This is a genomic window from Nocardia sp. NPDC127526 (assembly GCF_042672265.1).
Classification (GTDB): domain Bacteria; phylum Actinomycetota; class Actinomycetes; order Mycobacteriales; family Mycobacteriaceae; genus Nocardia.
Map to the genome: position 1 here is coordinate 1 of NZ_JBHXVO010000003.1, position 55,990 is coordinate 55,990.

Annotated in this window: 55 protein-coding genes (1 of these 55 cut by a window edge); 34 read left to right on the forward strand and 21 right to left on the reverse strand. The window is 67.8% G+C overall.

The window, feature by feature from the left end:
• Positions 1–58 precede the first annotated feature (58 nt).
• Positions 59–1,510: a TerD family protein gene (locus tag ACFVIV_RS06120; RefSeq protein ID WP_379193704.1), complete on the reverse strand. Its 1,452-nt coding sequence runs from the start codon at positions 1,508–1,510 to the stop codon at positions 59–61.
• Positions 1,511–1,622: 112 nt separating this feature from the next.
• Between ACFVIV_RS06120 and ACFVIV_RS06125 the strand changes: the two genes are divergently transcribed.
• The 8 genes from ACFVIV_RS06125 (at position 1,623) to ACFVIV_RS06160 (ending at position 7,795) form a co-directional block, all read left to right on the forward strand.
• A complete protein-coding gene (locus ACFVIV_RS06125) occupies positions 1,623–2,246 on the forward strand; it encodes an AIM24 family protein (protein WP_379193705.1) in 624 nt (207 codons plus the stop codon).
• Positions 2,247–2,256: 10 nt separating this feature from the next.
• Positions 2,257–2,964: an AIM24 family protein gene (locus ACFVIV_RS06130; protein WP_379193706.1), complete on the forward strand. Its 708-nt coding sequence runs from the start codon at positions 2,257–2,259 to the stop codon at positions 2,962–2,964.
• A gap of 7 nt (positions 2,965–2,971) precedes the next feature.
• Positions 2,972–3,730 (forward strand): AIM24 family protein, encoded by a 759-nt coding sequence (locus ACFVIV_RS06135; protein ID WP_379193707.1) that lies wholly within the window; start codon positions 2,972–2,974, stop codon positions 3,728–3,730.
• Positions 3,731–3,829: 99 nt separating this feature from the next.
• Positions 3,830–4,558 (forward strand): hypothetical protein, encoded by a 729-nt coding sequence (locus tag ACFVIV_RS06140; protein ID WP_379193708.1) that lies wholly within the window; start codon positions 3,830–3,832, stop codon positions 4,556–4,558.
• An 82-nt stretch (positions 4,559–4,640) separates the two neighbouring features.
• Entirely contained in the window at positions 4,641–5,642 is a 1,002-nt protein-coding gene (dhaK, locus tag ACFVIV_RS06145; protein ID WP_379193709.1) for a dihydroxyacetone kinase subunit DhaK, read from the forward strand.
• Positions 5,642–6,277, forward strand: a complete 636-nt coding sequence (gene dhaL, locus ACFVIV_RS06150; RefSeq protein WP_379193710.1) for a dihydroxyacetone kinase subunit DhaL — start codon at positions 5,642–5,644, stop codon at positions 6,275–6,277. Before dhaK ends, dhaL begins: the two co-directional genes overlap by 1 nt.
• Positions 6,274–6,999 carry a dihydroxyacetone kinase phosphoryl donor subunit DhaM gene (gene dhaM, locus ACFVIV_RS06155; RefSeq protein ID WP_379193711.1) on the forward strand — a complete coding sequence of 242 codons (726 nt, stop codon included), beginning with the start codon at positions 6,274–6,276 and terminating at the stop codon, positions 6,997–6,999. The genes dhaL and dhaM overlap by 4 nt, the downstream gene beginning before the upstream one ends.
• A gap of 49 nt (positions 7,000–7,048) precedes the next feature.
• Positions 7,049–7,795: an isocitrate lyase/phosphoenolpyruvate mutase family protein gene (locus tag ACFVIV_RS06160; RefSeq protein ID WP_379193712.1), complete on the forward strand. Its 747-nt coding sequence runs from the start codon at positions 7,049–7,051 to the stop codon at positions 7,793–7,795.
• An 86-nt stretch (positions 7,796–7,881) separates the two neighbouring features.
• Here ACFVIV_RS06160 and ACFVIV_RS06165 read toward each other — a convergent pair whose 3' ends face one another.
• The 4 genes from ACFVIV_RS06165 to ACFVIV_RS06180 all read right to left on the reverse strand — a co-directional run bounded on the left by ACFVIV_RS06165 (position 7,882) and on the right by ACFVIV_RS06180 (position 13,923).
• On the reverse strand, positions 7,882–8,667 hold the full coding sequence (locus ACFVIV_RS06165) for an HAD family hydrolase (protein WP_379193713.1): 786 nt from the start codon (positions 8,665–8,667) through the stop codon (positions 7,882–7,884).
• 62 nt (positions 8,668–8,729) lie between these two features.
• Positions 8,730–11,477, reverse strand: a complete 2,748-nt coding sequence (locus ACFVIV_RS06170) for a phosphoribosyltransferase (protein ID WP_379193714.1) — start codon at positions 11,475–11,477, stop codon at positions 8,730–8,732.
• The gene (locus tag ACFVIV_RS06175; protein WP_379194191.1) at positions 11,474–12,631 is read right to left on the reverse strand and encodes an HpcH/HpaI aldolase/citrate lyase family protein; all 1,158 of its coding nucleotides are present in this window, start codon (positions 12,629–12,631) and stop codon (positions 11,474–11,476) included. Before ACFVIV_RS06175 ends, ACFVIV_RS06170 begins: the two co-directional genes overlap by 4 nt.
• Before the next feature lie 95 nt (positions 12,632–12,726).
• Positions 12,727–13,923, reverse strand: a complete 1,197-nt coding sequence (locus tag ACFVIV_RS06180) for a hypothetical protein (RefSeq protein WP_379193715.1) — start codon at positions 13,921–13,923, stop codon at positions 12,727–12,729.
• Positions 13,924–14,138: 215 nt separating this feature from the next.
• Between ACFVIV_RS06180 and ACFVIV_RS06185 the strand changes: the two genes are divergently transcribed.
• The 3 genes from ACFVIV_RS06185 to ACFVIV_RS06195 all read left to right on the forward strand — a co-directional run bounded on the left by ACFVIV_RS06185 (position 14,139) and on the right by ACFVIV_RS06195 (position 16,682).
• Positions 14,139–14,714, forward strand: a complete 576-nt coding sequence (locus ACFVIV_RS06185; protein WP_379193716.1) for a TerD family protein — start codon at positions 14,139–14,141, stop codon at positions 14,712–14,714.
• Between the two features lie 132 nt (positions 14,715–14,846).
• A complete protein-coding gene (locus tag ACFVIV_RS06190) occupies positions 14,847–15,959 on the forward strand; it encodes a DUF475 domain-containing protein (RefSeq protein WP_379193717.1) in 1,113 nt (370 codons plus the stop codon).
• A gap of 93 nt (positions 15,960–16,052) precedes the next feature.
• Positions 16,053–16,682: a Tellurium resistance gene (locus ACFVIV_RS06195; protein ID WP_379193718.1), complete on the forward strand. Its 630-nt coding sequence runs from the start codon at positions 16,053–16,055 to the stop codon at positions 16,680–16,682.
• A 1-nt stretch (position 16,683) separates the two neighbouring features.
• Here ACFVIV_RS06195 and ACFVIV_RS06200 read toward each other — a convergent pair whose 3' ends face one another.
• Together ACFVIV_RS06200 and ACFVIV_RS06205 are read right to left on the reverse strand one after the other, a co-directional pair.
• Positions 16,684–17,646: a DUF389 domain-containing protein gene (locus ACFVIV_RS06200; RefSeq protein ID WP_379193719.1), complete on the reverse strand. Its 963-nt coding sequence runs from the start codon at positions 17,644–17,646 to the stop codon at positions 16,684–16,686.
• A 37-nt stretch (positions 17,647–17,683) separates the two neighbouring features.
• Positions 17,684–18,592, reverse strand: a complete 909-nt coding sequence (locus ACFVIV_RS06205) for a DMT family transporter (RefSeq protein WP_379193720.1) — start codon at positions 18,590–18,592, stop codon at positions 17,684–17,686.
• Between the two features lie 85 nt (positions 18,593–18,677).
• Between ACFVIV_RS06205 and ACFVIV_RS06210 the strand changes: the two genes are divergently transcribed.
• The gene (locus ACFVIV_RS06210) at positions 18,678–19,220 is read left to right on the forward strand and encodes a CGNR zinc finger domain-containing protein (RefSeq protein WP_379193721.1); all 543 of its coding nucleotides are present in this window, start codon (positions 18,678–18,680) and stop codon (positions 19,218–19,220) included.
• Here ACFVIV_RS06210 and ACFVIV_RS06215 read toward each other — a convergent pair.
• A complete protein-coding gene (locus ACFVIV_RS06215; RefSeq protein ID WP_379193722.1) occupies positions 19,125–20,546 on the reverse strand; it encodes a glycosyltransferase family 87 protein in 1,422 nt (473 codons plus the stop codon). The genes ACFVIV_RS06210 and ACFVIV_RS06215 overlap by 96 nt on opposite strands.
• A 194-nt stretch (positions 20,547–20,740) precedes the next feature.
• Between ACFVIV_RS06215 and rpsF the strand changes: the two genes are divergently transcribed.
• From rpsF to ACFVIV_RS06245, 6 genes are all read left to right on the forward strand, one after another.
• Entirely contained in the window at positions 20,741–21,031 is a 291-nt protein-coding gene (gene rpsF, locus ACFVIV_RS06220; protein WP_067533214.1) for a 30S ribosomal protein S6, read from the forward strand.
• 104 nt (positions 21,032–21,135) lie between these two features.
• Positions 21,136–21,681 carry a single-stranded DNA-binding protein gene (locus ACFVIV_RS06225; RefSeq protein ID WP_379193723.1) on the forward strand — a complete coding sequence of 182 codons (546 nt, stop codon included), beginning with the start codon at positions 21,136–21,138 and terminating at the stop codon, positions 21,679–21,681.
• Positions 21,682–21,713: 32 nt separating this feature from the next.
• Positions 21,714–21,983 (forward strand): 30S ribosomal protein S18, encoded by a 270-nt coding sequence (rpsR, locus tag ACFVIV_RS06230; RefSeq protein WP_379193724.1) that lies wholly within the window; start codon positions 21,714–21,716, stop codon positions 21,981–21,983.
• Between the two features lie 15 nt (positions 21,984–21,998).
• On the forward strand, positions 21,999–22,454 hold the full coding sequence (gene rplI, locus ACFVIV_RS06235; protein WP_379193725.1) for a 50S ribosomal protein L9: 456 nt from the start codon (positions 21,999–22,001) through the stop codon (positions 22,452–22,454).
• A 656-nt stretch (positions 22,455–23,110) separates the two neighbouring features.
• Positions 23,111–24,505, forward strand: a complete 1,395-nt coding sequence (dnaB, locus tag ACFVIV_RS06240) for a replicative DNA helicase (RefSeq protein ID WP_379193726.1) — start codon at positions 23,111–23,113, stop codon at positions 24,503–24,505.
• Between the two features lie 104 nt (positions 24,506–24,609).
• Positions 24,610–25,953, forward strand: coding sequence for an LAGLIDADG family homing endonuclease (locus ACFVIV_RS06245; RefSeq protein ID WP_379193727.1), 1,344 nt, complete (start codon positions 24,610–24,612; stop codon positions 25,951–25,953).
• 240 nt (positions 25,954–26,193) lie between these two features.
• Here ACFVIV_RS06245 and ACFVIV_RS06250 read toward each other — a convergent pair whose 3' ends face one another.
• Both ACFVIV_RS06250 and ACFVIV_RS06255 read right to left on the reverse strand, forming a co-directional pair.
• Positions 26,194–26,556: a DUF4267 domain-containing protein gene (locus tag ACFVIV_RS06250; RefSeq protein ID WP_379193728.1), complete on the reverse strand. Its 363-nt coding sequence runs from the start codon at positions 26,554–26,556 to the stop codon at positions 26,194–26,196.
• The gene (locus ACFVIV_RS06255) at positions 26,549–27,799 is read right to left on the reverse strand and encodes an FAD-dependent oxidoreductase (protein ID WP_379193729.1); all 1,251 of its coding nucleotides are present in this window, start codon (positions 27,797–27,799) and stop codon (positions 26,549–26,551) included. Before ACFVIV_RS06255 ends, ACFVIV_RS06250 begins: the two co-directional genes overlap by 8 nt.
• Positions 27,800–27,890: 91 nt before the next feature.
• Between ACFVIV_RS06255 and ACFVIV_RS06260 the strand changes: the two genes are divergently transcribed.
• Positions 27,891–28,523 (forward strand): TetR/AcrR family transcriptional regulator, encoded by a 633-nt coding sequence (locus tag ACFVIV_RS06260; RefSeq protein ID WP_379193730.1) that lies wholly within the window; start codon positions 27,891–27,893, stop codon positions 28,521–28,523.
• A gap of 142 nt (positions 28,524–28,665) precedes the next feature.
• Here the strand turns inward: ACFVIV_RS06260 and ACFVIV_RS06265 are convergent, their stop codons facing one another.
• Together ACFVIV_RS06265 and ACFVIV_RS06270 are read right to left on the reverse strand one after the other, a co-directional pair.
• Positions 28,666–29,748, reverse strand: coding sequence for a CSLREA domain-containing protein (locus ACFVIV_RS06265; protein ID WP_379193731.1), 1,083 nt, complete (start codon positions 29,746–29,748; stop codon positions 28,666–28,668).
• A gap of 141 nt (positions 29,749–29,889) precedes the next feature.
• On the reverse strand, positions 29,890–30,462 hold the full coding sequence (locus tag ACFVIV_RS06270) for a TetR/AcrR family transcriptional regulator (RefSeq protein WP_379193732.1): 573 nt from the start codon (positions 30,460–30,462) through the stop codon (positions 29,890–29,892).
• 81 nt (positions 30,463–30,543) lie between these two features.
• On the opposite strand from ACFVIV_RS06270, the gene ACFVIV_RS06275 reads away from it, so the two are divergent.
• Positions 30,544–31,176, forward strand: a complete 633-nt coding sequence (locus ACFVIV_RS06275; protein ID WP_379193733.1) for an NAD(P)-dependent oxidoreductase — start codon at positions 30,544–30,546, stop codon at positions 31,174–31,176.
• Between the two features lie 53 nt (positions 31,177–31,229).
• Here ACFVIV_RS06275 and ACFVIV_RS06280 read toward each other — a convergent pair whose 3' ends face one another.
• Positions 31,230–31,772, reverse strand: coding sequence for a dihydrofolate reductase family protein (locus tag ACFVIV_RS06280; protein WP_379193734.1), 543 nt, complete (start codon positions 31,770–31,772; stop codon positions 31,230–31,232).
• A gap of 142 nt (positions 31,773–31,914) precedes the next feature.
• Here ACFVIV_RS06280 and ACFVIV_RS06285 point away from each other — a divergent pair, with 142 nt between their 5' ends.
• The 4 genes from ACFVIV_RS06285 (at position 31,915) to ACFVIV_RS06300 (ending at position 35,447) form a co-directional block, all read left to right on the forward strand.
• Positions 31,915–32,808: a LysR family transcriptional regulator gene (locus ACFVIV_RS06285; protein ID WP_379193735.1), complete on the forward strand. Its 894-nt coding sequence runs from the start codon at positions 31,915–31,917 to the stop codon at positions 32,806–32,808.
• A gap of 264 nt (positions 32,809–33,072) precedes the next feature.
• A complete protein-coding gene (locus tag ACFVIV_RS06290; protein WP_379193736.1) occupies positions 33,073–33,846 on the forward strand; it encodes an alpha/beta fold hydrolase in 774 nt (257 codons plus the stop codon).
• A 37-nt stretch (positions 33,847–33,883) separates the two neighbouring features.
• Complete coding sequence (locus ACFVIV_RS06295; protein ID WP_379193737.1) at positions 33,884–34,531, forward strand: dihydrofolate reductase family protein; 648 nt, start codon at positions 33,884–33,886, stop codon at positions 34,529–34,531.
• A gap of 4 nt (positions 34,532–34,535) precedes the next feature.
• Positions 34,536–35,447 (forward strand): alpha/beta fold hydrolase, encoded by a 912-nt coding sequence (locus tag ACFVIV_RS06300; RefSeq protein WP_379193738.1) that lies wholly within the window; start codon positions 34,536–34,538, stop codon positions 35,445–35,447.
• A gap of 22 nt (positions 35,448–35,469) precedes the next feature.
• Here ACFVIV_RS06300 and ACFVIV_RS06305 read toward each other — a convergent pair whose 3' ends face one another.
• A complete protein-coding gene (locus ACFVIV_RS06305) occupies positions 35,470–35,883 on the reverse strand; it encodes a spore germination protein GerW family protein (protein ID WP_379193739.1) in 414 nt (137 codons plus the stop codon).
• An 82-nt stretch (positions 35,884–35,965) separates the two neighbouring features.
• Positions 35,966–36,421 carry an SRPBCC family protein gene (locus ACFVIV_RS06310; protein ID WP_379193740.1) on the reverse strand — a complete coding sequence of 152 codons (456 nt, stop codon included), beginning with the start codon at positions 36,419–36,421 and terminating at the stop codon, positions 35,966–35,968.
• Positions 36,422–36,490: 69 nt separating this feature from the next.
• Between ACFVIV_RS06310 and ACFVIV_RS06315 the strand changes: the two genes are divergently transcribed.
• Complete coding sequence (locus tag ACFVIV_RS06315) at positions 36,491–38,398, forward strand: DUF6301 family protein (RefSeq protein WP_379193741.1); 1,908 nt, start codon at positions 36,491–36,493, stop codon at positions 38,396–38,398.
• Between the two features lie 13 nt (positions 38,399–38,411).
• On the forward strand, positions 38,412–39,044 hold the full coding sequence (locus ACFVIV_RS06320) for a class I SAM-dependent methyltransferase (RefSeq protein ID WP_379193742.1): 633 nt from the start codon (positions 38,412–38,414) through the stop codon (positions 39,042–39,044).
• Here ACFVIV_RS06320 and ACFVIV_RS06325 read toward each other — a convergent pair.
• Positions 39,034–39,456, reverse strand: a complete 423-nt coding sequence (locus ACFVIV_RS06325) for a winged helix-turn-helix transcriptional regulator (RefSeq protein WP_379193743.1) — start codon at positions 39,454–39,456, stop codon at positions 39,034–39,036. The two genes, ACFVIV_RS06320 and ACFVIV_RS06325, sit on opposite strands and share 11 nt — an antisense overlap.
• A 67-nt stretch (positions 39,457–39,523) precedes the next feature.
• Between ACFVIV_RS06325 and ACFVIV_RS06330 the strand changes: the two genes are divergently transcribed.
• The gene (locus tag ACFVIV_RS06330; RefSeq protein WP_379193744.1) at positions 39,524–40,429 is read left to right on the forward strand and encodes an NADP-dependent oxidoreductase; all 906 of its coding nucleotides are present in this window, start codon (positions 39,524–39,526) and stop codon (positions 40,427–40,429) included.
• 25 nt (positions 40,430–40,454) lie between these two features.
• On the forward strand, positions 40,455–42,002 hold the full coding sequence (locus tag ACFVIV_RS06335) for a phytoene desaturase family protein (protein WP_379193745.1): 1,548 nt from the start codon (positions 40,455–40,457) through the stop codon (positions 42,000–42,002).
• On the opposite strand, the gene ACFVIV_RS06340 is transcribed toward ACFVIV_RS06335, so the two are convergent.
• Together ACFVIV_RS06340 and ACFVIV_RS06345 are read right to left on the reverse strand one after the other, a co-directional pair.
• Positions 41,999–42,901 carry a LysR family transcriptional regulator gene (locus tag ACFVIV_RS06340; protein WP_379193746.1) on the reverse strand — a complete coding sequence of 301 codons (903 nt, stop codon included), beginning with the start codon at positions 42,899–42,901 and terminating at the stop codon, positions 41,999–42,001. The genes ACFVIV_RS06335 and ACFVIV_RS06340 overlap by 4 nt on opposite strands.
• A complete protein-coding gene (locus ACFVIV_RS06345; RefSeq protein WP_379193747.1) occupies positions 42,901–43,815 on the reverse strand; it encodes a LysR family transcriptional regulator in 915 nt (304 codons plus the stop codon). The genes ACFVIV_RS06340 and ACFVIV_RS06345 overlap by 1 nt, the downstream gene beginning before the upstream one ends.
• A gap of 128 nt (positions 43,816–43,943) precedes the next feature.
• On the opposite strand from ACFVIV_RS06345, the gene ACFVIV_RS06350 reads away from it, so the two are divergent.
• Positions 43,944–45,458: a threonine/serine exporter ThrE family protein gene (locus ACFVIV_RS06350; protein ID WP_379193748.1), complete on the forward strand. Its 1,515-nt coding sequence runs from the start codon at positions 43,944–43,946 to the stop codon at positions 45,456–45,458.
• On the opposite strand, the gene ACFVIV_RS06355 is transcribed toward ACFVIV_RS06350, so the two are convergent.
• Positions 45,435–46,058, reverse strand: coding sequence for a GDSL-type esterase/lipase family protein (locus ACFVIV_RS06355; protein ID WP_379193749.1), 624 nt, complete (start codon positions 46,056–46,058; stop codon positions 45,435–45,437). The genes ACFVIV_RS06350 and ACFVIV_RS06355 overlap by 24 nt on opposite strands.
• 226 nt (positions 46,059–46,284) lie before the next feature.
• Between ACFVIV_RS06355 and ACFVIV_RS06360 the strand changes: the two genes are divergently transcribed.
• The gene (locus ACFVIV_RS06360) at positions 46,285–48,657 is read left to right on the forward strand and encodes a YbhN family protein (RefSeq protein WP_379193750.1); all 2,373 of its coding nucleotides are present in this window, start codon (positions 46,285–46,287) and stop codon (positions 48,655–48,657) included.
• Here ACFVIV_RS06360 and ACFVIV_RS06365 read toward each other — a convergent pair.
• Both ACFVIV_RS06365 and fadD5 read right to left on the reverse strand, forming a co-directional pair.
• Entirely contained in the window at positions 48,654–49,262 is a 609-nt protein-coding gene (locus ACFVIV_RS06365) for a cysteine hydrolase (RefSeq protein ID WP_379193751.1), read from the reverse strand. The genes ACFVIV_RS06360 and ACFVIV_RS06365 overlap by 4 nt on opposite strands.
• A gap of 45 nt (positions 49,263–49,307) precedes the next feature.
• Positions 49,308–50,879: a fatty-acid--CoA ligase FadD5 gene (gene fadD5 / locus ACFVIV_RS06370; RefSeq protein WP_379193752.1), complete on the reverse strand. Its 1,572-nt coding sequence runs from the start codon at positions 50,877–50,879 to the stop codon at positions 49,308–49,310.
• A gap of 329 nt (positions 50,880–51,208) precedes the next feature.
• Here fadD5 and ACFVIV_RS06375 point away from each other — a divergent pair, with 329 nt between their 5' ends.
• From ACFVIV_RS06375 to ACFVIV_RS06390, 4 genes are all read left to right on the forward strand, one after another.
• Positions 51,209–52,177 (forward strand): NAD(P)H-dependent flavin oxidoreductase, encoded by a 969-nt coding sequence (locus tag ACFVIV_RS06375; RefSeq protein WP_379194192.1) that lies wholly within the window; start codon positions 51,209–51,211, stop codon positions 52,175–52,177.
• A 206-nt stretch (positions 52,178–52,383) separates the two neighbouring features.
• A complete protein-coding gene (locus tag ACFVIV_RS06380; RefSeq protein ID WP_379193753.1) occupies positions 52,384–52,545 on the forward strand; it encodes a type II toxin-antitoxin system VapB family antitoxin in 162 nt (53 codons plus the stop codon).
• 203 nt (positions 52,546–52,748) lie between these two features.
• Positions 52,749–55,409 carry an acyltransferase domain-containing protein gene (locus ACFVIV_RS06385; protein WP_379193754.1) on the forward strand — a complete coding sequence of 887 codons (2,661 nt, stop codon included), beginning with the start codon at positions 52,749–52,751 and terminating at the stop codon, positions 55,407–55,409.
• A gap of 237 nt (positions 55,410–55,646) precedes the next feature.
• On the forward strand, positions 55,647–55,990 hold the 5' portion of the coding sequence (locus ACFVIV_RS06390; RefSeq protein ID WP_379193755.1) for a hypothetical protein. Its footprint extends 49 nt past the window's final position; 344 of the gene's 393 nt are visible here — the first part of the coding sequence; the start codon lies at positions 55,647–55,649; the stop codon falls past the right edge of the window.

Sequence of the window (55,990 nt, forward strand, 5' to 3'; positions counted from 1 at the left end):
GGTCTCTTGTGTTCGGGGGTTCGGGGGCGGAGCCCCTGAGAGTTACGAGAGTCGTTTTCTACACCCCGATGAAGCGGCCTAGTTGGGGGACGGCTTCGCCGGGGTGTTTGGCTTGGAAGCCTTCGCCTATGGCTTCCATTTTCCAGTCGGCGGTGCCGCCGGCGCGGTAGACCTTGGCCATGGCCATGGCGGTGAAGGGCATGCCGCCGGCGAGGGTGTAGCGGGCGAGTTCGGCGTTGTTGGTGCCGTCTATCAAGCGGCAGAAGGCGTTTGCGACCTGTTCGAAGGTGTGGCCTTTGTAGGAGGTCACGATGAACAGGAGGGTGGTGACGTGTTGGGGGATGCGGGTGAGGTCTACCTGGATGACCTCGTCGTCGCCGGCGCCTTCGCCGGTGAGGTTGTCGCCGGAGTGGCGGACCGAGCCGTCCTTGGAGGACAGGGCGCCGTAGTAGACCACGTCGGCGGGGTTCATATCGGCGAACATGATGACCGAGGCGTCGAGGTCGATGTCGACGGCGCGGCTGCCGAACATGCCGCTGCGCTTGACCGGGTCCCAGCCGAGGCCCATTTTCACGAAGGTGAGTTCGGCGCCGCCCTCCTTGCGGAGGTTGACGCGCTGGCCCTTGACCAGGCTGACCGGGCGGTCCTTGGACAGGTTGATATCGCCGGAGGGCGGGGCCTGCTGGCCGGACGGCGGGTAGCCGCCGCCCTGCGGGGGCGGGTAGCCCTGACCGGGCGGCGGATAGCCTTGACCCGGAGGCGGATAGCCCTGGCCGGGCTGGGGGAAGCCCTGGCCCTGCGGCTGGCCCGGTGGTGGAAAGCCTTGTGCGGGAGGCGGATAGCCACCGCCCTGCGGCGGGTAGCCCTGTGCCGGTGGGGGATAGCCGCCGGTCGGAGCGAACTGCTCGGTGGGCGGGGGGTATGCGCCGGTGGGGGCCTGCTGGGTCGGCGGGGGATAGCCCGCGGGAGCGGGAGGCGGCGGGGGAGCCTGCTGGGTCTGCGGGGCTTCGTTCACCGTCACGCCGTGATCGGTGACCAGGGCGGCGAATCCGCCCGCGTAGCCCTGCCCGACGGCGCGCACCTTCCAGCTGCCTTGGCGCCGGTACAGTTCCAGCGCGATCACGATGGATTCGCTGCTGAGGCCTTCGATCCGGTACTCGAACAACCGGTTCCCGCCCGCGTCGGAGACGAAAACGCTGGGCGCGCTGATGCGCCCGAAGCTGTTGCCGGGATCGTCGAGGGTGATGACGGCGCGGACCTGCGCGATATCGGCGGGCACCGCGCCCAGCGACACTTGCAGGGCGGCGGGCTGCCCGCCGGGCCCGGGCTGCAGGTTCACACCCGGTCCGCTGGGCTGGTTGAAGAACACGAAATCGGCGTCCGAACGGACCTTGCCGCTCTCGGTGACCAGCAGTGCGGACAGATCGGCGGGCGCGGCGATCTGCATGCTGATCACCACGTCATTGACGTTCACAGGGCCGTTCTGGCCCTTCACCAGTGTTGCGGACAAGGTCGACCCTTCGCTTGTCGGTGCGTTCGTTGCCACTCTACGAGAAATCGGCAGTACCAGCCGCCGACCGATCGGTTAGGGTGGCGGCACAGTTCGGATTACGGGGCGGTCGATGGCGCAGCTGTTCGAAAAATCGAAGAAGGTGATCGAGGCTCATCTCGCCGGAACCAGTATCCGCGCGATCTCCGGGTCCATGGTCGCCTATGAGGGCAATGTCCAGTTCAAGAGCGCCGGTTTCGGCGGGGGCGACGGTGTGATCGCGGGCCTGAAGCGCCGCGCCACCGGCGAATCCCTCTCGCTCATGGAGTGCACCGGCAACGGCCGGGTGTTCTTCGCGGTGAACGGTCAGCACGTCACCGTGGTGAATCTGAACAATGAGACGTTGCAGGTGGAATCGCAGCAGTTGCTGGCCTTCGCCGGAAACCTGCGCACCGATGTGTCTTTCGCGGGCCTGCGCGGCGCGTCGACCGGGCAGGGCCTGTTCACCACCACGGTGAGCGGCGTCGGTCAGGTGGCCTTGCTTTCGGCGGGCGGTCCGCTCATTCATCTGGAGGTGTCGCCGCAGTATCCGCTGGTGGTGGATCCGGATGCGTTCGTGGCCGCGCGCGGGCAGCTGAGCCAGTCGTTCATCACCGATGTCGGCTGGCGGTCCGTAATGGGGCAGGGCGGTGGAGAGGCCTTCTCGCTGCGCTGGGACGGGCAGGGCGTGGTGTTGATCCAGCCCGCCGAGCGGTGAGGTAGAGCGAATGTTCGAGCAGGTCAACGGAAAAGTCGTCAAGGTCGACGTCGGCCAGGCGGGCGGCGTGGTGGCCCGCACCGGCGCCATGCTGTTCTACACCGGCGATGTGTCCTTCTCCCCGCATCAGGTGCCCGGCGCGGGCCAGATGGGCGGCATGGGCGGGCTGATGGGCATGGCCGGGCGCATGATGGCCGGCGAGCACGAGCGCACCATGCTGGCGCAGGGGCACGGCGAAGTGCATTACGGCTTCGCGGGTCTGGAGACCCATATCGTGCACATGCAGCCGGGCGCGGTGCTGCGGGTGGAAGCCTCACGGCTGCTTGCCAATACCGCCTCATTGCAGAGTTCGGTTGTGTCCGTGGCGAGTTCGGGCGGCGGCCAGGGCGGCGGACGCGGCGGCGGTCTGATGGGCGCGCTGCGCGGCGCGGCGGCCGGCGTGCTCACCGGCCAGGGCATGTTCACCACGCAGATCTCCGGTCAGGGCAGCGCGGTGTTGCTCGGGCACGGCGGGTTCATCGAATTGCCGGTGGGCGGCCAGTATCCGGTGGTGGTGGATCCGCAGGCGTTCGTGGCCGCGTACGGGAATGTGCAGACCGAGTTGAAGTCGGCGATGAGCTGGCGGGACGCGGTGGGCCGCGGCGCGGGTGAGGCCATGCAGCTGCACTGCATCGGTCAGGGCGTCGTGTATGTGCAAGCCTCGGAACAGAAGCTGTGAGTGTGCGATGAGCCAGATCCTGAACCCGATGACGCTCGGCGAGAGCGACAATATTCCGGGCAACGACTACGCCTACTGCATCGATCTGCGCAAGCCGTGGTTCATGCGCAAGGGCGCCATGATCGCCTACTACGGGCAGATGGAGTTCCGGGCGCTGACGCACGGCCTGCAGGGCGGGCTGATGCACATGGTGTCGCAGCAGTTCTCGGCGCCGTTGTTCACCAATGACTACGTGGTTGCCGAAGGCCACGGCAAGCTGGTGATCGGCGATCGCGGCTACAACATCAACTCCTTCGACCTGGACGACGGCAACCTGACCGTGCGCGCGGCCAACCTGCTGGCCTTCGAGCCGGAGCTGTCGCTGAACCAGTCCATCGTGCCGGGCTTCCTGACCCTCATCGGCACCGGCAAGTTCCTGGCCTCCTCCAATGGCCCGGTCATGTTCGCCGAGCCGCCGCTGCGGGTGGATCCGGAGTCGCTGGTGGGCTGGGCGGACTGCCCGTCGCCGAGTCATCACTACGACCAGCGCTGGGTGTCGAGTTTCCTGGCGGCCGGGGCGGCCCGGTTCGGGGTGAGCTCGGGGGAGGAACGCCAGTTCGACTTCACCGGCGCGGGCACGGTGCTGATCCAGTCCAGTGAGAAGGTCATGGACGATTCGCATCTGGTGCGGTCCATCGAGGGCCAGCTGCAGAGCGGGATCACCCCCAACGGCCTGCAGCGGCTACAGGCCACCATCGTGCAGCAGCTGGGCGGCCAGCAGTACTGAGGGCCGTCGCCGGTACCGAGAGCCACTGCCGACCAGGGCACGCTGGGTATTTGCTGTACTTACGCTGGTCGGTCGCTTACCCGTGGCAGTATCGAGCGAGTGAGCGACGGTGAACCCGTGGACACGCACGAACAGTACCTCCGGGCCTTCCGGCATCCGGCCGTGTCCCGCGCACAGCTCGAGGATCTGCTGGACGCGGTGAACGGCTTCCTGGACTCGGTCACGCCCAAGGACGGCGAATTCGTCCCGCAGGGCGGGTGGGCGCCGGAATCCACCGCCATGGCCTTCCAGATCGGCCGCGCGGTCGAACAGGTGCTCTCCGAACGCGAAGACGCCGAACGGGAAGTGGTGCGCCGCCGCGATATTCGCGACCGGCTGGTGGCCGCGCTGGACGCGGTGCTGGACTGCCTGCGCACCCTGCCCGATCTGGCGGAGACCGAGGTCTCGCTGGGCACGACGGCGGTCAACGAGGGCTTCCAGGTGTACGAGGACGGCTCGGTGCGCACCACGCCCGCCCAGGAGGTCCTCGCCGACCTGGGCGCGCTGGAATCGCGCCGCGCCGAACTCGACGAGCAGATGACCACCGCGGTGTCCCGCCGCACCGGATTGATCGACGACACCCTCGATCTGGTGCGCGAGCGCCTGGGCGTCGCCGACGTCGGCATTCCGTGGGTCATTCTGGCCGCCACCCAGGGCGGGCTCGACGTCTCCGAACCCTTCGAGTTCGCCGCCCACCACCTGCCCGATTGCGAGCTGCGCGATCTCATGGTGCAACTCGTGACCGATATCGAACTGGCCCGGTCACTGGAGGAGGGCGCTCCCGAATAGCCCGAAACCGGCACCACGCCCGCGCCCGGAGTGCCAATCTGACCGGAGGGGATCCGAACCGGCCTTCGCAGAGGAGAATTCGGTGAAGAAGCTGATCAACGACCCGGCCGAGGTGGTCGACGCCGCGCTGGCCGGCATGGCCGCCGCACACCCGGAGCTGCGCGTGGACGCCAAAGCGCGAATCGTGGTGCGCGCCGACGCGCCGATCGCGGGCAAGGTGGGCCTGGTCTCCGGCGGCGGCTCCGGTCACGAACCCCTGCACGCCGGCTTCGTCGGCCCGGGCATGCTCGACGCCGCCTGTCCGGGTGAGATATTCACCTCCCCGGTGCCGGATCAGATTCTGGCCGCCACCACCGCCGTGGACGCCGGGGCCGGGGTGCTGCACATCGTGAAGAACTACACCGGCGATGTCATGAACTTCGATATGGCCGCCGAACTGGCCGCCGCCGAGACCGGCTCGCCGGTGCTGTCGGTGGTGGTGAACGACGATGTGGCGGTGGAGGACAGCACGTTCACCGCCGGGCGGCGCGGGGTCGGGGCGACGGTGATCCTGGAGAAGATGGCGGGCGCGGGCGCCGAGGCCGGCCGCCCGCTGGCGGAGGTGGCCCGCATCGCGACCGCCGTGAACGACAATTCGCGCAGTATGGGCATGGCGCTCACCTCGTGCACGGTTCCCGCGGCCGGGCGGCCCACCTTCGATCTGGGTGAGGGGGAAATGGAGATCGGCATCGGCATTCACGGCGAACCGGGCCGCCTGCGCGTGCCCCTGGCGCCGGCCAAGGACATTGCCGAGATGCTGGTCGAACCGATTCTCGCGGATCTGCCCTTCGCCGCCGGTGATCGCGTGCTCTGCTTCGTCAACGGCATGGGCGGAACGCCGCTCATCGAGCTGTACCTGATGTTCGACGAGGTGGCGCGAATCCTGCGCGGCCACGGGGTGGAGATCGCGCGATCCTTGGTGGGCCCGTACATCACCGCGCTGGAGATGGCGGGCTGCTCGGTCACGCTGACCCGGCTCGACGACGAGTTGACCGCGCTGTGGGACGCACCCGTCCGAACCCCGTCGCTACGGTGGGGAATCTGATGACGGCCGTCGACGTCCCGGCCTGGGTCCGCGCGTTCGCCGCCCTCGTCGATGCGCAGGCCGAGGAACTCACCGACCTCGATGCCGCCATCGGCGACGCCGATCACGGGACGAATATGCAGCGCGGCCTGACCGCGGCCGTTGCCGCCCTGGATGATTCGGCCTCTTCCGGCTCGGATGATTCGGCGTCTGCCGCCGACGCGGCCAAGCAGACCGCCATGACGCTCATCCGCACCATCGGCGGCGCGAGCGGCCCGCTCTACGGCACCTTCTTCCTGCGCTTCGCGGGCGCCATCGAAACAGGTTCGGATATCGCCGATTTCGCCCGCGCCTTCCGCGCCGGCCTGGACGGCGTCATCGCCCGCGGCAAGGCGGATCCGGGTGACAAGACCATGGTCGATGCCCTCACTCCCGCCGCCGACGCCCTCGACAAACACGTCGCCGCAGGCGATTCCGCCGTCGCGGCCCTCGACGCCGCCGTCCATGCCGCCGCAGCGGGCCGGGACGCCACGATTCCGCTCATCGCCCGCAAGGGCCGCGCCTCGTATCTCGGCGAACGCAGTGCGGGCCACCAGGATCCGGGCGCGACCAGCGCCGCCCTGCTGGTCCGCGCGGCGCGCGAGGCGCTGCGGTGATCGGCCTGGTGATCGTCTCGCACAGCCGCGCCCTGGCCCGCGCCGCCGTCGATCTCGCCACCGAGATCCTGCCCGATCAACGGGTCCGCATCGAAATAGCCGCCGGTCTCGACGAGCACACCTTCGGCACCGATGCGGTGGCCGTCGCCGATGCCATTACCGCCGCCGATACCGGCGACGGCGTCCTGGTCCTCATGGATCTCGGCAGCGCCGTCCTGTCCGCCGAAACCGCCCTCGAATTCGTCCCCTCCCCCGATCAGGTCCGATTAAGCGGCGCGCCGCTGGTAGAAGGCCTGGTCACCGCGGTGGCCGCGGCCGGCGGCGGCGCCACCCTGGACACGGTCGCCTGGGAAGCCGACCACGCCCTGGCCGGCAAGCACCTGCAACTCGGCCAAACCCCGTCCCCCACAGCGCAACCCGACAACTCCTCCACCACCTCGCCCGCCCTGCGCCGCGAAGCCGTCATCGTGGTGACCAATAAGGACGGCCTGCACGCCCGCCCCGCCGCCGCCCTGGTGGCCGCCCTCCGCGCCCTCGATGCCGAAGTGGACCTCCGCAACGCCACCACCGGCGCCGGCCCGGTCCCCGCCGACAGCCTCACCCGCGTCATGACCCTCGGCCTACTACCGGGCCACCAACTCGGCGTCACCGCCTCCGGCCCGCAAGCGGCCCAGGCCATTCAACTGATCCGCGACCTGGTCACCGGCGAAGAGCCCAGCTAGGTGAGACGAACTCCTTTCGCCCCGTGCGCCGATAGAGCAGGATCGGCGTATGACGTTGAAGGAGAAGGCCGCAACATTTCTGGGACTACACAAGCCGGGTGATCCGGTGATTCTGCCGACCGTGTGGGACGCATGGTCGGCGAAACTGGTGCAGGAGGCCGGGTTCTCGGCGCTCACGGTGGGGAGCCATCCGCTGGCGGATTCGCTGGGCAAGGGCGACGGCGAGGGAATGGCCTTCGCCGACGTGACGGGCCGCGTCCGGGAGATCACCACGGCCGTGAGCATTCCCGTGTCGGTGGATCTCGAATCCGGGTACGGGCTCAAGCCGTTCCACATTATCGAGGGCCTGCTGGACGCCGGCGCGGTCGGCTTCAATATCGAGGACACCGTGCACAGCGAGGGCAAGCGGCTGCGCGAACCGCAGGAGCATGCCGATCTGATCGCGGAACTGCGCCAGGTGGCGGACGCCACCGATGTGCACGTCGTGATCAACGCCCGCACCGACGTGATCATGCGCCCGGACGTCACCGGCGACAAGATCGAGGAGGCGCTCTCCCGGCTGCGGTTGTGCGCCGCGGCGGGCGCGGATGTGCTCTACCCGGTCGGCGTGCACGACGCCGAGACCCAGCGCCGCCTGTGCGCGGAACTCCCGCTGCCGGTCAATGCGATCGACTTCCCGGAGAAGGCGACTCGCGCCCAGTACGCCGAACTGGGCGCCGCCCGGATCAGTTTCGGCCCCTTCCTGCAACGCGCCCTGGCCGCCGAGGCCAATCGCCTCTTCGAGGCCTGGCGCTGAGGCGCTGAACTGAAACGACGCCGACCGGGCACTGGTGGCGGGGGCTACTCGCGAAATGCCGCCACCAGTTCCCGGTCGATGCTGTTTCACTCCGCGGGGGGCGCGGATTTGATGAACCAGTTGATGATTTCCTCGCCGGCGAGGATGCCGGTCGCGCGGGTGATGGTGAGGTTGGGGTGGGTCCAGTCGAGTTGTTCGAGTTCGCCGTGGCGGGGGCGGATGGCGGAGTCGGCGGCGCGCAGCATTTCGGCGTCCAGGGCGCCGTCGCCGGCCGCTAAGAGGCGGGCTTCGGCGGAGAGTTCGCCGGAATCGGTGAGGCGGCGGCGAACTTCGGCTACCGCACGGCTTTTACAGACCGCCAGGGGCATGGTGTAGATCTTGCGGCCCTGCTGGGAGGCGGACCAGCCGCGGGGGCGGCACCAGGCGTCCCATTCGGCGAGGAAGCCGTCGGGGACGTGTTTGGGTTTGACCACCAGGTAGCAGAACAGGTGGTCGGCGACGCGGAACTTGGTGACGAAGGAATCGTCGATGCGGGAGCGGAGTTCGGCATTGACCTCGGACAGGGTGGCGCTGGTGGCGCGGACCTCGGCGTCGAGGTCGATGCGCCAGCGCATATCCGGAATGCCGTTGACCAGGATATTGCCGCCATTGGTGGTGATGGCGTAGCGCCAGGGGGCGCCGGGCAGGCGAATGCGGTTGAACTGCTTGATGGTTCGAGTCGTGGTGGGGATGACCGCGGCGGGCCGGGTGAGGGTGCGCATGCGGTCGGCGGCGGTGCTGGTCATGAAGGACAGGGGTGCGCCCTCCAGGTGTTCCACACAGACGGTGGACAGCTCGGGTGTGGCGTCGAAAGCGTTGCGGGAGTAGATCATGGTGCGATCAAGATCGGTCGCGACCAAGGTTCTTCTGCGGGATAGTCGTCTTCGGTCCACGATTACTTCTTTACATCCTTGATCAGGCCCATGCAGGCGTAGGCGAGATCGGGCACGACCTCGACGGGAACGCCGCGGGCGGCGGCGAGCATGCGGATGTGGGCGTGCTCGGGGGCATCGGCCTCGCGCACCAGCACCCGCCACGGGACGCGGCGCAGCAGCACCCGAGTCGTCTCGCCCACACCGGGTTTCACGAAGTTCACGCTGGCGATGCCATAGGCCTCGCGCACCTTCTCGACCGACGCCCAGCCCGCCCAGGTGGGCGTGCGATCGGCGGCCCGGACCGCGGCGAGGTGCTCGGCGACCCGGGGGCGCACGGTGTCGAAGGCGGCGGACACCGTATCGAGCAGGCGACCGGAGACATCGTCACCGGCGAGTTCCCGATAGAACTTCGCCCCGTGGAACTCACGCGGCCCGATCAGCTCGTCGTTCAGGACGGTGCGCGAAACCAGGCCGGACACAGTGGAATTCAGGCACGCCGAGGCAATGAGGAAATCATCGCGGGTGCCGTACACGCGCACGCAGCTGCCGGGATCGGCCAGCACCGCGAGCTCGTCGTTGAACCGCGCCCCGCCCGCCGCGTGGTAGGCGTCGAGCGCCTCGGTAAGTTCCCGGGTGATCGCGCCCTTGCCGGTCCAGCCGTCCACGAACACCACGTTCGCCGGATCATGATGGCGGGCAAGGTAATCCAGTGCTACCGCGTCGATACCGCGATCACGCACGATGGACACCGCATAGTGCGGCGCCTCCACCCCCCGCGCCGCCAGCCACCGCCGCATGAGAATCCCCACCGGCGTCCCAGCCCGCGCCAGCGACACCAGCACGATGTCCTCGCCCCGCTCGGCCACCACCAGCTCCGACACCGTGGCCACGGCCAGCGCCAGCCGCTCCGCACTCTCGGCCAGCACCTTGTCGAACAGCTCCCGATAGGCCGCGTCCGGCTGATACTCCACCGGCAGCGATTCCGCATAGTGCGCGACCCCGGCCTGAATGCGCTGCTCGCGCTCGGCCACATCGGCTTCCAGATCCACGTCGGAGAGATCCTTCAGCAACCAGGTCACCTCGTCGGCGGCATAGGACCCGAACCCCGGTCCCTGCAAGGGCTCCGGCAGAGCGTGCTGCCCGGCCGCCGCCGGGCCTCGATCACCGCCCTCGGACGACGCGGACACGGGGCTTCCCAGCACGGCACCCTCCCCCGCCGAGGGCTGCGACATGCGCAATACACCTTCCCCCACGTCCATATTGTCCTCTGCCGCATGCGGATCCCGCCCGCGAGGGGTGGCCATCTCCGAGGCCGCGGGCCGTCGTCGCCGGTCAGCCACTTCGTCGAGCCGCGCCGCCCCCTCGCGGGCCGCGACCGATAGTGCCGGATCAGGTGCGTCGACGTCGCCTGTCTCGTCAATGTGGCGCGCTGCCGCCTCGCGGGTGGCTGCCAGGGCTCGCGGGTCGGCCGCGGGCAGGACCGCGAGGGCGACGTCGGCGCCGGAGGCGGTCAGGACGTCGATGACGCCCCCCGGAGCGGTGAGCTGGTCGGTGTCGGCCGGGTCGTCGACGACGACGAGCAGGATCGGGTCGGCGGGGGCGGGCTCGGGCCAGTGCGCGTTGTAGAGGTAGCGCGGGGCCTCGGTGTCGGGTTCCGGTGCGGTGAAACGGAATCCGCGGCGCAGCGGGTATCCGGGCTCGTCGAGTACGTAGGCGGGGGAGCGGGTGGTGGTCTGGTAGCGGACCGGGACGCCGTCATCGGCCAGGGCCGCGGCCAGGCGCAGCGGCAGGTACATGAGCTCTTCGTGGCCGAGCACGATGACGGGGCGCAGACCGGCCGCTCGGTCCGGGGCGGCATCGGGGGCGGTGGCCCAGGGCAGGGCGTCGAGTTCGCGCCACAGCACCTCGGCGGCGTGGGACAGCGCCGCTTCGAACGGTTTCGCATCGGAGGCGAGAATCCCGTGCCGTCCGCCCTCGGGAACGGCACTCGGCCAGGGGAGTTCGATGCGGGCGAACTCGCCGCGGACGGCGGCGACCGGGTTGAGTTGCGGGTCCGGCAGGGCGGCAACGGAATCGACCAGGTCGGCGGGGAGCAGGGTAGCGCCCGAGGCGAGGCAGACGGTGTCGATGCGTACGCCCAGGTCGGCGGCGGCCTTGTCGAAGGCCGTCTTGTCGGCGTCGGTGCGCATGTCCACCAGCGAGGCCAGGATGTAGTGCGGGCGCGGGGTGAACTCGTGCAGGGCGCGGATGGCGTCGATCGCCGTTGCGCCGGTGGAGATCTCGTCGTCCACCAGCACCATGGGGAGCTGGTTCATGAAGATCGCGGCGGGGGCGGGCTGGAGCAGGTGCGAGGTGGCGTGTGAGTGGCCCTCTTCGAATCCGGTCAGCGTCTCGGCGGTCGGCACGTCGCGCCGGGTGGAGTGCAGGTAGCAGTCGGCCTGGATGCGGGCGGCCACGCAGTGGCCGAGACCCGTTGCGGTTTCGGCGAATCCGAGGACCACGGCCGGTTGGGCGCCGAGCACCTCGCGGACCAGGTCGCCGAGCCGGTTGCCCGCGTCGATGACGCGGTGCGGATCGGTCGGCAGGTGCTTGCCCAGCACGGTGGAGACCAGCAGGTGCGCCCGGCGCGGATTGCGCCGCAGCCCGGGTTCGATGAGCGCGGGAATCTCCCAGCGGTCGGGCACGTAGGAGTTCTCGTGCCGCAGTCCGAGTCCGAGTTCCCGGGTCGCCCAGGGCGCGGAGTTCACGGCGCCGCCCGCCGAATTCACGAGGCCACCAGCGCTTTCAGCAGATCCACGAACGACACTCCCTTATTGGTCACCCCGAACACCCGCGCCCGCAGCATGGTCTGGTGCGCCCAGCTGCGGTGCGGTTTCATCTCGTTCATCTTGTTGCGGTACTCCGAGGCCGCCACCCCGCCGGAGTCCCGGCCCAGGATGTCGAGGGCGTCGGAGTACTCCTCGTGCGTCACCACCGCCAGCGCGTGCACGACGGCCACATGCGAGGGGTGGATGACGGTCTTGCCCTGAATGCCGTTGGTCCGGTCGAGCACGATCTCGCGCAGCAGGCCGTCCAGGTCCCGGCTGACCAGGTATTCCCGGAACAGCACCGCGTCCACCTCGGCGAAGGGCGAGGTGCGCAGCAGCGGCCGGAACATGCGGGCGTGGTCGGCGAAGTACTCCCAGACCGGCCCGGTGATAATGAAGCCGGTGCCGTCGGTGCGCCCCAGATAGTTGACGATATCGGCGATGACGTCGGCCACCACCCGCACGTCGTAGATGGTCAGATCGCGATCGCGGCGAATGCCGAAGGTGGAGCACATATCCGTGGCCCCGATGCGCACCGCGAGCACCCGTTCCCGATGTTCGGTGAGCATGGCCTGGATGCGGTGCAGTTCGCTGTCGCGGGTCTGGCGATGCACCAGCGACGGCGATTCCAGCACGGGCATGCCGAAGACGGTGCGGCCCAGGCGTTCCGACGCCTCGGCAATGGCATCGAGGTATTCGGCCCCGGTGCTGCTGTCGAATTTCGGGAACACGAAGCCGGTGAGCACGCGCGCGCCCGGTCCGAGCCGGTCGACGATCTCGCCGATGGACTCGGCGTCGCGCACCCGCACGAACAGCAGCGGGTACAGGTCGGTGCCCGCGCCGAGCTCGTCGAGGGTGGCGGCGGCCTGTTTCTTGCCGAATTCCAGATCGTGGTCGGCGACGGCGTCCTCCAGGTCGATGACCATGGAGATGACGCCGCACTCGGCGCGGCGCACAATGGTGGCGGTGAGGTCGGCCCGGGTGGCGGGCACGTACAGCGTCGCGCCCAGCGCCATGGCGAGCAGTTCGCGGTCGGTGGAGTCGCCGAAGGGCTCGGGCAGCTGATGGAACAGCAGCCGTAGCTCGGGCCCGGGTACCTGCCGGAAGTGCCGCATGGGCTGGCGCTTGTGCAGGGATACGGGGGCGACGTCCGGGCAGGTGGTGATAATCGCGGTCATCGGCCCCCAATTCCTCCTACTAGTCGGTCGGTTTAGCTATCGGTTTTTCTCATTCGATCGACAACACCCGCGATGAAAGTCGAGATGGCATCGAGTTCGGACACATACGCCCAGTAGTCGGGATGCCGCCCGGTGAGACTGCCGGAGACCCGCTCCAGCCGATCGGACTGGGCATCCAGCACGGTCCCCCATTGGGCGACCAGGCCGTTGTTCACCGCCAGCATCTGCGCATCGCGCAGTTTGAACCGGACGGCCTTGGCCTTGTCTTGTGGTTGTGCGCGCACTTCGCGTAGTAGTGCCAACCGGTCGGTGACGGCGTCGGCCTGTTCCTCGGCGGCGGCGAGGTGCGCGCGGGCGGATGTGGTCAGCTCAAGGGTTTGCTCCGGGTCGTTGTTCTGCAATGCGGCCCGGGCTCGCGACAGGTCCGCGTCGGCGGCATCGATGGCTCGGTGGGCTTCCCGTTCATTGTTGGCCAAATCCGCCGAACTCGCAGCATGGAACTCCCGGAGCAGCGCGGACATGGCCGGCGGGATGCGCTCGGTGCGATGCCGGGCCGCGGCCAGCCGGGTACCCGCCGAGGCGAGCGCGGTGGTCGCCGAATGCTGTTTGCCCGGTGCGTCTTCCAGGGCCCTTGACAGAGTTCGGGTCACCGCCTCCAACTGCGTCGCGGCCTCACGCGCCACACCCGCACCGGCGCCGGCCGCCGCCTCGAGTGTGACCAGACCCTCATCCACCGCGGCCGCGGCGCGCCGCACCGACGGGTACCCGGCATACGGCGAGGCCTCCGCCGCCTGCCGCGTCTGCTGGGCGGCGGCCCGCACCTGGGTCACCAATTGCGGCACCGTGCCGTAGACGGCGACGGCGTGCTCGAGATGAGCCTGATTCGCGCCGTAGAACTCGTCGACCCCGCGGGCGGCCTCGGCCAATTTGCGCACCTGCGCGTCGAGTTCGGGCTGCGGTATGACGGTGCCGTCGCGTTCGGCCTGGTCCAGGCGTTCGCTCAGAGCCAAATAGCTGCCCGCGGCGTCGTAGCAGCGCGCCCGCACCGGTTCCCAGCGCTCCAGCAGCCCGCGGTCCGGGAACATCTGCGCCGAGGCCGCCACGCCGGCGTCGGCAATGCTCTGGCGGCGATCCATGTCCAGGAAGGCCGCCGTCAGCGCCTGCCGGGCCTGTTGAACCCATTCATTGTCCCGAGAGGTGCGGAACCATCCCCGCCTACGGCCTGCCACGCCCCGATGGTAGGCAACCGTTCACACCATCGGCGAGTATCACGATCTGTACAGGGACATGTCACGCGACAGGGTTGTCACGCATGATGTCCTCGGTTTGTTCATGCGCAGACCCGCCGAAAGCTACTACTGTCGTACTGGCGGACACCGGCAATTCGGACATACCGCGATACAAACAACGCTAGAAACGCATTCCAACGGAAGGGATTCCCCGCATGGGTGTCAGTTTGTCCAAGGGCGGCAATGTTTCGCTGACGAAGCAGGCTCCGAATCTGACCGCCGTGTCGGTCGGCCTGGGCTGGGATGTGCGAACCACCACCGGGACCGACTTCGACCTGGACGCGAGCGCCATCGCGACCGGTGCCGACAAGAAGGTCGTTTCGGACAAGCACTTCATTTTCTTCAACAACCTGTCCTCCCCGGAGGGCGCCATCGTGCACGCCGGTGACAACCGCACCGGTGAGGGCGAGGGCGACGACGAGGTCATCAACGTCGACCTGCAGGCGACCCCGCCGACCATCGAGTCCATCTTCTTCCCGGTCTCGATCTACGAAGCCGAATCGCGCAGCCAGTCCTTCGGCCAGGTCCGCAACGCCTACATCCGCGTCGTCGACCGCGCCAACGGCACCGAGCTGGCCCGCTACGACCTGAGCGAGGACGCCTCGACCGAGACCGCCATGGTCTTCGGCGAGCTGTACCGCAATGGCGCCGAGTGGAAGTTCCGGGCCATCGGCCAGGGCTACGCCTCCGGCCTGGCGGGCATCGCCCGCGACTACGGCGTCAACGTCTAGACCGAGTAATCCGACGCACCAGGGGGGCTCGGGCGTACGGGCCCTCCCTCGTGCGACGATCCTCGGCGCAAGCCGACGATAGAACCCGAGCCTCGAACGAACTCGCGGCACAACCCGAAAGGCCCCCTAGCGGTGCGCATATTTGGCCTCTCCATCATTGTCACGGTGCTGTCCCTCGTGGTCGCATTCGTGTACGGCGGACCGACAGCGCTGGCACTGTGCGCCATCCTGGGCATCCTCGAGGTGTCGCTGTCGTTCGACAACGCCGTCATCAACGCCACCGTGCTGCAGCGGATGAGCGAATTCTGGCAGAAGATCTTCCTGACCGTCGGCATTCTCATCGCCGTCTTCGGTATGCGCCTGGTGTTCCCGCTGGCGATCGTGTGGATTACCGCGGGCCTGAACCCGATCGACGCGTTCGACCTGGCGCTGAACCCGCCGCCGGGCGATGCGCTCACCTTCCCGGACGGCAGCCCCAGCTACGAGAAGCTGCTGACCGACGCGCACCCGCAGATCGCCTCCTTCGGCGGCGCCTTCCTGCTGCTGCTGTTCCTGAACTTCATTCTCGAGGAGCGCGACATCACCTGGCTCGGCTGGCTGGAGCGGCCGCTGGCCAAGCTCGGCAAGCTGGACATGCTCGCGGTGGTCGTGGCCCTGGTCGGCGTGGTGCTGGCCGCGGAATTCGCCGCCGATGAGGCGCACCGCTCCACCGTGCTGCTGGGCGGCATTCTCGGCATCGTGACCTACATCGTGGTGGACGGCCTCGGATCCATGTTCCACACCGAGGAGATGGTCGAGGAGGCCGAGCACGCCGGACCGTCCGGACTGGCCAAGGCCACCGGCAAGGCGGGCTTCTTCCTGTTCCTCTACCTGGAGGTTCTCGACGCCTCGTTCTCCTTCGACGGTGTCATCGGCGCCTTCGCCATCACCTCCGACCCGATCCTGATCGCGCTGGGCCTGGGCCTGATCGGCGCCATGTTCGTCCGGTCCATCACCGTGTACCTGGTCCGCAAGGGCACGCTGTCGGAGTACGTGTACCTGGAGCACGGTGCGCACTGGGCCATCGGCGCGCTGGCGGTCATCCTGCTGATCTCGATCGGCGTGCACGTCAACGAGCTCTTCACCGGTCTGATCGGCGTCGGCTTCATCGGCGCGGCGTTCATCACCAGCATCATGCGCAATCGGCGTGAGGGCGGGGACGAGCCGGAAAGTGTCAGTGACAAGGAAGCCACCCCGGTAGGCTGAGCGGATCACTCCGCGAACTCCCGCGCCCGTCACGCGAATTCGCGTGACGGGCGCGGTTCGTTTCATGAAAATCCCTGAGGGGGGATGGTGTTCATGACGTCTCAGCAGCCCGGTTCCGGCGGCGTCAATCTCGGTAAAGTCACCCTGTCCAAGACCACCCCGTCGGTGACGCTCACCAAACCCGGTGACAGTCACGGCGTCATGCGGGTCAATCTGAACTGGTCCCAGGGCAAGAAGCGGGGGCTGTTCAAACGCTCCGGCGCCATCGATCTCGATCTGGCCTGCCTCTACGAGCTGTCCGACGGACGCAAGGGCGTGGTGCAGGCGCTGGGCAATAATTTCGGTTCGCTGCACCAGCCGCCGTTCATCCACCTCGACGGCGACGATCGCAGCGGTCAGGCCGCCGGCGGCGAGAACATGCACGTGAATCTGGCGCGGCCCGAGATCTTCAAGCGCGTGCTGATCTTCGCCTATATCTATGAGGGCGTGGCCAACTGGGCGTCGGCCGATGGCGTGGTCACGCTGTTCCCGACGGTCGGCCCGCAGATCGAGGTGCGCCTGGACTCACCGGTGGACGGGGCGCGCTCCTGCGCCATCGCGCTCTTGCGGCACACCCGCGGCGGGCTGACGGTGCAGCGGGAAGTGCGCTACATCAATGGCAATCAGCGCGCCATCGACGAGGCGTACGGGTGGGGCATGAACTGGTCGCCGGCGCGCAAATAGCTCACAGCATGCGGCGGGGCAGCGCCATGTGCTTGGCCCGCCGCACCGAGATCCGGGACCAGACGGCCTGCTGGAAGGCCAGGGTCGCCCAGCCCGCCGCGGCCATGCCCGCGATGTTCACGACCAGTTGCAGGGTGCTGCCCCATACCGCCGAACCGACGCCGAATGCCGTTCCGAGCGCGATATTTCCGGCCGCCGGGATGGTGGTGACCGAGATGAACACGCCGGAAAGTCCACCGGCCTTCTCGGAGGTGAGCGCGAGCACGCCCGCCGCGCCGGCCACCACGGCCACGATGAACGACCACTTGTCCGGGGTGTAGATGAACGCGGTGCTCGGGCGCTCGCCGGTCACGTCGTCGATGGTGATCCAGCCCAGCCCGCGGCCGATGAGGGTCAGCAGGATGGTGACCATGATGGCGGCGACGAAGCCCAGCACCAGGGTGCGAATGGCCAACCGCCCCAATACCCAGCGCCGTCGCACCAGGGCGACGCCGAGAGCGGCGATCGCGCCGAATTCGGGGCCGAGCACCATGGCGCCGATCACCAGGATCTGCGAATCCAGCACGATGGCGATGGTGGCGATAATGGTCGCCAGGGTCATGAAACTCAGGTAGGTCCAGTTGAGTTCGCTCTCCTCATAGGAGCGCTGCGCCACCTGCGACCACACCACGGCGTCGGCGCTGCTGCCCGGCGTCCGGATCTCCGCCTCGAACCCCCTGCGCGACAACCAGGTTCCCACCGGCTCCAATTCGATGGACCCGGCGTGGTGCACCTTCATGCCGCGCAGGTTCTGCACGATGTCATTGGCGCCCTCGCGGGCCACCTGGGCCATGATCAGATCGCCGGCCGGGCGGACGGCGGCGCCGCGCAGGACGGCCAAGCCGCTGACGGCCTCGTCCTTGTCGAGCAGTCCGACGATCTCGTCGGTCATAGTGTCGGGAGCCATGACACGCAGGTGCAGCATGCCGAACAGTTTGCCCTGCCAGCGGCTTTACGGCTTCTTATCGGTGTGAAACCGGCAGTGGTGTCGCGGATTCCGGGACGGGCGCGGGCGGCGTCGCGCGGCGGGAGGCCAGCACCATGCCGACCAGGCCCGCACTCAATCCGACAATGGTCAGCGGCCCGACCCGCTGATCGACCAGCCACCAGGCCAGCACGGTGGTCGCCGCGGGCGTGGCGAAGAGGAAGCGGCCGACCCGGGTGTTGTCCCAGCGCAACAGCATGTAGTTGAACAGCAGGAACGCGGCCATCGAGTTGATCAGCACCATCCAGGTCATGGCGGCGGCGAAGCGACCGGGATCCGAGACGTGAAAGTCGTGGCCCAGTACGGCGATCACACCCGCGAACGGGGCGCTGACCGCGACGTGCAGGGCCGTGGCGGCACGCGGGTCGATGCCGGGGGTGAAGCGCTTCTGATAGACGGTGCCCAGGCTCAGGCCGGCCAGGCCGACCACGCACAGCAGCAGGCCGGTCACGGAGAACACGGATTGGTCGACGACAGCCAATCCGACTCCGAGACCGCCGATTCCGAAGCCCAGCCATTGGCGCGGGGTCACGGTTTCGCCGAGGACGCCGGCGAAGACCGCGATCACCACGGGGCTCAGGCCCTGCATGAGCGAGACGACGGCGGCGCTGACGTGCTGGCTCATGGCGGTGTAGAAGCCGCCGAACTGGACCACCTGCATGAGCAGGCCCGCGATCAGGGTGTGGGCGAGCAGCCGGCCGCGCGGCCAGATCGCACCGGAGAGGAGGGCGTAGACGAGCAGGAGCGCGCCCGCCACGGCGAAGCGGGTGAACAGCACCAGCATGGGAGGGGCGGATCCGACGCCGATGATGCCGGCGATGAAAGCGCTGCTCCACATGAGGATCAGGGCCGGAGGGGCCGCGAGTTCGAACAACCGATTGTCCACAAAGCCTCCCACCAAGTAACCACCTAAGACGGTTATCACCGTGGCATCGCCCTCGGTAACCTGTCAAGGCGGTTACTATGAAGGGGTGTTCGGCTTCGTCAGTGGCAACCTCACGCTCGACTTCATCGGCACGGTGAAGGGGCGGCGCAGCTATGCCGCGGAACTGCTGCCGACGCCCGCCGACTTCGGGGCCTGGACGGTCGCGGCGGGACTGCTCGACACCGCGCCGGACTGCGATGCGGACACGCTGGCGCAGGCCGTGGCGCTACGGGAGGCGGCCTATCGGATGGCGCTGGCGGCCATGGCCGGCGAACCGCTCGCCCTGCCCGATCGCAAGGTCGTCAATGCCCTCGCGCACGGGGCGCTGCCGGAGGTCACGCTGCGGGCCGACGGGACCGTGCGACGCCTCGGCACCGCGGATCGCGCGCTGACCGAAATCGCCCGCAGCGCAATCGAATTATTCGGCGGACCGGATCGGAATCGAATCAAGGAATGCGGGCGGTCGGAATGTACCCGCCTCTATCTCGACACCTCACGCGGCGGTTCGCGTCGCTGGTGCGATATGACCGTATGCGGAAACCGGGCCAAGAGCGCGGCCTTTCGCGCCCGGCATACCGAACATTCCTAGCCTGCGCGGCGCGGCCGAGACGAAGGCGAAGAAGAACACCACCAGCAGCACCGCCCGGCCCCAGACGCCGAATTGCACTATGTGCTCTTCGAATTCGGCCGGATAACCGGAACCGAGCTTGTAGAAGTAGCGGAATACGCCGATGCCGATGGCCGCATCGGCCAGCAGATAGACGCCGATCAGCGACCAGCGCACTTCCAGGAGCACCAGGAACGGGATCAGCCACAGGGTGTACTGCGGTGAATGCACCTTGTGGAACAACAGGAATCCACACAGCATGGCGCCGCTGACGCCGACCCACGGGAACACGCCGGTGAGCACGTGGCGGCGCATGCCCAGCCAGACCGCCAGCCCGAACGAGGCCAGCACCAGCAGCGGCGAGGCCGTCGACACCACATCCTGGAAGGTCGCCTCGGAGTCGGCGGCGGCGCCGAACATGGGCCGCAAACCCCAGTACCAGATGGAATTGGTGGTGATGTCGGCCTGGCGCAGCTGCTGGAAGGTGATCGACGCGCGCCAGCCCTCGTAACCGGCCAGCGCGAACGGCAGATTCACCAGCACCACCGTGCCGATGGCCGCCGCGGCCACGGCGATCGCGCCGCGCACGTCGTACCGCCGCACCTGCCAGTAATCGGCGCGGTCCGGCTCGCCGAGCAGCACGTGAATCAGCAACGGCAGCACGAAGATTCCCGGATACAACTTCAAGCAGAAGCCGATGGCCAGCAAAATCGCCGCCGCGATTCCCCTGGCCCGCAACGAATACCGGGTCATCGTCGTCACCACGTAGATCGCGGCGACCGCGGTGAACACCACCGGCAATTCCCAGTTGTGGAAGGCGTACAGCACCAGCGGGGGCCCGGCCGCCCACAACAGCGCCGCCCGGCCGGCCAGTTTGGTCAGCATATAGGCGGTGAGCAGCGCGAACGGCGCCAGAATCAACGCCGTATGCAGCAGGAACGCGGCATCGTCGTGCGCGCCGATGGCGCCGAGCCACATGAGCAGCCCGCTCAGCACCGGATATTCGACGACCCCGCCGGTGAGCGCCCCGTCCGCGGTGATGCCGCCGGACACGTACGGGAAGACATGCTCATTGATATCCCGCCCCAGCCACAGCAGCTGGATATCGGAATAACAGACGTTCGCGTCCTTGTAGATATCGAAGATCGTGCTGCGTCCCGAGCCGTCGAACGGCGCGCCCGCGCACCGCGCCTTGTTGAAATAGGCCAGCAGCAGCGTGAACGCGCACACCAGCACCGAGGTGAGCGCGATCACCGAACCCGCCGCACGGCCGGTGACCGGAGCACTGGTGGCGGGTCGGGTCGACATGGGGACCACCCTAGGCGGCGACCCCCGACCCACGCCCGTTTTACTCGGCGAGTATGTGCGAAGTTCGCCCGCTCGGCACCCGATTTCGCTGCTCAACAGGCGTTCATGTAGCCTTGTCGGGTTGCTGACGCAACGAACCCTCCTGCCACGGAAAGTCCGTGGCCGTTCACAGTCCACAGGAGGTGATGAGGTCCGTGCGTCATTATGAAGTGATGGTTATTCTCGATCCGAGCCTGGACGAGCGCACCGTTGGCCCGAACCTGAACACGATGCTCGGCGTCGTTGGTCAGGAAGGCGGCAAGGTCGACAACGTCGATATCTGGGGCCGTCGTCGTCTGGCTTACGAAATCGGCAAGCAGAGCGAAGGCATTTACGCGGTCGTCACCCTGACCGCCGAATCCGCCACCGTGAGCGAGCTCGACCGCCAGCTGGGGCTGAACGAGTCGGTGCTGCGCACCAAGGTGCTGCGCCTCGACAAGAAGTAGCCCGTCCTCCCGCACGTGCACTCGTAACCGTCGGTGCCTATCTCTAGGCTGACTGGCAACAGCGCGAGTGCAATTGCGGACTGCACCGGAAAGCAGGAGGAACCATGGCAGCAGGCGACACGGTCATTACCGTCATCGGAAACCTGACGGCTGACCCCGAGCTTCGATTCACGCCCGCGGGCGCGGCCGTCGCGAACTTCACCGTCGCGTCGACTCCCCGTGTGTTCGACCGTAATACCAATGAATGGAAAGACGGCGAAGCGCTTTTCCTGCGCTGCAACATCTGGCGTGAAGCTGCGGAGAATGTCGCCGAGAGCCTGACCCGGGGCTCGCGAGTGATCGTGAGCGGACGACTCAAGCAGCGCTCCTACGAAACCCGCGAGGGTGAGAAGCGCACGGTCGTCGAACTCGAGGTCGACGAGGTCGGTCCTTCGCTCAAGTACGCGACCGCGAAGATCAACAAGACCACCCGCGGCGGTGGTGGCGGTGGTTTCAGCGGCGGCGGCCAGGGCGGCGGCGGAGGCTTCTCCGGCGGTGGCAGTGGCGGAGGTCGTGGCGGGCAGCAGAGCGCCGGCGACGACCCGTGGGGCAGTGCGCCCGCGGCCGGCTCCTTCGGGGGCGGCCAGATGGATGACGAACCGCCGTTCTAACGAGAACGGCTCTCAGACTTGGAGTAAAGACAATGGCCAAAGCACCGGCACGCGAAAAGGTGCTCAAGAAGAAGGCCTGCACCTTCTGCAAGGAAGACAAGGCAGGCAAGAAGAACAGCACCGCCGGCGCCAAGATCGATTACAAGGACACCGCGCTGCTGCGCAAGTACGTGTCCGATCGCGGCAAGATCCGCGCGCGCCGGGTGACCGGCAACTGCGTGCAGCATCAGCGCGATATCGCCGTCGCCGTCAAGAACTCTCGTGAGGTGGCGCTGCTGCCTTACGTGTCCACGGCTCGCTGAGAAGGGAACACAGCAATGAAGTTGATTCTGACTGCTGATGTGGATCACCTCGGTGCGCCCGGCGACACCGTGGAGGTCAAGGACGGTTACGGCCGTAACTACCTGCTCCCCCGCGGCCTGGCCATTGTCGCCACCCGCGGTGCGGAGAAGCAGGTCGAGGGCATCCGCCGGGCGCAGGACGCCCGCAAGGTGCGCGACCTGGACCACGCCAATGAGCTGAAGCAGGCCATCGAGGGCCTGGCCGCCGTGACGCTGTCGGTGAAGACCGCCGGCACCGGCAAGCTCTTCGGTTCGGTCACCGCCGCCGATGTCGCCGCCGCCATCAAGGCCGCCGGTGGCCCGGTTGTGGACAAGCGCAGCATCGAGCTGCCGAAGGCTCACATCAAGAGCACCGGCAAGCACAACGTCGTGGTGCACCTGCACCCGAGCGTTGCCGCCAAGTTCGACCTGCAGGTCAACGCCGCCGAGTAATTCGGTCTCGATTCGGAGGCCGCCCTTCGTACTTCTTCGGTGCGAGGGCGGTCTCCGATTCTTGTTTGCCAGGTAGTGCTTCCGGTTTGCCCGGGAGTCGCTTTTTCGCGCCTCGGACTGCGGTGGCGGGGTCCTCGTCCCGCATGACTCACAACGTTTGCCCGGGGTGTGGATTACAAAGCAAACCAACCTTTCTCGTTGTGTGCCAGGTCACTGGCTGGGCATATGCTGTTCACCCAACACGCCCGGACGGCGCCGTCCAGCGACACGCCGCACAGTTTTGATCCACAGTTGCGAACAGCGAGAAATAGGTCACTACCTGCGCGTTGACCAGTCGAACCCACTGTTGTCCCCAAGTAATACACAGGGGGTGCACAACAGCGGGTGAACAACCCCCACCTTGTCCACAGTTGTGTGCACAGCTCGGTTTGGCAGCTGCCCATCCGGTCGCCTAGCGTCGCATCCATTGTCGTGACCACAGCCCCGGGGACGGCACGATTCCTCACCCCCAGCACCCGGCACCAAGGGTTTGCCGACGCGCGCCCGCGACTCGCCAGAGCCGCCCGCGTGCCTGACCGAACCTGTCGGTGCACAGGCGTACAACGGGTGATCGAGGGATATCGAATCCGGGCCGAGGAGAGAGGACGGTCGATCTGATGGCAGTCATCGACGATCGCGGCCACGATGATCACGGGCCCTCCGAATACCAGGACACCCCCGGCGAAGACTTCGGCCGCCAGCCACCCCACGACATGGCCGCCGAACAGTCCGTTCTGGGCGGCATGCTCCTCTCCAAAGACGCCATCGCCGACGTGGTCGAGGTCATCCGCCCCGGCGACTTCTACCGCCCCGCACACCAGGCCGTCTACGACGCCGTCCTCGACCTCTACGGCCGCGGCGAACCCGCCGACCCGGTCACCGTGGCCGCCACCCTGGACCGCCGCGGCGACCTGAAGCGCATCGGCGGCGCCCCCTACCTCGTCACCCTGACCCAAACGGTCCCCACCGCCGCCAACGCCGGCTACTACGCCGAAATCGTTGCGGAGAAGGCCATCCTGCGCCGCCTCGTCGAAGCTGGCACCCGCATCGTCCAATACGGCTACGCCGGCGCCGACGGCCAAGACGTAGCCGAAGTAGTGGACCGAGCCCAAGCCGAGCTCTACGACGTCACCGAACGCCGCTCCAGCGAAGACTTCATGCCCCTGGAGGAACTCCTCCAGCCGACGATGGACGAAATCGACTCCATCGCCAGCCGCGGCGGCATCTCCCTCGGCGTCCCCACCGGCTTCACCGAACTCGACGAACTAACCAATGGCCTGCACCCCGGCCAGATGATCATCGTCGCGGCGCGGCCGGGCGTAGGAAAATCGACCCTGGGAATGGATTTCATGCGGAGCTGCTCGATCAAGCACGGCTTGGCGAGCGTCATCTTCTCCCTCGAAATGAGCCGCACCGAAATCGTCATGCGCCTCCTATCCGCCGAAGCGAAAATCAAACTCGGCGATATGCGCTCCGGCCGCATGAGCGACGACGACTGGACGAAACTCGCCCGCCGAATGAGCGAAATCAGCGAGGCTCCGCTGTTCGTCGACGATTCCCCGAACCTCACGATGATGGAGATCCGAGCCAAGGCCCGCCGCCTGAAACAGCGCCATGACCTGCGGCTCGTCGTGGTAGACTACCTCCAGCTGATGACCTCCGGCAAAAAAGTCGAATCCCGCCAGCAGGAAGTCTCCGAGTTTTCCCGAAGCCTCAAACTATTGGCGAAAGAGCTCGAAGTTCCGGTAATTGCAATTAGTCAGTTGAATCGCGGTCCGGAGCAGCGAACCGATAAGCGACCAATGGTTTCCGACCTTCGTGAAAGTGGATCACTAGAACAGGATGCCGATATGGTAATTCTGCTTCATCGCCCTGATGCATTTGAACGAGATGACCCCCGAGGCGGCGAAGCAGACCTCATTGTTGGTAAACATCGTAACGGTCCCACTGCGACAATTACGGTCGCACATCAGCTGCATTTGAGCCGATTCGTCGACATGGCGCGCGGCTAACCCAAAAGGCGACATAGCCGACAAATCAAGCAATATCTGAAAGCAGTTGGCGTGTCGCATGTTTGATATTTCGTGTCGCAACCGTTGTGCCTAGCCTCGAACAGGTGAGCGAATCAACGGAGCAGCACACGAAAGCACGAGCCATACTCCCCGAACATCACGAGGCAAGCCGCCTGCCAGGCTCCACCCGAATCCTCCGCGCGGACAACGGCGCGGATACCACCCTGGATGAGCTGACGTTGGTTGACGATCATCCAGAGGTCTGGTCACTCAACAAGGGCTTGCGAATGGTCGCACGGTCATTGGCCGATGTGCATCCATGCGGACGCGAGCAGATCTTCAGTCTCCGGCTGGCATCCGGGCGCGAGGTCATGACGACACGTAGCAGTTCGTTCCTGACGGTCGACGGCTGGATTTCACTGGAAGGCTTAACTGTCGGCGACCGACTGGCCATCCCGCGTTATGCGCCCGAGCCCGATCGGATCAAGCGCATGGTCGACGCTGAAGTGATCCTGCTAGCTCACATGATCGGCGACGGTTCCTTCGTGAAGCGGCAGCCATTGCGTTACGCCAGTGTCGATGAGGAGAACCTCGCTGCGGTGACGATTGCAGCGCGTCACTTCGGCGTGACAGCCATCCGCGATGACTACGCAGCAGCAAGAGTAACGTCGCTGCGTCTTCCTGCCCCCTACCGGCTCGCCCGCGGCAAGCGTAACCCGATTGCGGAATGGCTTGACGGACTCGGCCTGTTCGGCCTTCGAAGCTACGAGAAGTTCGTACCTGAACGGATTTTCGCGCTGCCCACTGATCAGGTTGCGTTGTTTCTCCGACATCTCTGGGCTACCGATGGCTCGGTTCGCTGGGACGTCAAAGGACACCAAGCCCGCATCTATTACACATCAACTAGTCGTCGGCTCATAGATGACGTAGCTCAACTGCTACTCCGGTTTGGTGTGCACACCCGCATCCGGACGGTTCCGAAACTCGGTTACCGCGATTCTTGGCACCTCGTGGTCGAGGGAGGCAGTGATCAGCTCACCTTCGTGAAGGAAATCGGAGTACATGGCCAACGAGGCGTCGCAACAGCGGAGGTACTTCTGAAGCTCGAACCCCAGACCCGCAATACGAACGTCGACACAGTACCCAAAGAGGTGTGGAATCGAGTCCGAGACCTATTGGCAAACAAGCGAATACCTCACCGCGACTTCCAGGCGGCGATGGGAAACAAGTTCTGCGGCTCCACGATGTGGAAACACTCGCCAAGCCGATCTCGGCTGGCGCGTGCCGCCGCGATTCTAGAAGACGCGAAACTTGAGATGCTCGCAACCAGCGATGTCTTCTGGGACCGCGTAGCCGAGATCACCGCCCTAGGTGAGCAGAGAGTCTTCGGGATCAGGGTGCTCGGTTCCGACAACGTCGTGGCGCAAGGCATTTCGATCCACATCTAACCGCCTGGCGTACTGCTCCGCAGGTTCGAACGGGGCAGTTACGGCTGGTGCAAAGAATTGCGGTGAGATGCGGTGGCTGGCTAGTCGCTGGGGCGGGTGGAGAGGGAGTGGATGATGCGGCGTTCTACGGCATAGCGGGACCGCACGTAGGCGGAGACTAGTTGCCGGAACATTGCTAAACCCTTCGTCGTCGTCATTGCGGAGAGAAGGCTAGCAGGGGGTGGTGGGGGGTGAAAGGGATTATTCGGGGCGGCGGGTCAGCCAGTGGGCGGAGGTGAGGGCCAGGGCTGCGAGGGTGGTGGCGGCTGCGGAGGCGGGGTTGGCGTTGAGGAGGTGGACGGTGGCGTCGCCGGCCTGGATCACGGCGGTGGCGTAGAGGAGGGTAATTGCGGTTGCTCGGGAGTGGCGGGCGAGGGCCAATAGGAGGGCGGCTCCGACGGCTAGGGAGCGGATGGAGCAGGCGCGGGCGAAAGTGGTTACGCCGGTGGTTACTTCGGTGTCGGCAGGCAGGGCGAAGGCGGGGTCGATGAGGATCAGGATCGAGACCGCCATGGTGAGAACGGTGGCGAATATGTTGAGGGTGAGGAAGATCGGGTTACGCATGGGTCAGGGGCTTCAGGGGTCCGGTGAGGTGTTCGGGGCGTAGGCCGAAGGCGACGAGGCGGCCGAACAGGTGGGGGAAGCCGCTCCAGTGGCGGAGGGTGCGTAGGGGTTGGGGGAGGCGGAGGGGGACGGGTGGGTGGGTGTCGTCGGTGGGGGATGCGGCTACGAAGTGTTCCTGGGCGCGTTCTTGGGCTAGTTGGGTGAGCAGGGTGGGCCAGTGGCGGCGGCGTTGGACGCGGGCCAGGTCCTTGGTGGTGACGTGGCCGCGGCGGAGGGCGGGGAGGAGGATGCGGGCGGTGGCGACGGCGTCTTGGATGGCGAGGTTGATGCCTACGCCGGCGATGGGGGACATGGCGTGGGCGGCGTCGCCGATGAGGAGGGCGCCCGGAATCCACCATTGGTCCAGGCGGTCGATGCGGATTTCGAGGGAGGCGATGGTGGTGGGGTCGAGGGCCGTCATGCGGTCGGCGGTGTAGGGGGCCAGGCGGGAGATGGTGCGGCGTACCCAGGCGGCGTTGTCGGCGCGGGCGAAGTCGGCGGTGCCCTTGCCGATCAGCAGGGCGGCCTGCCAGTAGTCGCCGCGGTTGATCATGATGAGGCCGCCGGTGGCGGAGAAGCGCAGTACGGTGTGGTCGGGATCGCCTGCGGCGCGGGGGATTCGGATGTAGAGGCAGTCGTGCGGGGTGGCGGAGCCGCGTGGTTGCAGGCCGGCCAGGCGGCGGACGGTGGAGTGGCGGCCGTCGGCGGCGACCACGAGGGGTGCGGTGAGCTCGTGGGTGTCGCCGGTGTTCTTGTCCAGGTAGCGCACGCCGCGGACCTGGCCGTCGACCGTGATCAGGTCGTTCACCTCGGCGTCCTGCGCGAGATGGAAATTCGGCGAGGCGGCCGCGGTATCGGCGAGCAGGTTGAGGAAGTCCCATTGCGGCACCAGGGCGATGTGCTGGTGGCGGCCGGGCAGGCGGCTGAAGTCCTCGGTGACGACGCCGTCGTCGAATTGCATGGTGAGCCGCTGTTCCCGCTGCTGCGGGAGGGCCGCGAAGCGGTCGCCGAGACCGAGTTCGTCGAGCAGGCCGAGGGTGGAGGCGTGCACGGTGTCGCCGCGGAAGTCGCGCAGGAAGTCCGGATATTTCTCCAGCACCGCGACTTCGACGCCGGAACGCGCCAGCAGCAGTCCGAGGACCATGCCCGCCGGGCCGCCGCCCACGACCACGCACCCGACCGAGCTTTTCGGGATCGTTCCCATCGACACTCCTTCATCAAGTGGGGATTATCTCCCCGTTTTCATCGGTACCGTAACATAACCGGGGAAAGAGTCCACGGTTATAAGGGAGATCGTGAAAGAGCTACGCGCCGACGCCAGACGCAATCGGGAGCAGATCCTGCGCGCCGCGCAGCTGGCCTTCCTGGAACAGGGACCGGAGGTCCCGCTCGACCAGATCGCCGATCGCGCGGGCGTCGGCAATGCCACGCTCTACCGGCACTTTCCGACGCGCCTGGCGTTGATCGAATGCGTGGTCACCGATCACATGACGCGGGTGGCCGAGGCGGCCACCGCGGCGCTGACCGAAGCGCCGACGGCCCGCGCGGCGCTGACCCGCTTCGCCGAGCAGGTGGTCGAGCAGCGATTGGTCGCGATGCTGCCCATTCTCGGCGGCTATGTCGAAACCGGCCCCGAATTCCGGTCCACTCGCGCGAAAGTCGTGGCGGCACTGGACAAGCTGGTGACGGCGGCCCGCGAGCAGGGTGCGCTGCGGCCCGATGTCGGCGCCGCCGACCTGGTCATGTTCCTCGCCGTGCTGACCCGTCCGCTGCCCACGATCTCGCGTGAACTCAATGACGATGTGCGGGCCCGGATGCTCGCCACACTGCTGGACGGCTTGTCCCCGCAGCACGCCACCACATTGCCCGCGACGCCGATCACGGTGGACCGCATCACCACCAACCTCACGACGGCGCGGGACAGCTGACCGAGCCGGTACTCAGCGGCCGGAGCCGCTGGAGGAGCCGGAGACGAGCATGGACATGACCCAGGTGAAGGCCTGGCCGAGATTGGTCATCCAGTCGCCCACGTTGAACGAGCCCATGGGTTAATGCCTTTCGTCGTAGGCGTCAGCGGCCCGCATCGGGATGGATCTCGTCGCCGGTGGCGGTGAGATCGCAGGAGCCGTCGTCGCTCCGGTTGCCGCCGGTCGAAATAATCTGGGCGAACACCTTTTTGCAGTTCTGATCGCCGAGCGCGGAGGTGTTGGCGGCAATCGTGGTCCCGCGCAGGATGAGCGTGCCCATGGCGGGGTTGACGGCGTCGGTCAGCTGGTACGGGAGGGTGTCCAGATAGGCCGGGGCGATATTGATTCCGCCGCCGCCGTCGGTGGCCGAATTGCGGGTGACCAGCGAGTCGATGAGGACCACCTGCCCGATGCCGCGAATATCGAGGCCGCCGCCGCGCCCGGCGAAACCGCCCGGGCGATACCAGCGCAGGGGGTTGGTGACCCGATTGTCGGAGATGACGGTGCGGGTGAAGGTGCAGGTGTTGTCGCAGCGCACGCCGCCCGCTTCACCGGAGGCATTGTGGGTGACCAGGCTGTCGGTCATGGTCAGGTCGGCGACCGGAATATTGAAGATGCCGCCGCCGTAGTCGGCGGCGTTGCCGGTGACCGTGACGTGGTCGAGCTTCAGCTTTCCCGAGTTGGCGATGCCGCCGCCTCCGGTGTCGTAGAAGGGGATTTCGCGCTGGGCGGTATTGCCGCCGGTAATGGTCAGGCCCGCGAGGGAGATGCGGGCGGTGGTGAGCATGACGCGGTCGATGTGGCCGGCGTCGATGATCGTTTCGTCCTGCCCCGCGCCGATGACGGTGGTGTCGGCGGTGAGGTCGAGGTCGCCGGTGGTGGGGTCGATGAAGGGGCCGTTGATGTTCAGCAGGTTCGGGGGAATGGTCAGCCGGTAGTGGCCGGGCGGGATGACGATGGTGCTGCCGGGGCGGGCATTGGCCGCCTGCACGGCCGCGCGCAGCGTGCATTCACCGGTGCGGGTGCGGCATCGGCCGTCGAAGGGGTCGGCCGCCCCGCCGTCCGCGGTGGTGGTCACGGTGAATGTGGTCGCGATCGGATTCGGTTCCGCCGCAGCGGGACTCGTGGCCAGGACGAGCCCGCTCAGTAGGACGGTGCCGAGAACGGCCAAGGATGAAGTCCTCATCGACGTGCTCCCACGCAGAACAACGCTTGTACACCGGTCGTTCTACCCGCCCCGGCCTGCGGTTGGCGGCGGAATCGCGGAATGTCGTCACTGTTCCCAAAGCGGTTGTGCATCACGCACAACCGCCGGGCGGTGCGGACTTCAGAGCGAGCGGGCCAGGGTGCGAGCCAGGCGCTCGATGGTTTCCCCGGGCACCGGATCGGCGTCGGGACCGGCCGCGTAGTAGCGGAGAAACGCCTGGTGGAAGCAGGTGCCGTCGAGCAGGGTGGCGACGGCCTCCAGATCGGCGTCGGCGGAGACGCGGCCCAGTTCCTTTTCGGCGCTGAGGTATTCGGCAATGCGCCCGATGGCGCGCCCCGGTCCCGCGCCGTGCCGGTTCATCTGCTCGCGATGGGTCGCGATGCGCGTGTGCTCGGCGAGCAATCCGCCGAACAGCGGCAGGGCGCGTTGATAGAAGGCCGAGGCGGCGGATGCCATGCCGGCGAGATTGACTTCGACGGTGGACTCACCGGGGGTCGGTTGCAGGCCGTCGAGGGCGGGCATGCGCTCCCGCAGCACCTGGACGATCAGGTCTTCCTTGTCGGCGAAGTTCTTGTACAGGGTGGCTTCGGAATACCCTGCGGCCCTGGCGATTTCACGCGTGGTAGCGCGAGCCACGCCACGCTCGCGCATGATGTCGGCCGCCGCGTCGAGGATGCGGTCGCGTGCACTCATCCGAATCTCCCTGTTGACAAGTGAGCAAGTACTTACTCACTATAGGTGAGTAAACACTTACTCACCTCACAGGGGTACGAAATGCGACTCACGATCTTCGGCGCGACCGGCGGAACAGGTAGCCGGCTGGTGCGCACCGCGCTGGCGGACGGGCACGAGGTGACGGCCGTGGTGCGCGGGCGGCACACGCTCCCCTCGCACCGGAACCTGCGCGTCGTCACCGCCGATGTGATGAATCCGGGCGAGATCGAGGCGGCGGTCGCCGGGGCCGATGCGGTGCTCGACGCCGTGGGCTCCCGGGAAAAGGGCCCGACCTCGGTGACGACCGATGCCGCCGAATCCATCTGCAAGGCCATGGAAGCCACCGGCGCACGACGGCTGATCGTCATCAGCAACAGCGCCCGCATCGCGGGCCCCGGCGACGAACCGTTCACCCGCTTCGTGGTGAAACCGCTGATCCTGCGCCCGCTACTGCGGCACAGCCTGAACGATATGGCGCAAGCCGAGGACGTGGTGCGACGCACCCGGCTGGACTGGACCATCGTGCGCGCACCACAACTGACCGACAACAAGGCCAAGGGCAGCTACCGCACCGCCGTCGAACGCAACGTCATGTTCGGAATCCGCATCACCCGCGACGATCTGGCACGCTGCATGCTCGATCTGATCGGTGCGCCGCAAGCAATCCGGGCCCACGTCAACGTCGCCAATTGATCGGTGCGACAACGGCGTACGGGGATGGCCGCAACCGGAGCGGCCATCCCCGTTCAGACCGTGGCGGGGCGGTAGGCGAGGACGACGGCTCCCGAGCCGAAGGTCTGGGTGGTGGACAGATGCCAGGTGGTGGGGCTGATGCCGGTGTGGAACAGCCGGCGGCCGGAGCCTACGACGGCAGGGTGAATGCACAGGTGGAGTTCGTCCACCAGGTTGTGTGCGATGAGCTGGTTGACCAGGGTGATGCCACCGTAGGCGAGAAGGTCCTGCCCCGGTTCGGATTTGAGTTTGGTGATCTGGGCGGTGAACTCGCCGTCCAGGGCGATCGTGTTCCAGCCCGGGCGGTCGAGTGTTCGCGACACCACATATTTGGGAATCCTGTCGAGGCGATTGGTGAACGCCTCGGATTCGTTGCGGGCGTGCCACATTCGGGGAAGCGCCTGGTAAGTGACGCGGCCGAGGAGCAGCGCCCGGCTCGCCATGAGGTGCCCGAGCTGATATCTGGCGTGGTCGTCGTTCCAGAACGGAGCCGTCCAGGAGGGGTTTTCGACGACCCCGTCCACGGACATGTCCATCAGGACGACGATCCTGCTCACCCGCGTGCCTCCCCGTTTCCGTCCATTGCGTTCAGTTCCAGACCAGTGCAATGCCTTCCAGGGTGGGCGGCGCGGGCGCGGCGGACAAGATCGGAATCTGGCACGCTGTCTTGAGCGGTGCTTCACGATGCGAGGGACGGACATGCTGGAACGGATGGAGCTGGAGGCGTTCCTCACCCTTGCCGAGGAATTGCACTTCGGGCGCACGGCCGAGCGGTTGCATGTGACGACCAGCCGCATCAGCCAGACCATCCGCCAGCTCGAAAGGCGGATCGGCGCACCGCTGTTCGAGCGCAACAGCCGGACGGTGACCCTCACCCCGGTGGGCAAACAACTGCGGGACGAGCTGCGGCCGGCCTATGAGCAGATCGCGGCGAGCGTCACGGCGGCCAGTCGCGGCAACAATGTCAAACGGGAGATCACGGTCGGATTCTCGGCGCCCTGGTGCGGGAACCTCGTCGTGAGGGCCACCGATCTGTTCCGGATCCGGTATCCCGACAGTGTCGTCACCGTGGAGGAGATCCAGCTGGCCGACCCGCTCGGCCGGATGCGGTCGGGCGCGGTCGATCTCCAGCTCACCGAGTTCCCGATCGCCGAACCGGACATCACCACCGGACCGATCATGTTCTCCGAACCGCGGTCGCTCATGGTCCCCGAAGGGCATCCATTCGCCGGCCGGGAGTCGGTTTCGATGGAGGACCTGGCCGACGCCACGCTGGTCACCATTGCCGGCGAGAAGATCCCCCGCTACTGGATGGACTGCTACTTCCCCCGCCGCACCCCCTCCGGCCGCCCGATCCCGCAGGGGCCCGCCACCAACTTCTGGCCGGAGGTACTCGTGCACGTCAGCAATGGCGTGGGCGTCAGCACGGTCTCCGCGCGTGCCGAGCGTTTCCACTCCCGCCCCGGCTTGGTCTTCGTTCCCTTCCACGACGCGCCGCCGATCGATTACGGCCTGATGTGGCCGAGCGCCGGCCGCAACCCGCTCGTGCAGCCGTTCATCGAGACGATCCAGGAGGCGGCCGCCGGCGAGTGATCGTTGATCCTCGCTACACGATCCGTTCCGAAAGCTCTTCTTGTCGAGGGCCTTCCGTACCGGCGATGCTCTGGTGGTCGACTTGGACGACCTCCGGCCACGAGTTCATGAAGTGCGCTGGATCACACCTCCCGGTTCGACGGCGGCGATTAGTTTCGCGGGCGGCCGCCGTCCTAGTTCTCGACCGCGCATTCGGACGAAAGAGATCGGATCATGGAATCCATAACCACCCCTGCGGGTATCACGCTGGCCTTCGATCGTTATGTGGGCGGCGATGCCGGCACGGTGATTCTGATCGGCGGCGCGTTCAGTTATCGGAAGTTCCCGAAAATGGTTGAGCTGGCGCAGCAGCTGGCTGACGAGTATCGGCTGACCGTTATCAATTACGATCGGCGCGGGCGCGGTGACAGCAGCGATTCGCCGGGCGTTTACGACGTCGAGAATGAAATCGACGATATTGCGGCGCTGATCGAGGCGGTCGGCGGCTCGGCCGCGTTGTTCGGCTGGTCCTCGGGTGCCGGCCTGGCCTTGCTGGCGGCCGCCTCGGGACGGGTTCCGGGGATCACCCGGGTGGTCGCGTTCGAGCCGCCGTTCGTGGTGAACAGCGAGAACTTCGTTCCGCCGGCGGATCTGCACGTCAAGTTGCACGAGTTGATCGCCGCGGATCGACGGTCGGAGGTCGTGCGGTTCTATATGACCAGCGGGATGGGAATGCCGCGCGCGCTCGTCGCGATGATGCGGTTCACGCCGTTCTGGAAGAGCTTGCTGGCGACTTCGCCTGCCACCGCCCATGATTGGGCGATCATGGGCTCGTATATGCGCGGTGAAGCGTTGCGCGCGGAAGACTGGAACGGCGTCAAGGTGCCGACCCTGGTCATTTCCGGCGGCAAGAGCGGCGATCTGCTGCGCACCGCGGCGCGGGCCATTACCGAGGTGCTGCCCGATGCCCGGCATATCGAGCCGGCGAAGCTGAGCCACAATCCGAATATCGGGCTGCTGACCCCGCCCGCCGGTGAATTCCTCACCGAGAACGCTTAATTCACCTTTCGAATACACGATTATCAGGAGTAATACCATGCGTAAGATCACCGCAGGCTTGTTCATCTCGCTCGACGGCGTCATCGGCGAGCCGCAGGACTGGCACTTCCCCTACTTCAACGACGAGATGGGCGCGGCCGTCGGCGCGCAGCTCGGCTCGGCCGACACCCTGCTGCTCGGCCGCGCCACCTACGACAGCTTCGCCGGGGCCTGGCCCGAGCGGGAAGCCGCGGGCGAGGAGGACGCGGCCATGGCCAAGTCCCTCGGCGATGCCCGCAAGATCGTTGTCTCGCACCAGGATCTCACCTTCACCTGGCGCAATTCCGAACAGCTCCAGGGCGACCTGATCGAAGCCGTCACCGCCCTGAAGCAGGAACCCGGCGACACCGATATCGCCATGAGCGGATCCCCGTCCATCGTCCGGCAACTGCTGGCCGCCGGCCTGCTCGATGAACTGCACCTGCTGGTGCACCCCATTGCCGTGCGCCACGGGCTGCGGCTGTTCGACGAGGGCGCGGAGATCCCGCTGCGCCTGATCTCCGCGCAGCCGTTCACGACCGGCGTCGTGCATCTGATCTACGGCCCGGCCGAAACCACCGCGGAAGGCGGCTACGACGAGGCCAAAACCCATCTGCCCCAGGCGGATCAGCTCACCGGCGGGCCCGCCGCCGACGATCGGAAGTGAAGCCGTGCGCGCTCTCTCCACCAGAACGCTGTATACCGCTGCCGCCGTATCGCTTTCGGCGATCCTGCTGACCGGCTGCGGCACCGCCGACAACAATGCCGCGACGGCCACCACCTCCGCCGTCAGCCAACCGGACCAGCCGAGCGCCGATGGCAAGGGCTTCTACGCACCGGTCAACGGATTGCGGCTCTACTACGAGGTCCACGGCTCCGGCCGGCCGCTCATCCTGGTGCACGGTGGTCTCAGCACCGTCGACTCCACCTTCGGCGCTCTGCTTCCGGAACTCGCCGAGACCAGAAAAGTCATCGCCGTCGAATTGCAGGGGCACGGCCACACCGCCGATATCGACCGCCCCCTGCGCTACCAGTCGATGGCCGACGACGTCGCGGGCCTCATCGGCCACCTGAATCTCGGCAAGGCCGACGTGCTCGGCTACTCCCTCGGCGGCGGCGTCGCACTCCAGCTCGCCGCCCGCAACCCGGATCTGGTGAACAAGTTGATCGTCACCTCGGCCCCGTACCGGAGCGACGGCTGGCTTCCGGAAACCAGAGCGGGAATGGCGGCCATGAACCCCGAGGCCATGCTCGACACCCCCATCCACGCGGTCTACGCACAGAGCGCCCCCAACCCGTCCGATTGGCCCGCCCTGGTCACCAAGACCAGGCAACTGCTCAGCGAGGACTACGACTGGACAACCGACCTCGCCGCCATCCAAGCGCCGGCGCTGCTCGTCACAGCCGAATCCGACGCCCTGTCCCGCGCCCACGCCGAGGAGATGGTCACCCGGCTCACCGGCGCCGGTAACGGTGCGTCCACGCTGGCCGTGGTCCCCGGCACCACCCACTACGACATCATGTACCGCGCCGACCTCCTGCTACCGCTGTTCGAACCCTTCCTCGGCACGGCCTCCAGCTAGCGCGTCCGCGAGGCTGGTGCCGCTATCGGCGGCGGGCGCGGGCGGCGCGCACAGCGGCTTTCACGCCCGATGCCGCGAGGATGGCGGCCAAGGGGATGAGGAGATCGATCCAGTGACTGTGGATGGGGCGGTATCTGGTTGTGCCGCTGGTGATCTCGATATAGCCGAGGGGGCGGGCGCCGACTCCGCCGCCGCCACCGCCGCCCCCTGCGAGCTTCTCGACGCCGGATTCGCTGCCGGTGCCGCCGCCGAAGCCGTAACCCACGCTGGCGACGGGTATTACCGTGACGCCGTCGTGCGTGATCGGCTCCCCGAAAACGGCCTCCACCGAGGCTCGGCCGCCGAGCCCGTGTGTCAGCCGTTCCAGTAGTCGGGCGGCGGCGTCGGCCGCGTCACTGGTGAATCGGTGCTGTTCGAGGTTCTCCGGAATGGTCATGACGACCCCCACTCTCCGTAGTGCCCTCCACGATAGTCCGGTGGCACAACGTCATTGGGCCGTTCACCGAACGCCGGGGCGGCTAACCGCGCTCGGCGAGATCGGCGAGCCTGTCGACGGAAGCCAGCAACCGATCGGCGGTTGTGGCCCGGGCCCGCACGATGCGCTTCTCGTCGGTGAGGTTCGTCCAGTCGTAGGTATGGGTCACCCGGGTGCGGCCGTCCTCGAGCGGCTCGAGTTCCCATCCCCACCGATGCCCCGGCGGCCGGCTGCCGGGTTCGGCGGGCAGCCAGGCGATCCGGCGCCCTTCCTCGAATTCCACGACGTGATTCTCACGAACCTGCCCCATGGTGAGGGTCATGGTGAAGACATCGCCGACAGCCTGAACGCGCTGACCGGCCGCGGCCTCGGAAAGATTGTCGTTCCCGTCCCAGCGCGGCTGCTGGGACGGATCGGCGATGAGTTCGAAGATCTCCTTCGGTCCGGCGGCGATATCGCGGGTGGCTCTGACGATGCGGGCGAGAGTGTCATCGGTCATGGCCCGATCGAAGCACTCGGTGCGGGCGGCGCGCCAGCGGGCGGGGGCGGACGGAGTTAGTGTCGCTGGGTGGGCTTCGAAGTTCGGGTGGACACTGCGGGGGCGGTCGAGATCGTCAGGGCTGCCCTGGAGTTCAAGTGGAAATGGAATGCGCGGGATATCGCCGGATTCGCGCGGCAGCTGGGATGGAGTGCGCCCGAACCGGTGGGGACCATGCGGCGGGGGGCGGTATTCTCGCGGACCGGGCTGGGGGTTTGGTGGGATTCGGCCATGTTCTGGGGGAGTCCGCGGGTGCTGGGGTATGTGCGGGTGACGGTGTCGGATTGTCCGGCTCGCAGTGGGTTCGGCAGTTCGGAGCTGCTGAACGACGCGTTGGAGCGGTTGCGGGAGACGTTCACCGAGCGGTGGGGGGAACCGGAGAACGGGGCCGGACCGGAGGAGGGGCCCGGGTGGGTGTTTCCGAATCTGGTGGCAGGGCTGGCGGTTGGGGACAATACGGTCGATGTGCTGTTGGTGAATCCGGCCGAGCAGTTGTTCTGGATGGAGCGCAGGCACGAAGGGGCGCGGCGGCGCGCCGAACTCGGCGGGTGGGGGCGGCTGGCCGAGGATCTGGCCGGGTTCCTGGAGACGCTGCCGGCGGGGGCGCGGCTGGTGGTCAGTGCGCCGGGCGGCCGGTATGTGCAGGTCAATGTGTCGGGGGAGGAGCTATACGCGGAGCTGAGCCGCAGTGAATTCGTCGATCCCACGTGGCGATACGGGGCCGAGGTGGAGCAGCGGCTGATCGCCGACGGATGGGCGGCGCCGGGGGATGCGAACTGGTGGCGGCGGTTGCCGCGCAAGGCGGGCACGCTGGCGGTGAGCCGGTTCGCGACCCGGCTGGTGGAGGGGTTGCGGGCGCTGGCGGTGCGGGCGACCACCGATCTCGTCGCCGATGCCTGGGTGGAGGGCGGGGCGGATCTGGATATCGCGCCGCTGGGGATTCCGCCGCATCCGACGTCGCGGTCGCAGCGGGCCGAATTCCTGCGGCAGCACGCCATTTCCGCATTCGACACCGGTCCGCTGGCGGTGGATGTGTCGGGCGGCATCGAGATCGCGGTGGCGGCGCGGGCCTTCGACTGGACCTGGCAGCGCGGGGATCTGAAACGCTTCAGCGGGCCGGCCGGGTGGATTCCGCAGGGCAATGCGGGCGCTTCCGACCGCACGGTCTGGGCGGGCACCCCGTTGCACATCGACGATCCCCGCGCCAGATTCACCTTCGACGGCGATCGCCTGGAATCGATCCGCGTCACGCTCAGCGACAGCATCGAATCCCACCTGTTCGACGAGGGTCTCCCCGCCGAGGTCGGCGAGCAGTTGACCGCGGCGTTCGCCCGCGCCCTCGAGGGCTTCCGCGCCGAACTCGGCACCCCGGTGCACGGCGTCATCGGGCAGGCCCACGGCCCGGTATGGGCCACCCCGGGACTGACCCTGGGCCTGGTGGCCGAGCACGACACCGTCGACCTGTACCTGGTGAACCCGGCCGAACGCACCCGCCGGCTCGTGCTCGAACAACAGCACACCGGTCAGCGCGCCGCCGGGCGCGAATGGCGGCAGTTCTTCGACGATCTGGCCGGCCTGGTCCTGGAGACCCCCGAGGGCGAGGAGGTGATCGTCGACGCCGGCACCCGCGGTTCCACCCATCTGGTCCGCACCCCGGACGCCCTGCTGGTGCACCTGGACACCGAAGCCGCCCTGGGCCTCACCCCCCGCGTCACCGACCTCATGCTCGGCAATGGCTGGCAGCGCCCCGGCGTGGACCGCGCGTGCTGGCGGCACAGCATGCGCCTGCCCGCCCTGTTCCGCGATCACCGCCATTTCGTGGAGTTCGCCCTGTGGCCGCTGCGCACCCGCATGACCCCCGACACCACCTGGTCCGTCCGCATCGACGGCATGGACCAGGGCCTGCGCTCACCCTCGACGGGCGCGACCGGCTCCTGAGTACCGTTGTGGCGTGACCGAAGTCGACGATGTGCGGGCCACCCGGGACGCCTATGACGCCGTGGCCGAGCTGTACACCACCGTGTTCCGGGACCACCTGGCGACGAGCCCCTTCGATCGGGCCATGCTCGAGGTGTTCGCCGCCCACGTCCGCGAGGGCGCCCCCGGCCCGGTCGCCGATCTCGGCTGCGGCCCCGGCCGGCTCACCACCCACCTGCGCGACCTCGGCCTCGACGTCTTCGGCCTCGACCTGTCCCCGGAGATGATCCGCCTGGCCCGCATCGACCACCCCGGCATCCGCTTCGAGGTGGGCTCGATGGAGGAGCTGGCCCTCGACGACGCCGCCTTGAGCGGAATCGTGGCCTGGTACTCCATCATTCACACACCCCCGGAGCGCATACCCGCCATCCTCACCGAATTCGCCCGCGTCCTGCGCCCCGGCGGCCACGCCCTCTTCGGCTTCTTCGCCGCCGAGGACGGCGTCCAGCAGTTCGACCACAAGGTCACCCCCGGCTACCGCTGGGCCCCGGACACTTTCGCGGAAACCCTGAACCGCAATGGCTTCCGCACCATCGCCCGCCTGATCCGGGAACCCCGCCCGGACGAACGCTTCCAGCAGGCCTGCGTCCTGGCCGTCAAGGGCTGACCGGTTCCACCGCTCGCGCCGCCCGCTCGTCGAACCGGGTCCGCGCCGCGGTGATCTCGTGGACATTGCGCTGCGCCCACTGCCCCATGGCATGGGTGAGCCGCCCCAGATCCGTCCCGAGCGGCGTCAGCGAGTATTCGACGCGCGGCGGGACCGTCGGGTAGACGGCCCGCCGCACCAGGCCGTCGCGTTCCAGTTCGCGCAGTGTCCGGGTGAGCATCTTCTGCGTGATCCCGTCGAGCCGGCGGCGCAGTTCGTTGAAGCGAACCGGCCCCTCGCTCGCCCGGAGCACGCCCATGACCAGCAGCACCCATTTGTCGGCGAGCACCGCGAGCACATCGCGGGCCGGGCACCGCTGTAGATAGTCCTCCACCAGGTTGGCGGATTGCCGGACGTCGGAGACGGTATCCATCGGGAACCTCGGGATCGTGAAAGTGCCTTCTTTCCAACAGATACCACTGCTGCGAAGAATCGTGGGCATGAAGGCGATCAGTCAGCGAACCCTGGGCGGACCCGATGTGCTGGAGACCGTGGAGGTGGACATCCCGCGGCCCGGCCCCGCCGAGGTGCTGGTGCGGGTCGCCGCCACGTCGGTGAACGCCGCGGATCGGAAACTGCGCTCCGGTGCGATCGACAAGCTGGGCCCGCCGCCGTTCACCCTGGGCCTGGACGTCTCCGGGGTGGTCGCCGCGGTCGGCCGGCAGGTCACGCGATTCCGGCCGGGCGACGCGGTCTTCGGCATGGTGCTCAGCCGGGCCGGCGCGTATGCCGAATACACCGTCACCCCGGCCGATTTCCTCGCCGCCAAGCCCGCGGGCATCGATCATGTGCACGCCGCCGCCCTACCGAGCGCCGCGCTGACCGCCTGGCAGGCGCTGGCCGAGGTGCGTCCGGGGCAGCGGGTCCTGGTGCATGCCGCGGCGGGCGGCGTGGGGCATCTCGCGGTGCAGATCGCCAAGGGTCGCGGGGCATTCGTGATCGGCACCGCACGCGCGGCCAATCACGAATTCCTGCGCGGCCTGGGCATCGACGAGCCGATCGACTATTCCACCACCGATTTCACCGGCGTTCTCACCGGCATGGACGTGGTCCTGGATCTCGTCGGCGGCGACTACACCGCGCGATCGCTGACCGTTCTGCATCCCGGCGGCCGGCTCATCGATGCCCAGGGTGAGCGGCCCTTGGCCGATCCCCGCTATCACCGTCACCATGTCGCGCCCTCGAGCAGGGAACTGCGCGAACTCGCCGATGCGGTCGAACGCGGACGACTGCGAGTCGAGGTGCAGCGGGTCATGCCGCTGGACGAGGCGGCCGAGGCGCACAAGCTGGGCGAAGCCGGGCGGGTGCGCGGCAAGATCGTGCTCGTGCCGTGGGCGGAGGTGTAGCGGCGGGCGGCCTACAGTCGAAGGCATGACGGATGCACCGGCACATGCTCGGTACGACGCGGTGGTGGTCGGCGGTGGGCACAATGGCCTGGTCGCGGCCGCGTATCTGGCTCGGGCGGGACGCTCGGTGCTGGTGCTGGAGAAGCAGGACCATACCGGCGGCGCGGCGGTCTCCGAGCGGGTGTTCGCCGGGGTCGACGCCCGGCTGTCGCGGTTCTCGTATCTGGTGAGTTTGCTGCCGCGGCAGATCGTGGACGATCTCGGGCTGCGCTTCGAGACCCGGCGGCGGCGTATCTCGTCGTACACGCCGGTCGGGGAGCACGGGCTGCTGGTGGACAACGGCTCCGAGGCGGGCACCCGGGAGAGCTTCGTCCGGGTCACCGGGTCGGATCGGGATTTCGTTGCGTGGCAACAGTTCTACGAGACGACGGGCCGCCTCGCGCAGCGCGTGTTCCCGACCCTCACCCGGCCCTTGCCGTCTCGTGACGAAATGCGCGGCATAGTCGGCGATTCCGCGACCTGGGACGCGATTTTCGAACGCCCCCTGGGCGAAACGATCGATGCGACCTTCACCGATGACACCGTGCGCGGCGTCGTCCTCACCGATGCCCTGATCGGGACCTTCACCCACGCCCACGATCCGAGCCTGCGGCAGAATCGCTGCTTCCTGTATCACGTGATCGGCGGCGGCACCGGCGACTGGGATGTGCCGGTCGGCGGCATGGGTGCGCTCACCGACGCCCTGGCGGGGGCGGCTCGTGCCGCGGGTGCGGAAATCCTGACCGGTCGGGAGGTCACCGGCATCGACACCGACGGCGATACCGCCGACGTGCGGTTCACCGGCGGCACGGTCGCGGCCCGCCACGTCCTGGTCAACGCCGCACCCTACGAACTGGCACACCTGCTGGGCGAGCAGGCGACCAAACCCGAAGGCGCACAACTCAAAATCAATATGCTGCTGCGCCGTCTGCCTCGGCTGCGGGATGCCTCGGTGGATCCGCGCACGGCCTTCGCCGGGACCTTCCATATCGCCGAGTCCGCGACCCAGCTCGACCGGGCCTACCGAGAGGCCGCCGGTGGGCGCATCCCCTCCGCACCGCCCTCGGAGATCTACTGCCACACCCTCACCGACCCGTCGATTCTCGCGCCCGACCTGATCGCACAGGGCATGCACACCTTGACGCTGTTCGGATTGCACACCCCTGCACGGCTTTTCGCCGACGATCCGCAAGGCGTGAAGAAGCAGTTGGTGGATGCCACTCTCGCCCAACTGGATTCGGTCCTCGCCGAACCCATTCGCGACTGCCTCGCCGTGGACGGCAATGGCGAGCCCTGCATCGAAGCGAAGTCGCCGATCGACCTGGAACAGGAGATCGGCCTGCCCGGCGGCAATATCTTCCACGCGGACCTGGCTTTTCCCTTCCGCACCGAACCCGCGGACACCCCGGCCGCGCGGTGGGGCGTCGCCACCGGCCACCGCAATATCCTGCTGTGCGGCGCGGGCGCGGTCCGCGGCGGCGGGGTCAGCGGTATCGGCGGGCACAATGCCGCCATGGCGGTGCTCGGCCGCTAGTTCCGGCTCGTTACACAGACCTGCACGCAGCAGCGAATGAACTCTTGCACAACCGGATTGGCATCACAGGCGCCGGGCCAGGCGATCGCGACCCGGCTCGGTCCGATGCCCCGCACCGGGCGGTAGACGATGCCCGGCCGCGGGTAGTAGCGCGCCGAGGCGGCGGGGGTGAAACTGAGCCCGAACCCATTGGCGATGGCGGTGAGCCATTCGTCGGTGTTGTGCCCGATGGCGCCGATGACGGCGGTCTCGGCGGGGCGGGCGTCCAGCCCCATCCAGAAGTCCCGCCACCCACCGGCTTCCGGCGGGGCGGCCACGAACGGCTCGTCCCACAGGTCACGGAATTCGATCTCCGCCGCCTCGGCCAGCCGATGCGTGGCGGGCAGGGCGATCCAGCGGGGCTCGGTGAACAGCTCCCGGGTGTGATAGGCGTCCTCGCCCGGAAATGGCAGCCGCACCAGCGCCGCGTCGACCTCGCCGTCCGCGAGCCCGGCGGTGGGGTCGAGCCAGCCGAATTCCCGCATGTCCACCCGCCATTCGGGATGGGCGCGCCGGAAGGCCGCGATGATCTCGGGCGTGAATTCATTGGCCGCACTGGCGACGAACCCGATGCGCAGCACCTTGCCGGCATGGCTCGCACCGCTTTTCGTCACCCGCAGCAGGTGATCCCAACCCGCCAGCACGGCGGGCGCGTGCTCGGCGAACACGCGGCCGGGCTCGGTCAGCGCCATCCCGCTGCGCGAGCGCACGAACAATTCCACGCCCAGTTGCTGTTCGAGCTGCTTGATCTGCTTGGTCAGCGCGGGCTGGGAAATGTAGAGCCGCCGCGCCGCCCGGGTCAGATGGCCTTCCTCGGCGACGGCGACGAAGTACCGCAGCAGGCGGGTGTCGATATCCATCAGGAAGTCCTCCGCCCGTCCTGCCGGCTCATGATGTCGGTGCAGCACCGGATGAAGTACCGCACAACGGGATCCGCCTCCGAGGCGTCCGGCCACACCAGCGCCACCCGGGTGGGCCCGATGCCGTGCACGGGCCGGAACACCACGCCCGGATGGGCATTGGTGCGGGCGGTGGACGCCGGTGTGAAGCTCACCCCGAAGTCATTGGCGATGGCATTGAGCCACTCGTCGGTGCTGCGCGCGATGGCCCCGATGATGGCGGTGTCGGCAGGCCGGGAGTCCAGGCCCATCCAATAGTCGCGCCACCACCCGGTTTCCGCGGGCGAGGCGACATAGGGCTCGTCCCACAGTTCCCGGAAGGCGATGTCCTCGCGGTCGGCGAGGGGATGGTTCTCCGGCAGTGCGATCCAGCGCGGCTCGGAGAACAGCTCGCGCACGTGATAGCCGTCCTGCCCGGGAAACGGTAGTCGCAGCAGGGCGACGTCCACATCGCCCTCGTCGAGTCCGGCGGTCGGATCGGTCCAGCCGCCGGAGTGGATGTCGACCTGCCAGTCCGGGTGCAGCCGGTGGAAGACCCGGATGATCTCGGGGATATAGCCTTCGGCCGCGCTGTGCACCAGGCCCAGCCGCAGTACCCGCGCCGCCCGGCTGGCATCGCTCTTGGTGTCGCGCAGGATGCGATCCCAGCCGGCCAGCAGGCCCGGCACCTGCGCGGCGAGCACCTTCCCGGCGGCGGTGAGCGTCCAGCCGGCCCGGGACCGGATGAACAGTTCCACCCCCAGCTGCTGTTCCAGCTGTTTGATCTGGGTGGCGAGGGTGGGCTGGGCCACGTGTAGCCGCTGTGCGGCCCGCGCCGGGTTCTCGGTATCGGCGACCGCCAGGAAGTAACGCAGCAGTCGCGTATCGATATCCATGCCACCAGGTTATGGACGGACCGCCCCGTAGGCATAGCCCGGCGTCGGCTACACGCTAGGGTGCATTTGCCACGAAGTTGCTGTTTCCGGATCCGCGAGTAGAACGGAGACGGAATCGAGGAGGCGACATGAGCACGACCGGACCACGGCACCTGCGGGCGCGGCCACGGCCCGCGCCCGGCGCCGTTCCGGTCGGCAGGCGGCTGACCGGCATGGCCCGCAGAGCCGGCGGGGTCTTCGACGATTGGCTGGTGCGCCGGGTGGTCACCCGCACCGGCGCGCACGAGTTGCACGATCCGCCGCCGCCGGAGGAACCGCCGGTCTCCGCGGATCTGCTCAATCTGCTGCGCCTGCTGGGCGTCATGCTCATCGGATCGGGCGAGACCACCGATCGGGTCCAGCAGATCCTGGACGACACCGCCGGCCGCTACGGCGCCGACGAGGTGCAGTTCTTCGTGCTGCCCACCGGCGTTTTCGTGCGGGTGCAGGACTCCCGGGGCTCGGCGGTCGATCTGCAGACCGCCTCCACCGACACCCTGCGGCTGGATCAGATCGCGTCGATGTATCGGCTGCTCGACACCATGAAACACGAACTGCCGCCGCCGACCGAGGTCACCGAGCAGCTCGAAGCGATTCTCGCCTCGAAACGCCCGACCGCGGTCTGGCTCATGCTGGTCGGCAATGTGGTGCTCACCGTCGGCCTGGGCCTCATGCTCAATCCCACCGTGCACGCGCTGACCGGGTACGCGGTGCTCGGCCTGGTGGTGCAGCTGCTGGTGCTGCTGGCCGACCGCTTCACCCTGCTCTCGCTCGCCCTGCCGGTGACGGCCGGTGCGCTGGTGACCTTGCTGGCCTTCGGTTTTCCGCACGCCATCGGCGGCGGCACGCCCTCGCAGCTGCTCATTCCGGCCGTCGCGGGCCTGCTGCCCGGCGCGACCCTGACCAATGGCGCGATCGAGCTGGCGACCGGGTCCATGGTGGCGGGCGCGAGCCGCACCATCGCGGGCATGAACAAGCTGCTGCTGCTCGCCTTCGGCATCTACATCGGCCTGCAGTTCCTCGGCCCGCAGCCGCCGGACAGTCCGTTCGGCTCGCAATTGGGCTGGTGGGCACCGATTCTGGGCGTGCTGCTGATCGGGATCGGCCATTCCTGGCGCTCCAGCGCACCGCCGAGATCGCTGTTCTGGCTGCTGCTGGTGCTGTACGTGACCTTCCTCGCCCAGCAGTTCGGCATCCGCACCGGCGGTGCGCTGCTGGGCGCGTTCCTGGGCGGGCTGATCGCGGTGCCGACCGCATATCTGGTGCAGCGCAATCGCAATGCCCCGCCCTCGCAGGTGGCGTTCCTGCCCGCGTTCTGGATGCTGGTGCCCGGCGGTATGGGCCTGACCGCCGTGTCCGAGCTGGTCACCAATGCCGGCGCCAATGGCCTGCAGGTGCTGGTGAACGTGCTGCTGTCGGTGCTGGCCATCGCGCTCGGCGTGCTGGTCGGCTCCGGTCTGATCAACACCAAGAAGCCCGGCACGGCGTCGATGGTGGATTGGCTGCTGCCGCCCGCGCAGCGCAAGACGGTGCCGGCGATCGATCGCGCGGTGGTCCCGCCCGCGGACCCGAAACCGGTGTCAGCGGACGACGGGCAGTCCTGAACTCGGTTCGGTCAGCCACAGCAGCCAGTGCGGGGCCAGCAGCTCGGCGAATTCGTCGTAACCGGCGGCACTCGGGTGATAGCCGTCCCCGGCGGCCACGTCCCCCATCCAGATCCGGTTGGCCCGCAACGGCTGGTGCACTTGGACATAGGGCACGCCGACGCTCTCGCAGTGCGCGGCGAAACGTTCATCGAGATCGAGCAATCGCTCGTTGTGCTGCTCGTCGACATTCGGCGGCGGCGCGACCACCAGGGTGGTCCAGCCCTTGTCCCGGGCGCCCGCCAGGATGGCCGCCAGATTTTCCACCGATCGCTCGGATTCGACCCGCGGGCGGCCGTTTTCGTGAACGCTGTCGTTGACTCCGGTGGAGATCACCAGCCGGCGGTCACAGCCCTCGGGTAGTCGGGGCGTGCATTCGGCGGACCAGCGGGCCCGTAGCTCGGTGGAGATCTCCCGGCGCACACCCAGGTTGTAATAGGTCATCGGCTGCCCCGCGGCCATGGCCCGCGCCGCCAGCCGGCCCGCCCAGCCCAGGGCTTTCTGATCACCGACCCCCGCGACGAACGATTCACCGACGAAACACACACGGAGGTCGAGCACCACCAATCGATCCTTGCACGCGGACCCGGTGATCACCGAAAGTCCCGATTAAGCAGGATAAACAGACACGCCGTGCGGCGTGGCGGGCCGGGGCGTCTCACCGGCGTGGCCGGTACGGGTTACGGTAGCGACGTGGATGGACGGTGATCCCGGCCGCCGCCGCAGACCTCAGACCGACCGATATGGGACCGAAGCAGTTCCCACGATCCGAAAGCGCCTATAGGACATGCGAGTCGACGGACGGGAGATTCCCGTCTCCGGCAGCCTGCTGCAGCCGCGGATCCGGCGCACCAGCGACATTCTGCGTGTCGTGCTGTCCGTGGCCGCGGTCGCCATCGTCATCGTGGGCTCGCTCATCACCCGCGCGCAGTGGGAGAACCTGGAGAATTCGGTCTCCGAGATCGTCGGCTTCCTCACGCCGCAGCAATCGGATCTGGTCTACATCCTCTACGGCATCGCCATCCTGGCCCTGCCGTTCGCCATCCTGGTGCGCCTGGCCTGGGGGCGGCAATGGAAACTGCTGGGCGGCTTCCTGTCCGCGGGCCTCATCGCGGTCCTGCTGTTCTCCTTCACCGGCACCGGTTTCAATGCCCCGCGCTGGCATCTGTCGCAACCGCAGCAGGTCAATACCTTCCTGTCGCAGTTCCTCGACGATCCGCGCTGGATCGCCATGCTGGCGGCGGTGCTGACGGTCGCCAGCCCGTGGCTGCCGCCCACCTGGCGGCGCTGGTGGTGGACGCTGCTGCTGGCCTTCGTGCCCATCCACCTGGTGGTCAGTCTCGTCGTCCCGGCCCGCGCGCTGCTCGGGCTGACCGTGGGCTGGTTCGTGGGCGCGGTCATCGTGCTGCTGGTCGGCACGCCCGCCCTCGAGGTTCCCCTCGACGCGGCGGTACGGGTGCTGGCGCAGCGCGGATTTCAGGTGATGGCGTTCAAGGTGGTGCGGCCCGGCGGCCGCGGGCCGCTGGTGTTGTCGGCCACCACCGACGCGGATCTGCTCACGGTGGAGATGTACGGCCAGAATCAGCGCAGCCGCCGCGCGCTGCGGCAGCTGCGGCGGTGGCTGACCCTGCGCAGCAGCGAGGCCCCGGCCATGTTCGCCTCCATGCGCCGCGCGGTGGAGCATCGCGCGCTCATGGGCATCGCCATCGGCGATCTGGGACTGGGCAGCAATAAACCGCTCACCGTGGCGGCGCTGGATCGCGGCTGGATGCTGTACGCGCACACCGTGCCCCAGGGCCGCCCGCTGGCCGCCGACGACGGCGAGAAGATGCTCACCAAGGTGTGGCAGGCCCTGCACACCATGCATCAGGCGCAGATCTCACACGGCGAGTTGCGGGCCGAGGACATCCGGATCGTGGACGGGGAGGTGCGTTTCGGGGGTTTCATGGCCTCGGAGTTCGGCGCCTACCAGGTGCGCTTCGAATCCGATACCGCCCAGCTCCTGCTGTCCACGGCGGCGCTGTTCGGCATCGAGCCGGCGGTGCGCACCGCCATCGAGGTGATGGGCACCCAGCCGGTGCTGGACGCCTCGCGGCGGCTCACCAAGACCGCCATCCCGGAGACGGTGCGCAAGGCCGTCGCCGCCGATGCGGGCCGGCTCATGAAGGACACCCGCGAGGAGGTGGCGCGCCAGACCGGTGAGGACCGGATCGAGGCCGCCAAGATCACCCGCTTCTCCCGCAACCAGTTCATCCAGCTGGTGCTGCTCATCGGCCTGGTCTACGTGGCCTACCCGTACATCAGCTCCGCGCCGACCTTCTTCACCGAATTGCGCACCGCCAATTGGGCTTGGGCCGCACTGGGTCTGGCGGTGTCGGCGCTGACCTACGTGGGCGCGGCCATGGCGCTGTGGGCGTGCGCGAACGAGGGCGTGAAGTGGCGGGATCTGCTGCTCATGCAGGTGGCCAATACCTTCGCCGCCACCACCACCCCGGCCGGTGTCGGCGGTCTCGCGCTGAGCGTGCGATTCCTGCAGAAGAACGGGCTGGGCGCGGTGCGCGCGACCGCGGCGGTGGCCCTGCAGCAGACCCTGCAGGTGCTGACCCATCTGGTGCTGTTGCTGTTCTTCAGTGTGGCGGCGGGCGTTTCGGCCAACCTGGAGCATTTCGTCCCGAGCGCGACGGTGCTGTACCTGGTGGCGGGCGCGCTGCTGGGCCTGCTGGGCGTGACCATGTTCGTGCCCACGGTGCGGCGCTGGATTCGCACCGAGGTGCGGCCGCAGCTGGCCGAGGTGGTGGAGCAGTTGCGCGATCTGGCCACCCGGCCCGCGCGGCTGGCCATGATCGTGGGCGGCTGTGCCACCACCACGCTGGGCATGGCGCTGGCGCTGTGGGCGAGCATCGAAGCCTTCGGCGGCAGCACCGGATTCGTGACCGTCACCATTGTCACCATGATCGGCGGCACGCTGGCCTCGGCCGCGCCGACACCGGGTGGTGTCGGCGCGGTGGAGGCGGCGCTCATCGGCGGTCTGGCGGCCTTCGGGGTGCCGGCCACCATCGCGGTGCCCGCGGTGCTGCTCTACCGCGTGCTCACCTGCTGGTTGCCGGTGTTCTGCGGCTGGCCGATCATGCGCTGGCTCACCTCCAACGACATGATCTAGAGCCGCAGCCGCTCTTCGGCCTGTTTGGCGAGCAGGCAACCGTCGGTGGTCAATTCGAGACTCGCCAAGGCCGCGTCGTGGGCGGCGTCGTGCATCGAGACCATGAGGTCGGCGATGGGGTGCACGAAGAATCCGAGATCGGTGGCGTGGCGGGCGGTCTGCTCGACGGTGAGATTGGTTGCCACACCGGTGATCAGCAGCGTGTCGATATCGTGAGCGACCAGCCAGTCCGGCAACGCCGAGCCGGCCAGCCCGGACAGCTTCTGATTGTCGAAGACCACACCGGCCGCCGCCTGCTCGGCCATCTCCGGGATGATCTGCGTCCCGGGCGAATCCGGCCGGAACTCGGTCTGCGCCGCGGCGACCGACCGCATGAACCCGGTATTGCGCACCAGCTCGCCCTCCCCGACCGGAATGGTGAATCGGGTGAATATCAGCGGCAATCCGGCCGCCAGGGCCTGCTGGTGGAAGGCCACCGCCCGGTCGACGACACCGCTGTCGGCGACCGGGGCGGCGAGCATGGGCCCGAAGAACCCCTCGGGCTTGATGACATTGACCTGCCAGTGCAGGGCGAGCACGGCGGTGCCGCGGCGATCCAGATCCATCCCTCGATGCTGCCGTACCGCCGGATCCGGCGCGAGCTTTCGTGATCAGGCCGAGAATTGCTTGCGCAGTTCGAATTTCACGACCTTGCCGCTGGGGTTGCGCGGCAGCTCGGCGACCACGACCAGATCCTTGGGATGCTTGTAGCGCGCCAGGGACTCGTTGAGGAAGGGCTCGAGTTCGGCGAGGGTGAGCTCCTCGACGCCGGGCGCCAGCGCCACCACCGCGACCGGCACCTCGCCCCACTTCTCGTGCGCCTTGCCGATGACGGCGGCCTCGTGGATCTTCGGATGCGCGAACAGCACGTTCTCCACCTCGGCGCAGTAGATGTTCTCACCGCCGGAGATGATCATGTCCTTCTTGCGGTCCACCACCCAGACGAAGCCCTCCTCGTCCTGCTTGACCAGATCGCCGGAGTGGAACCAGCCGCCCGCGAAGGCTTCCGCGGTGGCCTCGGGCTTGTTCCAGTAACCCGACATCATGGTCGGGCCGCGGTAGACGATCTCGCCGACCTCGCCGGGGGCGACATCGTTCATGTCCTCGTCGACCACGCGGGCCTGGATGGTCGGGATGGGCTTGCCGACCGAGCCGAGCTTGCGCAGCGCGTCCTTGCCGTCGAGCACACAGGTGATGGGCGACATCTCGGTCTGCCCGAACACCGCCACATTGAAGGCGTTCGGGAAGCAGTCGGCCATGGCCCGCAGCACCGTGTCCGAGGCCGGGGCCGCGCCCCAGCACAGCGCCTGCAGGGCCAGCTTGCGCTCCTTGACGCTGGGCTCCTCGCAGATCATCTGCCACTGCGCGGGCACGCAGAAGGCGGTGGTGGCCTGTTCGGCCTCGATGGCGTCGAGGAATTCGGTGGCATTGAACGCGCCCAGCGGATGCAGCACGGTCTTGCCGCCCAGCACGAAGTACGGGGTGAGGCTGCCCAGGCCGGCGATGTGGAACAGCGGCGAGGTGCAGAAGGCCACCGACTCCGGGGTGATCTCCATGGCCCGGATGCAGGTGAGCGCCTGGGCGTTCATGTTCGCGTAGGACAGCACCGCGCCCTTGGGGCTGCCGGTGGTGCCCGAGGTGTACATGATCAGGCACGGGGTGTCTTCCGGAATGTCCAGCGGCGCATGGGGTTCGCCCGGTTCGGCCAGGAAGTCCGCATAGCCGATGACGCCGTCGCCGCTCTGGCCGTTGATCACCACGCAGGTGGCCAGTTCCGGAGCCTGCGCCCGCACCGCGGCGGCCAGCGGTTGCAGCACCGTGTCGGTGACGATGGCCTTCGCGCCCGAATCGCTCACGATGTAGGCGACTTCGGGCGGGGTGAGCCGGAAGTTCACCGGCACCGCGATGGCCCCGAGGGCGTTGATGCCGAATACCGCCTCGATGTACTCGACATAGTTGAGCGCCAGAAGCAGCACCCGATCGCCGAACCCGACCCCTCGACGGGCGAGCGCATCGGCGAAGCGTTCCGAGCGCTCGTGCAGCTGCGACCACGTGGTGTCCGTGCCCTGGAAGCGGAAGGCCACCTGGTCCGGGCGCATGGCCGCGTGGGTGGCGACCTGGTTGACCCAGTGATTGCGCCGCGACCGGATCGGCTCGTCAAGCGGCTGGAAACCCGCGCTCATGTGCAGAACTCCTCTCGGACCGTCGGCCTGTGTGCACCGGCTGCTCCGGCGGCGTCGACGGGTGATCGAGCGCGAGAATACCGCCTAACTTCTTGGCGTGACAAGGGTTACAGAGAAGGTTTGGGCCGAAAATTATCATTCGTTCAACTCCCAGCTCAGAGCCGGTAATACGATCTTGACACGGAGATCTCGCGCGCGGGGTTATCCCCAGGTCGGGGCGGCACAGCGCTGTTTCGAGTGCAAACTCCGACTCACATCGGGGTTGAACCGCATATGCAACTATGCGAGTATCAGGCCAGTTGCGAGAGGTAGGAGAGGACACCGTGACGCTGCGTACCAGGTTCACCGAGACCTTCGGGGTCGAGCACCCGATCGTGCAGGGCGGCATGATGTGGGTCGGCCGCGCCGAACTCGCCGCCGCCGTCTCCGAGGCGGGCGGCCTCGGCATCATCACCGCGCTCACCCAGCCCACGCCCGGCGATCTGCTGAAGGAGATCGAGAAGGCGCGCGCGCTGACCGACAAGCCCATCGGCGTGAACGTCACCATCCTGCCGTCGATCAACCCGCCGCCGTACCAGGACTACGCCAAGGCGATCATCGACTCCGGCGTGAAGATCGTGGAGACCGCCGGTTCCAACCCGGAGCCCTTCCTGCCGTACTACAAGGAAGCCGGGATCAAGGTGCTGCACAAGTGCACCAGCGTCCGGCACGCCCTCAAGGCGCAGAAGATCGGCGTCGACGGCGTCAGCATCGACGGCTTCGAATGCGCCGGCCACCCGGGTGAGGACGACGTTCCCGGCCTGATCCTGATTCCCGCTGCCACCAAGGCCCTCGACATTCCGGTCATCGCCTCCGGCGGCATCGCCGACGCCCGCGGCCTGGTCGCCGCGCTGGCGCTGGGCGCGGACGGCGTGAACATGGGCACCCGCTTCATGTGCACCCAGGAGTCGGCCATCCACCAGACGGTCAAGGAGCAGATCGTCGCCAACTCCGAGCGTGCCACCCAGCTCATCTTCCGCACCATGCACAACACCGCACGCGTGGCCGACAACGAGATCTCCCGCAAGGTCGTCGAAATCGAGAAGGCCGGCGGGAAGTTCGAGGACGTCCGCGATCTGGTCGCCGGCGCCCGCGGCCGCCGCGTGTTCGAAGAGGGCGATCTGGACGCCGGCATCTGGTCCGCCGGTCAGGTGCAGGGCCTCATCGACGACATCCCGACCTGCGCCGAGCTGGTCTCGCGCATGGTCGCCGAGGCGGAGGAGCTCATCAAGGCCCGCCTCGCGGGCATGCTCGCCTGACCCGGCTTCCCGAAACGCCCGAAAGCCCCGCAGCGATTCGTTCGCCGCGGGGCTTTCACCGTTCGGGCTGGTCGAAAGCCCGTACGTCCCAGACAATTCCAGCGAAGATCGCTTAGCAAAATCTGCGAATACTCCCGCCAATCGGGTGACTGCGGCCCGCCGATCCGTCATGCTTTCCTTACCGACGGACGTGCGGAGGTGCCGAAATGGCAATCACTCGTATCTATCTCGACGACGATGCGCTGCGCCGGACCATGGCCATCTCGGGGGTACGCTCCGAACAGGACGCGGTGAATCTGGCATTACGGTTCTTCAGCTCGCATGCCTCCGCGGAGGACCTCGAGCATCCTTTTCCGACCGCCTCGTAGTCACTGACCCCGCCCGTAATGGCGGGTGACAAGCACGTACCCGAAAGCTCTTCTGGGCTCGCCGAAATCTTGGCAGAATCGCGGGGGTACCCCGGCGAGCCCGCCGGACGCGGGAGGGAATTCCTGTGCGGCAGAGTACGAGAGCATCCGATTCGGCACCGCAGGCGGTGTCCGTCGTCGGGGTCGGCTGCCGGGCGCCGGGGATGGATTTCGATCACGACTGGTTCGGGATCGGAGATATCGAGGCCGCCGGGCTCGGACCGCGCCAGCGCGTCATCCTGGAAGTCGCGGTGGAAGCCCTGGACGATGCCGGACTCGGCTGCCTGGCCCCCGGCTCGCGCGCGGGGGTGGTGTTCGGAACCGCGGGCACCTCCCGGCGGACGGTCAACAGCGCACATCAACTCTCGAAGGCCCTCGACCTGCACGGGCCCAGCCTCATGGTGGACAGCGACCGGGCTTCGCCCTTGGTGGCGGTGGATACCGCCATGCGCCTGCTGGCCGACGAATCGGTGCCGTTCGTAATTGCGGGCGGCACGAACCTCATCCTGCTTCCCGACATTTCAGGCATTGAGATACCCGGGGACCGGGATCTGTGCACGGTGCTGGTACTCCAGCGCAGCACCGACACCACACACCGCAGAACCCGGCAATACGCCCAAATCACCGATAGCGGAATAGGTTTCCCCGCCCCGTCCGATCTCGAGGCGCGGATCGCCCTGACCCGCCGCAACACCGCGGGCTCCCGCGACCGGCTCGACCCCGCATCACCGCAACCCGCTGACGAGCCGCCGACACTCATACCGCTGTCCGGGCGCGATCCGGCCGCGGTGCACGAGCTTGCCCGACGGTGGGCCGATGCGGTGGGCTCGGCGCACAGCCTGCACGAATTCGCCTCAGCTACAGCGCGACTCACGCCCGAGCCGGTGCGCGCCGCCGTGCTCGCCCACGACCGCGCCGAGGCGAAGTCGCTCCTACACGCCCTGACCCAGCGCATCGACCCGCAAGCAACTCCGGCGTGCGAAACCGCAACGCCGGCGACCCCGGCGCGGGAGGGCTCGCTCTTTCCGACCGGCCGGGAAAGTTCCCGCAGACCCGGTGGCGGTGACGTTCTCGGGATCTCCGCGGGCCGGCGCGGCGGTGGGGTGCTGTTCCTGTTCTCCGGCGGCGGCGCGCATCCGCAGATGGGGCGGGCGCTGGCCGCGCGCTATCCGGTATTCGCCGGTGCGCTCGCCGCAGCCGCCGATGCGATTGCTGCAGCAGGTGGAATGCGCGTGTGGTACCCGCACAGTGGTTTCGAGGTCGGTGCGGCCGGGGTGGATGTCAGCCAGCCCGCGGTGTTCGCCTTCGAGCTGGCGCTGGCCGAACTGCTGGCCGCCTGGGGTGTGCGGCCGGACGCGGTCGCCGGGCACGGTGTCGGCGAGATCGCCGCCGCGGTGACGGGCGGTGCGCTGTCGCTGGCGGACGCGGCCCGAATCGTGGTGGCGCGCGGCCGCATACTGACCCTCGTCGGCAACCACGCCGCGGCGGCGGTGCTGGAGGCCACGCCCGCGGAGGCCATGCGCCTGGTGGAGCCCATGCGCGAGGTCATCGGCGTCGCGGCGGTCGACGGTCCGAGTTCGATCACCGTCTCGGGTGAACCGCGCTATATCGATGCCCTCGTCCGGCGCGCGCACCGCCGCGCGATCTTCGCCCAGCGCATCAGCGCCGACGGCCCGGCCGCTGCCGTGCACATCCCGCGCATGAGAAATATTGCCCCGCAACTGATCATGGACCTGGCGGGGATCGAAGCGCTGACTCCGGCGCTACCCATCTACTCGACGACCCGGCGCGGCGCGCTGATCGGCGAGCAGGACACCGCACCCACACGCGACGTGCGGGCGAGCGGCCTCGTCGGTCACAGGCCCGGCGCGAACAACGGCCTGGGCGGCTACGAGCCCGGCGCGAACAGCGGCCTCGTCGGCTACGAGCCCGGTGCGAGAAGCGGCCTGGTCGGCTACGAGCCCGGCACCCGCAGCGGCCGCGCCGGCGCGGCCACCACCGGCGCGGCGACTGCGGGTGCGGGTGCGGCGGCCGAGGGGTCCATCGGGGTTCGTTCGGTGCTGCGCATGGACGCGAGCTACTGGGGCGAGCATGCGGCGGGACCGGTGGAACTCGCCGCCGCGCTGGAACGGGCTGCGGCAGAGGGCATCTCGACCGTGTTGGAGATCGCTCCGCACCCGGTCCTGGCGGCTGTGCTGCGCGAGCACCCGGTGTTCCGGGAGGCGAGCTATCCGGTGGCCTCGCGCACCGACGAGAGCGGCGACTTCCTGCGTGCGATCGCGCGGCTGTATCTCGACGGGCGGGCCATCGATTGGACCGCGCTCGGCCCGCACACCGCCGCGCCGCCGCAACGGCATTGGCGGAGCCGAACGATTCCCGACCCGCCGGGCCCGTGCTTCCCGTCGGTCACCATCCGGCCGGAGGGGACCTACGTGGTGGCGGGCGGACTCGGCGAGCTGGGCGCGGCGGCCGTGGGCTGGCTGCTGGACTCCGGCGCCCGCGATGTGGTCGTGCTGGCCCGGGTGCCCCGGGCGCTGCCCCCGCCGCTGGAGGGGTTGGAGGATCGAATCGTGGTGGTGCGCTGCGATACCGGCGACCGCAACGATCTGGCGATCGCCCTGCAGGACATCCGCGAATTCGGTGTCCCCATCCGCGGCGTCGTGCACGCCATCCGGGAACCGCAACCGGTCGCCGCCTCGAACCTGGTCGAGCTGACCGACGGCGACCCGACCGACTTCACCGTGGTCTGCGCCCCCGCGGGTGCGGCGCTGGTGCGGGCGCTCACCGACGCGCATCCACGCCGACGGATCATGACGGCCGGCTGACCGCGCGCCACATCCGCCGCTGGACGGGATAGCGAACTGGATCGTCGAGGGCGAGCGGGGATACCGGTGGCCGCCTTGCATCGCGTCGAGCCGGCCGACGGCGATCCGGCCGACTTCACCCGTGGACTTCGGGGGGCGGGCGCTCGCCGCCATCCACGTCGCCGGATCATCCTGACCAGGTGAATTTGCGTGGCGTGTCGGGCCGGGGTGGCCGGGCGGCGCGGGAATGATGGCGGGATGTCATCGGAGCCGACGGTCGCAGTGAAATGGAAGAGCACGCCGGACGAGCACGACTATCCGGCGGCGGCGGACTATCTGGAGATGCTGGCCGAGCCGAGCGTGGTGAAGACCGTGGTGGAGGAGCTGCGGGCGGTCGAGCTGTCGCACAAGAAGGCCAAAGATCTGCTGCGAGCGGCGCAGCTGGAACTGCTGCCCATGTACAACCTGCACGTGCGCAAGGACATGGAGAAGATCGTCGCCGGGAAGGCGCTGTCGCCGATCTTGATGGTGCGCGGTGACTTCCGCAAGGGCGTACCGGCGCAGATCGTGGACGGGTACCACCGCACGTGCGCCATCTACTA

Excerpts from the sequence above, each read along its gene's own strand:
- ACFVIV_RS06125 (WP_379193705.1), top strand. The coding sequence starts at position 1,623 with ATGGCGCAGCTGTTCGAAAAATCGAAGAAGGTGATCGAGGCTCATCTC.
- ACFVIV_RS06130 (WP_379193706.1), top strand. The coding sequence starts at position 2,257 with ATGTTCGAGCAGGTCAACGGAAAAGTCGTCAAGGTCGACGTCGGCCAG.
- ACFVIV_RS06135 (WP_379193707.1), top strand. The coding sequence starts at position 2,972 with ATGAGCCAGATCCTGAACCCGATGACGCTCGGCGAGAGCGACAATATT.
- dhaL (WP_379193710.1), top strand. The coding sequence starts at position 5,642 with ATGACGGCCGTCGACGTCCCGGCCTGGGTCCGCGCGTTCGCCGCCCTC.
- ACFVIV_RS06160 (WP_379193712.1), top strand. The coding sequence starts at position 7,049 with ATGACGTTGAAGGAGAAGGCCGCAACATTTCTGGGACTACACAAGCCG.
- ACFVIV_RS06165 (WP_379193713.1), bottom strand. The coding sequence starts at position 8,667 with ATGATCTACTCCCGCAACGCTTTCGACGCCACACCCGAGCTGTCCACC.
- ACFVIV_RS06175 (WP_379194191.1), bottom strand. The coding sequence starts at position 12,631 with ATGCGGCACTTCCGGCAGGTACCCGGGCCCGAGCTACGGCTGCTGTTC.
- ACFVIV_RS06185 (WP_379193716.1), top strand. The coding sequence starts at position 14,139 with ATGGGTGTCAGTTTGTCCAAGGGCGGCAATGTTTCGCTGACGAAGCAG.
- ACFVIV_RS06195 (WP_379193718.1), top strand. The coding sequence starts at position 16,053 with ATGACGTCTCAGCAGCCCGGTTCCGGCGGCGTCAATCTCGGTAAAGTC.
- ACFVIV_RS06200 (WP_379193719.1), bottom strand. The coding sequence starts at position 17,646 with ATGCTGCACCTGCGTGTCATGGCTCCCGACACTATGACCGACGAGATC.
- ACFVIV_RS06215 (WP_379193722.1), bottom strand. The coding sequence starts at position 20,546 with ATGTCGACCCGACCCGCCACCAGTGCTCCGGTCACCGGCCGTGCGGCG.
- ACFVIV_RS06225 (WP_379193723.1), top strand. The coding sequence starts at position 21,136 with ATGGCAGCAGGCGACACGGTCATTACCGTCATCGGAAACCTGACGGCT.
- rpsR (WP_379193724.1), top strand. The coding sequence starts at position 21,714 with ATGGCCAAAGCACCGGCACGCGAAAAGGTGCTCAAGAAGAAGGCCTGC.
- rplI (WP_379193725.1), top strand. The coding sequence starts at position 21,999 with ATGAAGTTGATTCTGACTGCTGATGTGGATCACCTCGGTGCGCCCGGC.
- dnaB (WP_379193726.1), top strand. The coding sequence starts at position 23,111 with ATGGCAGTCATCGACGATCGCGGCCACGATGATCACGGGCCCTCCGAA.
- ACFVIV_RS06250 (WP_379193728.1), bottom strand. The coding sequence starts at position 26,556 with ATGCGTAACCCGATCTTCCTCACCCTCAACATATTCGCCACCGTTCTC.
- ACFVIV_RS06255 (WP_379193729.1), bottom strand. The coding sequence starts at position 27,799 with ATGGGAACGATCCCGAAAAGCTCGGTCGGGTGCGTGGTCGTGGGCGGC.
- ACFVIV_RS06265 (WP_379193731.1), bottom strand. The coding sequence starts at position 29,748 with ATGAGGACTTCATCCTTGGCCGTTCTCGGCACCGTCCTACTGAGCGGG.
- ACFVIV_RS06270 (WP_379193732.1), bottom strand. The coding sequence starts at position 30,462 with ATGAGTGCACGCGACCGCATCCTCGACGCGGCGGCCGACATCATGCGC.
- ACFVIV_RS06275 (WP_379193733.1), top strand. The coding sequence starts at position 30,544 with ATGCGACTCACGATCTTCGGCGCGACCGGCGGAACAGGTAGCCGGCTG.
- ACFVIV_RS06285 (WP_379193735.1), top strand. The coding sequence starts at position 31,915 with ATGCTGGAACGGATGGAGCTGGAGGCGTTCCTCACCCTTGCCGAGGAA.
- ACFVIV_RS06295 (WP_379193737.1), top strand. The coding sequence starts at position 33,884 with ATGCGTAAGATCACCGCAGGCTTGTTCATCTCGCTCGACGGCGTCATC.
- ACFVIV_RS06305 (WP_379193739.1), bottom strand. The coding sequence starts at position 35,883 with ATGACCATTCCGGAGAACCTCGAACAGCACCGATTCACCAGTGACGCG.
- ACFVIV_RS06310 (WP_379193740.1), bottom strand. The coding sequence starts at position 36,421 with ATGACCGATGACACTCTCGCCCGCATCGTCAGAGCCACCCGCGATATC.
- ACFVIV_RS06325 (WP_379193743.1), bottom strand. The coding sequence starts at position 39,456 with ATGGATACCGTCTCCGACGTCCGGCAATCCGCCAACCTGGTGGAGGAC.
- ACFVIV_RS06330 (WP_379193744.1), top strand. The coding sequence starts at position 39,524 with ATGAAGGCGATCAGTCAGCGAACCCTGGGCGGACCCGATGTGCTGGAG.
- ACFVIV_RS06335 (WP_379193745.1), top strand. The coding sequence starts at position 40,455 with ATGACGGATGCACCGGCACATGCTCGGTACGACGCGGTGGTGGTCGGC.
- ACFVIV_RS06340 (WP_379193746.1), bottom strand. The coding sequence starts at position 42,901 with ATGGATATCGACACCCGCCTGCTGCGGTACTTCGTCGCCGTCGCCGAG.
- ACFVIV_RS06345 (WP_379193747.1), bottom strand. The coding sequence starts at position 43,815 with ATGGATATCGATACGCGACTGCTGCGTTACTTCCTGGCGGTCGCCGAT.
- ACFVIV_RS06350 (WP_379193748.1), top strand. The coding sequence starts at position 43,944 with ATGAGCACGACCGGACCACGGCACCTGCGGGCGCGGCCACGGCCCGCG.
- ACFVIV_RS06360 (WP_379193750.1), top strand. The coding sequence starts at position 46,285 with ATGCGAGTCGACGGACGGGAGATTCCCGTCTCCGGCAGCCTGCTGCAG.
- ACFVIV_RS06365 (WP_379193751.1), bottom strand. The coding sequence starts at position 49,262 with ATGGATCTGGATCGCCGCGGCACCGCCGTGCTCGCCCTGCACTGGCAG.
- fadD5 (WP_379193752.1), bottom strand. The coding sequence starts at position 50,879 with ATGAGCGCGGGTTTCCAGCCGCTTGACGAGCCGATCCGGTCGCGGCGC.
- ACFVIV_RS06380 (WP_379193753.1), top strand. The coding sequence starts at position 52,384 with ATGGCAATCACTCGTATCTATCTCGACGACGATGCGCTGCGCCGGACC.
- ACFVIV_RS06385 (WP_379193754.1), top strand. The coding sequence starts at position 52,749 with ATGGATTTCGATCACGACTGGTTCGGGATCGGAGATATCGAGGCCGCC.